This is a genomic window from Mesorhizobium sp. WSM4813 (genome assembly GCF_055811555.1).
In genome coordinates this window covers 1-49,717 of sequence record NZ_JBVVQU010000051.1, presented here as the reverse complement: position 1 = coordinate 49,717, position 49,717 = coordinate 1, and the positions used below count along the sequence as shown (strand labels likewise).

Annotated in this window: 51 protein-coding genes; 23 read left to right on the top strand and 28 right to left on the bottom strand. The window is 62.7% G+C overall.

The genetic code is table 11. From position 1 onward, the window contains the following. Positions 1–125: 125 nt before the first annotated feature. The 3 genes from AC0L25_RS25035 to AC0L25_RS25025 are packed head-to-tail and all read right to left on the bottom strand — an operon-like array spanning position 126 to position 2,624. A complete protein-coding gene (locus tag AC0L25_RS25035) occupies positions 126–545 on the bottom strand; it encodes a cupin domain-containing protein (RefSeq protein ID WP_473597973.1) in 420 nt (139 codons plus the stop codon). A 16-nt stretch (positions 546–561) separates the two neighbouring features. Further along, complete coding sequence (locus AC0L25_RS25030; RefSeq protein WP_473597972.1) at positions 562–1,416, bottom strand: phosphoenolpyruvate hydrolase family protein; 855 nt, start codon at positions 1,414–1,416, stop codon at positions 562–564. Positions 1,417–1,427: 11 nt separating this feature from the next. Beyond that, positions 1,428–2,624: a Tm-1-like ATP-binding domain-containing protein gene (locus AC0L25_RS25025; RefSeq protein WP_473597971.1), complete on the bottom strand. Its 1,197-nt coding sequence runs from the start codon at positions 2,622–2,624 to the stop codon at positions 1,428–1,430. A gap of 112 nt (positions 2,625–2,736) precedes the next feature. On the opposite strand from AC0L25_RS25025, the gene AC0L25_RS25020 reads away from it, so the two are divergent. The 7 genes from AC0L25_RS25020 (at position 2,737) to AC0L25_RS24990 (ending at position 9,431) form a co-directional block, all read left to right on the top strand. Beyond that, positions 2,737–3,420, top strand: coding sequence for a TetR/AcrR family transcriptional regulator (locus AC0L25_RS25020; protein WP_473597970.1), 684 nt, complete (start codon positions 2,737–2,739; stop codon positions 3,418–3,420). A 357-nt stretch (positions 3,421–3,777) separates the two neighbouring features. Next, positions 3,778–5,094, top strand: coding sequence for an ABC transporter substrate-binding protein (locus AC0L25_RS25015; RefSeq protein ID WP_128341179.1), 1,317 nt, complete (start codon positions 3,778–3,780; stop codon positions 5,092–5,094). A gap of 73 nt (positions 5,095–5,167) precedes the next feature. After that, a complete protein-coding gene (locus AC0L25_RS25010; protein ID WP_029348308.1) occupies positions 5,168–6,073 on the top strand; it encodes a carbohydrate ABC transporter permease in 906 nt (301 codons plus the stop codon). A 1-nt stretch (position 6,074) separates the two neighbouring features. After that, complete coding sequence (locus tag AC0L25_RS25005) at positions 6,075–7,034, top strand: carbohydrate ABC transporter permease (RefSeq protein WP_473597969.1); 960 nt, start codon at positions 6,075–6,077, stop codon at positions 7,032–7,034. Then, entirely contained in the window at positions 7,031–7,240 is a 210-nt protein-coding gene (locus tag AC0L25_RS25000; RefSeq protein ID WP_473597968.1) for a hypothetical protein, read from the top strand. The genes AC0L25_RS25005 and AC0L25_RS25000 overlap by 4 nt, the downstream gene beginning before the upstream one ends. After that, a complete protein-coding gene (locus AC0L25_RS24995; RefSeq protein WP_473597967.1) occupies positions 7,237–8,346 on the top strand; it encodes an ABC transporter ATP-binding protein in 1,110 nt (369 codons plus the stop codon). The genes AC0L25_RS25000 and AC0L25_RS24995 overlap by 4 nt, the downstream gene beginning before the upstream one ends. Continuing rightward, a complete protein-coding gene (locus AC0L25_RS24990) occupies positions 8,346–9,431 on the top strand; it encodes an ABC transporter ATP-binding protein (protein ID WP_473597966.1) in 1,086 nt (361 codons plus the stop codon). The genes AC0L25_RS24995 and AC0L25_RS24990 overlap by 1 nt, the downstream gene beginning before the upstream one ends. Positions 9,432–9,607: 176 nt before the next feature. Here AC0L25_RS24990 and AC0L25_RS24985 read toward each other — a convergent pair whose 3' ends face one another. After that, on the bottom strand, positions 9,608–10,579 hold the full coding sequence (locus tag AC0L25_RS24985; protein WP_473597965.1) for an AraC family transcriptional regulator: 972 nt from the start codon (positions 10,577–10,579) through the stop codon (positions 9,608–9,610). A gap of 93 nt (positions 10,580–10,672) precedes the next feature. Here AC0L25_RS24985 and AC0L25_RS24980 point away from each other — a divergent pair, with 93 nt between their 5' ends. Continuing rightward, a complete protein-coding gene (locus tag AC0L25_RS24980) occupies positions 10,673–11,887 on the top strand; it encodes an MFS transporter (protein ID WP_473597964.1) in 1,215 nt (404 codons plus the stop codon). Between the two features lie 7 nt (positions 11,888–11,894). On the opposite strand, the gene AC0L25_RS24975 is transcribed toward AC0L25_RS24980, so the two are convergent. Further along, entirely contained in the window at positions 11,895–12,242 is a 348-nt protein-coding gene (locus AC0L25_RS24975; RefSeq protein WP_473597963.1) for a GFA family protein, read from the bottom strand. 121 nt (positions 12,243–12,363) lie between these two features. Here AC0L25_RS24975 and AC0L25_RS24970 point away from each other — a divergent pair, with 121 nt between their 5' ends. Further along, a complete protein-coding gene (locus tag AC0L25_RS24970) occupies positions 12,364–13,659 on the top strand; it encodes an amidase (RefSeq protein ID WP_473597962.1) in 1,296 nt (431 codons plus the stop codon). 5 nt (positions 13,660–13,664) lie between these two features. Here AC0L25_RS24970 and AC0L25_RS24965 read toward each other — a convergent pair whose 3' ends face one another. From AC0L25_RS24965 to AC0L25_RS24950, 4 genes are all read right to left on the bottom strand, one after another. Further along, on the bottom strand, positions 13,665–14,645 hold the full coding sequence (locus AC0L25_RS24965; RefSeq protein WP_473597961.1) for a hydroxyacid dehydrogenase: 981 nt from the start codon (positions 14,643–14,645) through the stop codon (positions 13,665–13,667). 1 nt (position 14,646) lies between these two features. Then, positions 14,647–15,363 (bottom strand): FadR/GntR family transcriptional regulator, encoded by a 717-nt coding sequence (locus AC0L25_RS24960; protein ID WP_258122122.1) that lies wholly within the window; start codon positions 15,361–15,363, stop codon positions 14,647–14,649. Positions 15,364–15,365: 2 nt separating this feature from the next. After that, the gene (locus AC0L25_RS24955) at positions 15,366–16,535 is read right to left on the bottom strand and encodes a mandelate racemase/muconate lactonizing enzyme family protein (protein WP_473597960.1); all 1,170 of its coding nucleotides are present in this window, start codon (positions 16,533–16,535) and stop codon (positions 15,366–15,368) included. Between the two features lie 68 nt (positions 16,536–16,603). Then, positions 16,604–17,491 carry a sugar phosphate isomerase/epimerase family protein gene (locus tag AC0L25_RS24950; RefSeq protein WP_473597959.1) on the bottom strand — a complete coding sequence of 296 codons (888 nt, stop codon included), beginning with the start codon at positions 17,489–17,491 and terminating at the stop codon, positions 16,604–16,606. Between the two features lie 394 nt (positions 17,492–17,885). Here AC0L25_RS24950 and AC0L25_RS24945 point away from each other — a divergent pair, with 394 nt between their 5' ends. The 3 genes from AC0L25_RS24945 (at position 17,886) to AC0L25_RS24935 (ending at position 21,337) form a co-directional block, all read left to right on the top strand. Further along, positions 17,886–18,941: a sugar phosphate isomerase/epimerase family protein gene (locus AC0L25_RS24945; protein ID WP_473597958.1), complete on the top strand. Its 1,056-nt coding sequence runs from the start codon at positions 17,886–17,888 to the stop codon at positions 18,939–18,941. A gap of 151 nt (positions 18,942–19,092) precedes the next feature. After that, the gene (locus tag AC0L25_RS24940) at positions 19,093–20,280 is read left to right on the top strand and encodes a Gfo/Idh/MocA family protein (protein WP_473597957.1); all 1,188 of its coding nucleotides are present in this window, start codon (positions 19,093–19,095) and stop codon (positions 20,278–20,280) included. A gap of 202 nt (positions 20,281–20,482) precedes the next feature. Next, positions 20,483–21,337, top strand: coding sequence for a sugar phosphate isomerase/epimerase family protein (locus AC0L25_RS24935; RefSeq protein WP_473597956.1), 855 nt, complete (start codon positions 20,483–20,485; stop codon positions 21,335–21,337). Between the two features lie 20 nt (positions 21,338–21,357). On the opposite strand, the gene phnE (AC0L25_RS24930) is transcribed toward AC0L25_RS24935, so the two are convergent. From phnE (AC0L25_RS24930) to phnG, 11 genes are all read right to left on the bottom strand, one after another. Beyond that, positions 21,358–22,902 (bottom strand): phosphonate ABC transporter, permease protein PhnE, encoded by a 1,545-nt coding sequence (gene phnE / locus AC0L25_RS24930; protein ID WP_473597955.1) that lies wholly within the window; start codon positions 22,900–22,902, stop codon positions 21,358–21,360. 4 nt (positions 22,903–22,906) lie between these two features. Continuing rightward, positions 22,907–23,881, bottom strand: a complete 975-nt coding sequence (phnE, locus tag AC0L25_RS24925; protein ID WP_473597954.1) for a phosphonate ABC transporter, permease protein PhnE — start codon at positions 23,879–23,881, stop codon at positions 22,907–22,909. Between the two features lie 73 nt (positions 23,882–23,954). Continuing rightward, on the bottom strand, positions 23,955–24,863 hold the full coding sequence (gene phnD, locus AC0L25_RS24920; RefSeq protein ID WP_473597953.1) for a phosphonate ABC transporter substrate-binding protein: 909 nt from the start codon (positions 24,861–24,863) through the stop codon (positions 23,955–23,957). A gap of 146 nt (positions 24,864–25,009) precedes the next feature. After that, positions 25,010–25,867, bottom strand: coding sequence for a phosphonate ABC transporter ATP-binding protein (gene phnC / locus AC0L25_RS24915; RefSeq protein ID WP_473597952.1), 858 nt, complete (start codon positions 25,865–25,867; stop codon positions 25,010–25,012). A gap of 333 nt (positions 25,868–26,200) precedes the next feature. After that, entirely contained in the window at positions 26,201–26,815 is a 615-nt protein-coding gene (locus tag AC0L25_RS24910; protein WP_473597951.1) for a DapH/DapD/GlmU-related protein, read from the bottom strand. Beyond that, a complete protein-coding gene (gene phnL, locus AC0L25_RS24905; RefSeq protein ID WP_473597950.1) occupies positions 26,812–27,519 on the bottom strand; it encodes a phosphonate C-P lyase system protein PhnL in 708 nt (235 codons plus the stop codon). The genes AC0L25_RS24910 and phnL overlap by 4 nt, the downstream gene beginning before the upstream one ends. A gap of 2 nt (positions 27,520–27,521) precedes the next feature. Then, a complete protein-coding gene (gene phnK / locus AC0L25_RS24900) occupies positions 27,522–28,298 on the bottom strand; it encodes a phosphonate C-P lyase system protein PhnK (protein WP_473597949.1) in 777 nt (258 codons plus the stop codon). Next, positions 28,295–29,206, bottom strand: coding sequence for an alpha-D-ribose 1-methylphosphonate 5-phosphate C-P-lyase PhnJ (locus AC0L25_RS24895; protein WP_473597948.1), 912 nt, complete (start codon positions 29,204–29,206; stop codon positions 28,295–28,297). Before AC0L25_RS24895 ends, phnK begins: the two co-directional genes overlap by 4 nt. After that, positions 29,203–30,315 carry a carbon-phosphorus lyase complex subunit gene (locus AC0L25_RS24890; protein WP_473597947.1) on the bottom strand — a complete coding sequence of 371 codons (1,113 nt, stop codon included), beginning with the start codon at positions 30,313–30,315 and terminating at the stop codon, positions 29,203–29,205. Before AC0L25_RS24890 ends, AC0L25_RS24895 begins: the two co-directional genes overlap by 4 nt. A gap of 1 nt (position 30,316) precedes the next feature. Continuing rightward, a complete protein-coding gene (gene phnH, locus AC0L25_RS24885; protein WP_473597946.1) occupies positions 30,317–30,928 on the bottom strand; it encodes a phosphonate C-P lyase system protein PhnH in 612 nt (203 codons plus the stop codon). After that, positions 30,928–31,389, bottom strand: coding sequence for a phosphonate C-P lyase system protein PhnG (gene phnG / locus AC0L25_RS24880; protein WP_473597944.1), 462 nt, complete (start codon positions 31,387–31,389; stop codon positions 30,928–30,930). Before phnG ends, phnH begins: the two co-directional genes overlap by 1 nt. Positions 31,390–31,511: 122 nt before the next feature. Between phnG and phnF the strand changes: the two genes are divergently transcribed. Then, positions 31,512–32,261, top strand: coding sequence for a phosphonate metabolism transcriptional regulator PhnF (gene phnF / locus AC0L25_RS24875; RefSeq protein ID WP_473597943.1), 750 nt, complete (start codon positions 31,512–31,514; stop codon positions 32,259–32,261). Positions 32,262–32,603: 342 nt separating this feature from the next. Here phnF and AC0L25_RS24870 read toward each other — a convergent pair whose 3' ends face one another. The 6 genes from AC0L25_RS24870 to AC0L25_RS24845 all read right to left on the bottom strand — a co-directional run bounded on the left by AC0L25_RS24870 (position 32,604) and on the right by AC0L25_RS24845 (position 40,132). Beyond that, entirely contained in the window at positions 32,604–33,623 is a 1,020-nt protein-coding gene (locus tag AC0L25_RS24870; protein ID WP_473597942.1) for a zinc-binding alcohol dehydrogenase family protein, read from the bottom strand. Positions 33,624–33,692: 69 nt separating this feature from the next. Next, positions 33,693–34,658 carry an ABC transporter permease gene (locus AC0L25_RS24865; protein WP_473597941.1) on the bottom strand — a complete coding sequence of 322 codons (966 nt, stop codon included), beginning with the start codon at positions 34,656–34,658 and terminating at the stop codon, positions 33,693–33,695. Further along, positions 34,655–36,208, bottom strand: a complete 1,554-nt coding sequence (locus tag AC0L25_RS24860) for a sugar ABC transporter ATP-binding protein (RefSeq protein ID WP_473597940.1) — start codon at positions 36,206–36,208, stop codon at positions 34,655–34,657. Before AC0L25_RS24860 ends, AC0L25_RS24865 begins: the two co-directional genes overlap by 4 nt. A gap of 149 nt (positions 36,209–36,357) precedes the next feature. Next, on the bottom strand, positions 36,358–37,353 hold the full coding sequence (locus AC0L25_RS24855; RefSeq protein ID WP_352952237.1) for an ABC transporter substrate-binding protein: 996 nt from the start codon (positions 37,351–37,353) through the stop codon (positions 36,358–36,360). Positions 37,354–37,566: 213 nt separating this feature from the next. After that, the gene (locus AC0L25_RS24850; RefSeq protein WP_473597939.1) at positions 37,567–38,565 is read right to left on the bottom strand and encodes an aldo/keto reductase; all 999 of its coding nucleotides are present in this window, start codon (positions 38,563–38,565) and stop codon (positions 37,567–37,569) included. 61 nt (positions 38,566–38,626) lie between these two features. Then, the gene (locus AC0L25_RS24845; protein ID WP_473597938.1) at positions 38,627–40,132 is read right to left on the bottom strand and encodes a UxaA family hydrolase; all 1,506 of its coding nucleotides are present in this window, start codon (positions 40,130–40,132) and stop codon (positions 38,627–38,629) included. A 269-nt stretch (positions 40,133–40,401) separates the two neighbouring features. Here AC0L25_RS24845 and AC0L25_RS24840 point away from each other — a divergent pair, with 269 nt between their 5' ends. The 10 genes from AC0L25_RS24840 to AC0L25_RS24795 all read left to right on the top strand — a co-directional run bounded on the left by AC0L25_RS24840 (position 40,402) and on the right by AC0L25_RS24795 (position 48,237). Continuing rightward, positions 40,402–41,304 (top strand): GntR family transcriptional regulator, encoded by a 903-nt coding sequence (locus AC0L25_RS24840; RefSeq protein WP_473597937.1) that lies wholly within the window; start codon positions 40,402–40,404, stop codon positions 41,302–41,304. 220 nt (positions 41,305–41,524) lie between these two features. Further along, positions 41,525–41,878 carry a DUF2946 family protein gene (locus tag AC0L25_RS24835; RefSeq protein ID WP_473597936.1) on the top strand — a complete coding sequence of 118 codons (354 nt, stop codon included), beginning with the start codon at positions 41,525–41,527 and terminating at the stop codon, positions 41,876–41,878. Positions 41,879–41,980: 102 nt separating this feature from the next. After that, positions 41,981–42,520, top strand: a complete 540-nt coding sequence (locus AC0L25_RS24830; RefSeq protein ID WP_473597935.1) for a copper chaperone PCu(A)C — start codon at positions 41,981–41,983, stop codon at positions 42,518–42,520. A 60-nt stretch (positions 42,521–42,580) separates the two neighbouring features. Continuing rightward, positions 42,581–43,099 carry a YcnI family copper-binding membrane protein gene (locus AC0L25_RS24825; RefSeq protein WP_473597934.1) on the top strand — a complete coding sequence of 173 codons (519 nt, stop codon included), beginning with the start codon at positions 42,581–42,583 and terminating at the stop codon, positions 43,097–43,099. 56 nt (positions 43,100–43,155) lie between these two features. After that, on the top strand, positions 43,156–44,781 hold the full coding sequence (locus tag AC0L25_RS24820; RefSeq protein ID WP_473597933.1) for a copper resistance CopC/CopD family protein: 1,626 nt from the start codon (positions 43,156–43,158) through the stop codon (positions 44,779–44,781). Between the two features lie 152 nt (positions 44,782–44,933). Continuing rightward, positions 44,934–46,361, top strand: coding sequence for an NADP-dependent phosphogluconate dehydrogenase (gene gndA / locus AC0L25_RS24815; RefSeq protein ID WP_473597932.1), 1,428 nt, complete (start codon positions 44,934–44,936; stop codon positions 46,359–46,361). Positions 46,362–46,546: 185 nt separating this feature from the next. Continuing rightward, positions 46,547–46,777, top strand: a complete 231-nt coding sequence (locus AC0L25_RS24810) for a hypothetical protein (RefSeq protein ID WP_095488311.1) — start codon at positions 46,547–46,549, stop codon at positions 46,775–46,777. 344 nt (positions 46,778–47,121) lie between these two features. Further along, complete coding sequence (locus tag AC0L25_RS24805) at positions 47,122–47,505, top strand: DUF5343 domain-containing protein (protein WP_473597931.1); 384 nt, start codon at positions 47,122–47,124, stop codon at positions 47,503–47,505. Positions 47,506–47,746: 241 nt separating this feature from the next. Further along, on the top strand, positions 47,747–47,992 hold the full coding sequence (locus tag AC0L25_RS24800; protein ID WP_473597930.1) for a hypothetical protein: 246 nt from the start codon (positions 47,747–47,749) through the stop codon (positions 47,990–47,992). After that, on the top strand, positions 47,992–48,237 hold the full coding sequence (locus tag AC0L25_RS24795; RefSeq protein ID WP_473597929.1) for a TIGR02391 family protein: 246 nt from the start codon (positions 47,992–47,994) through the stop codon (positions 48,235–48,237). The genes AC0L25_RS24800 and AC0L25_RS24795 overlap by 1 nt, the downstream gene beginning before the upstream one ends. Before the next feature lie 434 nt (positions 48,238–48,671). On the opposite strand, the gene AC0L25_RS24790 is transcribed toward AC0L25_RS24795, so the two are convergent. Together AC0L25_RS24790 and tnpC are read right to left on the bottom strand one after the other, a co-directional pair. After that, a complete protein-coding gene (locus AC0L25_RS24790; RefSeq protein WP_473597928.1) occupies positions 48,672–48,794 on the bottom strand; it encodes a hypothetical protein in 123 nt (40 codons plus the stop codon). Positions 48,795–48,796: 2 nt separating this feature from the next. Beyond that, the coding region (gene tnpC / locus AC0L25_RS24785; RefSeq protein WP_473597927.1) for an IS66 family transposase at positions 48,797–49,717 on the bottom strand (921 nt) is incomplete at its 5' end.

Sequence of the window (49,717 nt, the reverse complement as noted above, 5' to 3'; positions counted from 1 at the left end):
CTGCGGCGGACAGCACAGGGGGAAAAGTGTAACCCATGTATCCGGTTCAAAGTGTTACCCATCTATCAACTGGACACCGGCAGGCAGATGAGGGGCAGCGCTGCCGAAGAAGGACATAGCCGAGCCTATTTCCCGCCCGGCGGCAGCAGCCTGAAATCCGGCAGGTCGCGCAGCGCCAGTTCCGGCCCGGCCGGCGAATAGACGACGAAGAGCTGCATCGGCCCATCGCCGGTGTTCAGCGTCGAGTGGAAGCGGCTTTCCGGCACATAGATGGTGCAGCCGGGGCCGACCTTCTCGACGACCGGATTGCCGTCCTCGTCCTCAACCATCTGCTCGCCATTGCCTGAGATGACGAAGATGATCTCTTCAGCACCCGGATGGTTGTGGCGCGTGTGGCCCTTGCCGGACGGCAGGTCGACGACTCCGGCGGAAAAGCGCTCAGCACCATTCACCTCGGGCGCCACTGTCAGCGACAGTCTGCCCCAATCGAAGCCGAAGGCGCTGACATCCGTCGGGTAGACAAACACCTTGCTCTTGTCGGTCATCGTCTCGCTCCTTTCTTTATTTCGCGATGGCGTTCGGGGCATCGAGCATGACAGCCTTGAAATCCGCGGTCTGCCTGGCGATCGCCGCCTCCGCCGGCAGCCGCTCCATCGAGCTGGCGCCGTAGAAACCGTGCAGACCCTTGCAGCGTTCGAGAATGTACCGGGCATCGTCCGGCATGGAGATCGGCCCGCCATGGCAAAGCAGGATGACATCCTTGCGCACGACACGCGCCGCTTCAGCGATCGCGTTAATCTCCGTCACACAGTCGTCGAGCGATTTGGCCGACGTCGCGCCGATCGAGCCGCCGGTGGTCACTCCCATGTGAGCGACGACGATGTCAGCGCCCGCCTTAGTCATGGCGCGCGCTTCATCGGGGTTGAACACGTAGGGCGTGGTCAGGAGATCGAGCTCGTGTGCTGCAGCGATCATGTCGACCTCGAGCCCAAAGCCCATGCCGGTTTCCTCGAAGCTTTGCCGCATCTGGCCGTCGAACAGGCCGATGGTCGGAAAGTTCTGCACGCCGGAAAAACCCATCATTTTCAGCTCGGCCAGCAGCAACGGCATGATGACGAAGGGATCGGTGCCGTTGACGCCGGCCAGCACCGGCGTCTTCTTCACCACCGGCAGCACCTCGTAGGCCATTTCCTTGACGATCTCGTTGGCGTTGCCATAGGCGAGCAGGCCGGCAGCCGAGCCGCGCCCGGCCATGCGGTAGCGGCCGGAATTGTAGATGATGATCAGGTCGATCCCGCCGGCCTCCTCGGCCTTGGCCGACAGGCCGGTGCCGGCGCCGCCGCCGACGATCGGCACGCCGCCGGCAATCATCTTGCGGAACTTTTCCAGAATTTTCTTGCGCGGTATGGCGGCCATGTTTTCTTCTTTCACTGTCCGGCGATGTCGAGAAAAGCCGCAACCGCAGCCTTGGCGAATTCGGGATCGTTGATGTGCAGCGGCAAGCGGATCACGCAGCGTATGCCGTTCGGCATGATCGTGCGCTCGATAGCCTCAAAGAGTGCTGCATCGGCCTCTGGGTCGAAGAAAGTGCCGCCTTCGATATCGAGCGCCGAGACTCCCTTTTCGGGAATGAGGAACCTGACCGGGCCGTCGCAGAGCCTCAGTTTGGTGCCGATCCATTCGCCGATCTTGCGGCTTTCGTCAGGTGTCGTGCGCATCAGCGTCACGTTCGGATTGTGCTCGTAAAACAGCCGCCCGCCATAGCGTTCCGGAATGGTCGGCGGCGCCCAGAAATTCACCATGTCGAGCGCGCCGACCGAGCCGACATACGGCAGTTTCGTTCGGGCGATCGCGCCCAAGCGGTCTTCCGTTGCTGGCAGCACGCCACCGAACAGGAGGTCGCAGACCTCGGTCGTCGCGATGTCGATGACACCGGACAGCAAGCCGCTGTCGGCCAGCTTCTCCATGGTGCGGCCGCCGGTACCAGTGGCGTGAAAGACCATGCAGTCATAGCTCGAACGAAGCTGCTCGGCGATGGAAGTCACGCACGGCGTGGTCACACCGAACATGGTGAGGCCGATCGACGGTCTGCCGTCGGGCGGCGGCGCCGGTTTCGCAGCCATGCCCGATATCGCCTGGGCGGCGTTGTGCAGCACGACACGAGACAGCCGGTTCAGGCCGGCCATGTCGGTCACCGACGGCATCATCACGATGTCGGAGATATCGACATAGGGTGCGGTGTCGCCCGAGGCGAGCGTCGAAACCATGATCTTGGGCAGGCCGAGCGGCAGCGCGCGCATGCCTGATGTGATGATCGAAGTGCCGCCACCACCGCCAATGCCGATCACACCTGATATGTCGGTGCGCGATTGAACAAACCGGGTGAAGGCGATGGCCATTGCCGCCACCGCGGTGCCGCGGTCGTCGCTGCCCAGCACGGCACTGCTGCCGCCGGGATGGTGGCCGGCGACCTCTTCGGCCGAGAGATCGACCGGCACGGTTGGGTTGCGCGTTCCGACGTCGACGCGGGCGACAGCGGCACCGGTGGCGGCGACCGCGTCAGCCAGAAAGGCGAGTTCTTCACCCTTGGTGTCGGCGGTGCCGACCACATAGACGCGCTTCATTGCGTTTCCCCGGTTTCAGGCGCGCTCGGCGTTGCCGCCTGCCGCTCTTTGCCCGGCCTTTCGGCATCGCGAAGGCCATTGCAATTTTTTGAGACGCGAGTATCGTATTGACATGAACGTCTCACGTCAACAAGCGGCGGCTTCCGACGATGCCGGTTCTGGGACCGCACGTGGACCGCGCGCGCGCACAAGACGGCTGATGCTGGAGACGGCGACAAGGCTGATGCAGGCGGGCGCCACGCCTTCAGTCAGCGAGGTCGCCGAAGCGGCGGAAGTTTCCCGCGCCACCGCCTATCGGTATTTCCCAAGCCAGGCGGCGCTGGTGCAGTCGGTGGTCGACGAAGGACTCGGGCCGATCCTCACCTGGAAATCGGCCTCGACCGATCCCGAGCGCCGCGTCGTCGAACTGTTCGATACGGCCATGCCGCGCATCGAGGCCTTCGAGGCGACCTTCAAGGCGGCGCTGAAGCTGTCGCTCGACCAGTGGGCGCGACGGCAGGCCGGCACGCTGGGCGGCGAGCCGGCCTTTACGCGCGGCCATCGCGTCGATCTGCTCAAGGACGCGATCGCACCGCTCAAGCACCGGCTGCCGCCACGCGAATTCAAGCGTCTGGCGCAGGCCCTGTCGTTGATCTTCGGCGTCGAAGTGCTCATCGTGCTGAAGGATATATGGGGGCTGGACAGCCGCAAGATGATGTCGGTAGCGCAATGGGCAGCCGGCGCCTTAGTGCGGGCTGCAGTGATGGAATCGATGACCGACGGAGGCAGAAGCGCGCGGACGGCAGCTGCGGAATAATATCGATCTGGTTCGACCAGATGGGGATGCCGATTACTGACAATACTCGGTGCGCCGTAGCGCGAGCAAGGCTCCTGCGTATCAAGGAGTAGGAAAATTTAAGAAAAACAGACAGATGTTGCTGGAATCCGCTTGTCTGAGGCCCTGCCATCGTCCAAGAAAGAGCTTGACGTGCGTCCGAAATTGGTAATACCAGATCAGGACAATATAGCGGATTAAAGGTGAGGGCTGCGATCCAATTCCGGCTGGGCAAGGAGGCTCAAACTGGAACGCTGCTATCACGGGAGGAACTACCAGGGCCGGCCTCGCCGTCGGCTCGCATGATACGGTAGAATGCGCACAAGGGAGGAAATCATTATGCGCAAGACAATGACCAGCATGCTTGCTGGTATCGGCTTAGTGCTCGCCTGCGGAACGTCCGTCTACGCGCAGGATAAGGAACTCACCATCTTCTGGGCTGAATGGGATCCGGCGAACTATTTGCAGGAACTCGTCAACCTTTACGAGGCCGAGAGCGGCGTGAAGGTCACGGTCGAGACGACGCCGTGGTCGGATTTCCAGACTAAGGCGTTCACTGAATTCAACGCCAAGGGCAGCGCCTACGACATGGTCGTCGGCGATTCGCAGTGGATCGGCGCCGCATCCGAGGCCGGTCACTATGTCGACCTCACCGACTTCTTCAACAAGCACAATTTGAAGGAAGTGATGGCGCCGGCGACGGTGAAATACTACGCCGAATATCCGTCCAACTCCGGCAAATACTGGTCGATCCCGGCCGAGGGCGACGCGGTCGGCTGGTCCTATCGCAAGGACTGGTTCGAAGACCCGAAGGAGATGGAAGCCTTTAAAGCCAAGTACGGCTACGATCTCGGTGTGCCGAAGGACTGGAAGCAGCTGCGCGACATCGCCGAATTCTTCCACCGTCCCGACGAAAAGCGCTACGGCGTCGCCATCTACACCGATAACTCCTACGATGCTTTGGTGATGGGCGTCGAGAACGCCATCTTCTCCTTCGGCGGCGAACTTGGCGATTATGCCACTTACAAGGTCGACGGGATCATCAACTCCGAGCAGAACGTCAAGGCGCTCGAGGCCTACAAGGAACTCTATTCCTTCACCCCTCCTGGTTGGGCCAAGGCGTTCTTCATCGAGGACAACCAGGCGATCACCGAGAACCTGGCGGCGATGAGCATGAACTACTTCGCCTTCTTCCCGGCGCTCATCAACGAAGCCTCCAACCCGAATGCCAAGGCCACCGGCTTCTTCGCCAACCCTCCAGGACCGAACGGCGACCAGTTCGCGGCGCTCGGCGGCCAGGGCATCTCCGTCATTTCCTATTCCCAGAATCAGGAAGAGGCGATGAAGTTCCTGGAATGGTTCATCAAGGACGAGACGCAGAAGAAATGGGCCGAACTCGGCGGTTACACGGCAAGCGCCAAGGTGCTCGAGTCGCCTGAATTCCAGAACGCCACGCCTTACAACAAGGCCTTCTACGAAACCATGTTCAAGGTGAAGGACTTCTGGGCGACGCCGGAATATGCCGAGCTGCTCATCCAGATGAACCAACGCGTCTATCCGTACATCACCGGCAATCAGGGCACGGCCAAGGAAGTGCTCGATTCACTCGCCGCGGACTGGAACGCGACGTTCAAGAAATACAACCGCGTGAAGTAAACGGCACTAACGCTCGGAGGGGGCGGGAGCCCGCCCCTTCCGTTTTCTTTTCCGGACAAGGAAGGAACGGGCCTTGGCCACTGCAGTCATGACCACCCTGGATCCCAACTCGCGCTCCGCAGCCCGCGGCATGAGCGACCTCACGATCCGCAATCTCTTCATCATTCCGACGATCGTTTTCCTGATCGTCTTCAACATCTTTCCACTGATCTATTCGCTTGGCTATTCGTTCACCGACTTCCGCGCGTCGAGCCCGGCGGCGGCCAATTTCGTCGGACTGCAAAATTACCGCGAGCTGCTCAACGACCCGTTCATCTGGTCGAATTTCGCCATCACCGCCAAGTATGTCATCGTCTCCGTGGTCGGCCAGGTTATCGTCGGCTTCGGCGTGGCGCTGCTGCTCAACCGCGATATCCCGTTGAAGGGCCTGCTGACGACACTGCTGCTGTTGCCAATGATGCTGTCGATGGCTGTAGTCGGCCTGTTCTGGAAACTGCTCTACGATCCGTCCTTTGGCATCATCAACTATACGCTTGGCCTCGGCTCCTTCGAGTGGCTGTCCAACCCCGACATGGCGCTCTACGCGGTCGCCATCACCGACATCTGGATGTGGTCGCCCTTCGTGATGCTGCTGTCGCTCGCCGGCCTGTCGGCGGTGCCGAAGCACCTCTACGAGGCGGCCGCGATCGACCGCGCCGGCTCGTTCTACACGTTCTTTCGCATTACGCTGCCCTTGGTCGCGCCGATCCTGATGATTGCGATCATTTTTCGCACCATGGAGGCGTTCAAGACCTTCGATCTCGCCTATATCCTGACCAGCCAGCCAACCACCGAGGTGATCTCGATCCGGCTCTACAAGATGGCGTTCCAGGAATGGCAGACCGGGCGCTCCTGCGCGCTCGCCTACATCGTGCTGATCATGATCCTGGCGATCACCAACATCTACGTCAAATACCTGAACAAGGTGAAGGAGCGCTAGAATGGCCGCTGTCACCACCTCTACCGAGCGTTCGCTCAACAAGCTGGCCATCGTCGGTGTGCTGATCATCACAATGATCTTCCTGGCGCCGATCTACTGGATAGCCTCGACGGCATTCAAGCCGCGCAACCTTGCCACCACCATCCCGCCGACGGTGGTCTTCCAGCCGGAGATATCGCCCTTCGTCAAGCTGTTCACCAAGCGCTCGCAGTTGCGCACTGCGCCGACGCCCGAACAATACGCCGCCGCCCCGTGGTGGGAGCGGCTGGTGTTTGACGGCGGCGAGAAGGTGGTGCGCTCGGGCAGAGGCGAGGTGCAGTGGTCCGGTTATCCGAGCCGCTTCATGAATTCGCTGATCGTGGCCATCACTTCGACGATCCTCGCCGTTGGCATGGGCACCTTCACCGCTTACGGGTTTTCGCGCTTCAAGATAAAGGGGGAACAGGACCTGCTCTTCTTCATCCTGTCGACGCGCATGCTGCCGCCGGTGGTGGTGGCGATCCCGATGTTCCTGATGTACCGGGCTGTCGGCCTCAACGACACGCATTGGGGCCTGATCATCCTCTACACCGCCTTCAACCTCAGCTTCTCCGTATGGCTGATGAAGGGGTTCATGGACGAAATTCCGAAGGAATACGAGGAGGCCGCCCTCGTCGACGGCTATACCCGCATGGAGGCTTTCTTCAAGATCGTGCTGCCGGAGGCCGCCACCGGCATCGCCGCCACCGCCGTGTTCTGCTTCATCACCGCGTGGAACGAATATGCCTTCGCGCTGATCATGACCAACCGCCGCGCCCAGACGGCGCCGCCGTTCATTCCCAGCCAGGTCGGTTCCGGCCTGCCCGACTGGACGGTCATCGCGGCCGGCACCTTCCTGTTCCTGCTGCCGGTCGCCATCTTCACCTTCCTGTTGCGCAACCACCTCCTGCGCGGCATGTCCTTCGGAGCGATCCGCAAATGATCCGCCATGCTACAATCCAGCGCACGGCCGAGATCGTGATGGTGCTCGGCATCATCGCGCTCTGCCAGCCATGGAATCTCTTCCTGCACCGCTACGGGCTGACGATCATCATCGTCGGGCTGCTGACGTTCATGATCACCGGCTGGGTCGGTCCGAGGCAGAAGCCGCAGGCGAGCGGCGCGCCGGAAAAAGAAGGTCACCCATGACCCAGATCGAGCTTCGTGGTGTCCAGAAATTCTTTGGCGCCGTTCAGGTCATCAAGGACCTCAATCTCAAGATCGACGACAACGAGTTCATCGTGCTGCTCGGACAGTCGGGCTGCGGCAAGACGACGACGCTTCGCGCCATCGCCGGGCTGGAGACGATCGACGGCGGCGATGTCCTCATCGACGGCAAGCCGGTCCAGCATCTCAAGGCTGCCGATCGCGACATCGCCATGGTGTTCCAATCGTTCTCGCTCTATCCGCATATGAGCGTCTACGAGAACATCGCTTTTCCGTTGCGCGCCATGCGCAAGAGCAAGGCCGAGATCGACGGCGAGGTGCGCTCGGTCGCCAAAGTGCTGCAGATCACCGACCTGCTCGGCAAGAAGCCGTCCGCGCTGTCGGGTGGCGACATGCAGCGCGTGGCGATCGGCCGGGCGCTGGTGCGGCGGCCGAAGGCGATGCTGATGGACGAGCCGATCGGCGCGCTCGACGCCAAGCTGCGCGAGGAGATGCGTGCGGAGATCAAGCGGCTGCACATCAAGCAGGGCTCGACGACCATCTACGTCACCCACGACCAGATCGAGGCGATGAGCCTTGCCGACCGCATCGTCATTATGCATGAGGGCGTTCTGCAACAAGTAGGCAGCCCATCGGAAGTGTATACGCACCCGGCTAATCTGTTCGTCGCGCAATTCGTTGGCTCGCCTGTGATGAACGTCGCAAACGCGGCGGTGACGATGAACGGCTCCGGCGCCAGGGTCACCGTCGACGGGGCCGCGGAAGGGTTCCTTTTCCCGGCCGAACTGGTCGGCCAGCTCGACGCCGCGAACGTCGAACAGGACCGCCTTGCGCTCGGCATCCGCCCCGAAGGAGTGATGGTCTCGCGCGAGCCGGCGGACGGTTATCTGCCGGTCGAGGCGCGCATCATCGAACCGCTCGGCTCCTACGATATCGTCGACCTCAAGGTCGGGGCGCAGATGTTGCGCGCCCGCACCCGTTCCGGTTTCGTGGGCAAGCCGGGGGTCCAGGTCTTCGCCAAGCTCGACCCGGCGCAGGCGCACTTCTTCGACACGACAAGCGGCAATTCGCTGGGGGTGAGACTCTGATGGCCCATATCCAGCTCAAGAACATTTCGAAGACATTCGGCAATCACACCGCATTGACCGGGCTCAATCTCGACATTGCCGACGGCGAGTTCTTCGTGCTGCTCGGCGAGACCGGCGCCGGCAAGACGACGACGCTGCGCATGATCGCCGGCCTGGAAAAGCCGGACGAGGGGCAGATATTCATCGACGGCGCTGATGTCGCTGACTGGGGCGCGGCCGAGCGCGACGTGGCGCTGGTTCTGCAGCAATACTCCCTTTATCCGCGCTACACGGTGCGCGAAAACCTCGAATTTCCGCTGAAGCCAAAAATCCGCCGCATCGAGCCCGACGAGATCAAGACGCGCGTCGACCGCGTCGCCAGGACCTTGCGCATCGAGCATCTGCTCGACCGCAAGACGGATCGCCTTTCTGGCGGCGAGATGCAGCGCGTCTCGATTGGCCGCGCCATCGTCAGGAAACCCCGCGTATTCCTGATGGATGAGCCCCTTTCGGCGCTCGATGCCAAGCTGCGCGAGGCGCTGCGCACCGAGCTGAAGAACATCCAAATGAACCTTGGTCAGACCTTCCTGTTCGTCACGCACGATCAGATCGAGGCGATGTCGATGGGCGACAAGGTTGGCGTGCTCAATCATGGCCGCATCGTCCAGACCGGCACGCCGTATGAGATCTACAACAATCCGCGCGACACCTATGTGGCGAGCTTCGTCGGCTCGCCGCCGATGAACCTCATCGACGGCAAGCTCGTCAACGGCCGCGCGGTGATAGCACCGTTGAATTTCGAGCTGCCTTTTACGGGGGGTGCCAAGACGAGCGGTGCGACCGACGGCCGCCCGCTCGTCTTCGGTATTCGTCCCGAGGATGTCTATCTCGAGAGCGGGGCGCCGGTGGAAGCGCGCGTCCACGATGTCGAGAACCATGGCGTCGAAAAGATCCTGACCCTGCGGGTCGGCGACGCCATGCTGCGCGCCACGGTGCCGGCCAGAACCGATGTCGAGATCGAGCAGCCGGTGCGCTTTGCCTGGGATCCGGACAAGGTGGTGCTGTTCGACAAGGGGAGCGGGATTAGTCTCCGCCACGCGGGCTAGCGGTTCATCGTTTCACGGAAACGCCGAACCGCTCTATCTCTTTGTTTTTGCGCAATTCCCTAGGGAAAGCGCTAAGCGCTTTTCCCGGGAAAACCGTTTCACACATTTCCTGGAATTGCTCTAAGCGCACCCGTTGGGCGGGTGGATGCTAAGCGGCTTGAAGCCTCCGGCCAGGCTTAGCCGGCTTGACGGGTCTCAGCCTGTTCCTCGGCTCGGAAATGGCTGGGAGCCGATCCGATGACGCGCTTGAACGCCCGACTGAAGGACGCGTCGGATTCATAGCCCAGGCGTGCGGCGACGACGGAAATCTTCAGCCGGTCGCGGACCAGCCATTGCCGTGCTTGGTGCATTCTCACTTGGGTGACATATCTCGCCGGCGTTTCGCCGACGATCGTCGCGAAGCGTTCCGCGAAGCCTGATCTCGAGGCGCCCATCATCCTGGCCAGCGTTTCCACCGTCCAGTCGCGGTCCGGTTCGAGGTGGATCGCGGCCAGCACGCGCCCAATCTCCCGATCCCTCACTGCCGCAATCCAGCCGGACGAGTCGCCGCAACCGCGCTCGACCCATGACCGGATGACAGTGGCGGCCAGAACATCGGCAAGCCGTGCCAGGATGCCGCCGGATCCGACGCGCTCCATCGTCACTTCGCGGGCCATCGCCTCCAGCAGATGCGGGATACCCGGCTCATAGGCTTCCAACTCGTGCGCGCGCATCACGTCCGGCATCATGCCGAGCAATGGGTGCAAGCCGTCGAGATTGAAATACATGCTGCCAAAAAACAGCAGCGTCCCCGGCCGGCAACCTTCATTGGACATGCAGTAAACGTTCTTGCAGACCTCGGCGACCTCATAGCCCTGGATCGGCGAAGCCTCGGTGCCCGGCTCGCTCGCCAGGACGTGTGCCGCACCGCGCGGCAGCAGCACCGCGTCGCCCGCCTTGAGCTCGACCCATTCGCCGGACGGCTGCAGCAGCCAGCATCCCTTGCGGCCGATGAAATGAAACCGCGCCGCCGTCTGGGCCGGAAACTCCAGGCCCCAGGGTTCCTGCATTTCACAGCGGCCGTATTCGACGCCGTCGAGCCGTAACCCGCGCAATATGTCCGTCAGCGGATCGCCGGTGATCGGAACTTTGGACGAATGGTCAAGCATGATGGTGTTTCTAGCATGGAAACTCCAGACGGTCACTCCCTATGTTGCACTTGCAGCCGAATGTTGCGCTGCAACCAGATCGGAGATCCCACCATGACCGAACCCGCGACAGGCGTCATCGACGCCGTTCTCGATCCCGCGGAAACCGACGAACGAGCCGAGCCGGCGTGGGGGGCCGTCGTATCGCTCGCGCTCGGTGTGTTTGGGCTGGTGACCGCAGAATTCCTGCCTGCCAGCCTGCTGACGCCGCTGGCGCAGGACCTCGGCGTGTCGGAAGGCACTGCCGGCCAGGCGGTGACGGCGACCGCCGTTGTCGGCGCGATAGCGGCCCCGACCATCGCTATTGTCACAAGACGGCTGGACCGCAGGCTTGTCATGGGGGCGCTGACGGTGCTGCTGATTCTGTCGAACCTGCTGGCAGCGTTTGCGTCCTCGCTTCCCGTTCTTCTGATCGCCCGCATCATGCTCGGGATCAGCCTCGGCGGCTTCTGGTCGATGTCGGCGGCCATGGCGATGCGGCTTGTTCCGATGCGGCTGATGCCGCGCGCCATGTCGATCATTCTCACCGGCGTTTCGGTGGCGACGGTCTGCGCGGCCCCGGTCGGCGCCTATGTCGGCGATATCTGGGGATGGCGAACGGCTTTCATGATCGCGGCTGTTGTCAGCGCTCTGGCGCTGCTGATGCAGGTCGCCACCCTTCCGAAGCTGCCGCCGGCAGGTGTGGCGAGCTTTCGGACCCTGTTTGAAGTGCTGAAGCGGCCGATGATCAGGGTTGCACTTCTGGTGGTCCTGCTGGTCGCCTCGGGACACTTTGCCGGCTTCACCTATGTCCGCCCGTTTCTCGAGAAGGTGCCCGCACTGGATATCGAGACGATCTCGCTTGTGCTGCTCGCCTACGGCATCGGCGGCTTCTTCGGCAATTTTGCCGGCGGCTTCATGGCCGAGCGCAGCCTCAAGACTGCTGTCGGCCTGGCGCCTCTGCTGATTGCAGCGGCGGCAGGCTTGCTGCTTATTCTCGGAGCCTCGCCAGCCGTTGCGACGATAGCGGTTGCCGCGTGGGGGTTTGCTTTCGGCGCGGTGCCGGTCGGGCTGCAAACCTGGCTGGTGCGAGCCGCTCCCGATCAGGCTGAAAGCGCCGGCGGGCTGATGGTCGCCACGTTCCAGGTGGCCATCGCACTGGGTGCTGTTTTCGGCGGCCTGCTGGTCGACAATGCCGGGGTTGCCAGTGCTTTCGCCTATTGCGGAATCGCGACGTTGCTGGCGGCCTTTGCGGCGTTCTTTCTCGGCCCAAAGGCAGCCGACAGGTGAGGGACAGTCAAACCGCGCGGCCGTCGAAGTCGAAAATCGGCACAGCGGCCAGATCGAGATCCTCTATGCAATGGATGTTGACGTAGGCGCTTCGTTCGCTCCCTTCACTGACGTCCTCGGCGAAGGGATGGATGCCGCAGGTCCGGCAGAACCGGTGGGCGATGACATGGTTGCCGAAGGTGTATTTGCCAAGATCGTCGCCCCAGGCAAGCACCCGCAATGCTTCGTGCGGCACGGCCCATAGCAGCGCGCCCTTGCGTGAGCAGATCGAGCAATTGCATCGCACGGCTCCGGTCAGATCGCCTTCGACCTCGAAAGCGATCTTGCCGCAGTGGCAGCTGCCTTTGTAGAGCATCAGGTTTCCTCCTTCCGTTCGACAGGGGTGCAAATGTGCTTACGCCGGGTCATGTCTCTGCAGGCCACGCCCCAGTCGTTGCCTGTAAGACGTGGCAGGCCTCCGGAGTCCGACACCGAAAATGCAATCCGTCCGCGACCGCCTCGAAGCGGTCCTTTCGCGTCTCGCCGTCCGCGCCGACAATGAAAGCGTATTCGTAAAACTCTATCCGGAAGCCGCACGCGCAGCAGCCGATGCAGCCGACGGACGGCGCAAGGTCGGCGTGACGCTCGGGCCGCTCGACGGAACAATTCTGTCGATCAAGGACCTGTTCGACGTTGCCGGTGAGCCGACCACAGCCGGTTCGTTGTTGTTCAGCACCGCGGCGCCGGCGCTGCGGGATGCCGTCATCGTGCGGCGGTTGCGGCAGGCGGGCGCCGTGATCTTCGGCAAGACCAACATGACCGAATTCGCCTTCACCGCGATCGGCGTCAACCCGCATCACGGCACGCCCGGCAATGCGACCGACGCCAACCGCATTCCCGGTGGCTCATCCTCCGGCGCTGGTGTTTCCGTTGCCGAAGGCACAAGCGAGATTTCCGTCGGTTCCGATACCGGCGGTTCGGTGCGCATTCCAGCATCGCTGAACGGTGTCGTTGGCTTCAAGCCGACGGCGCGGCGCGTATCACGCGATGGAGTTTTCCCGCTGTCGGTCACGCTGGACTCGATCGGCCCGCTCGCCCGTACGGTTGCCGAATGTGCGGCAGCCGACGCGGTGATGGCGGGCAAGGAGCCTGTGGTTCTTGTTCCGCTTCCGCTTGCCGGACTGCGCATCGGCGTTCCGCGCGGCGTGCTCTTCGAGGATACGGAAGAAGAGGTCTCGGCGGCGTTCGACCGATGTGCTCGCACGCTAGAGCTTGCGGGCGCCCGCCTCGCTGATCTGTCCATCGATGACCTCCTTGCCGATTTGCGCGCGGTAACCAGGCGGGCCTCGATCGCGGCAATGGAGGGCGCCGAGGTCCACGCGGATTGGCTGGCGACAGGTGCGACGACGCCGGTCGATCCGCGGGTGAGCGAGCCGTTGTCGCGCGCCGCCGCCGTTCCAGCCACGGTCTACATAAGGGCGATCCGCCGCCGCACGGCGCTTGTCGCCGCCATGGATGAACGGTTGGCATCGCTCGATGTGCTGGCCCTGCCGACCACACCGGTCACCGCGCCGACCATCGTGTCGATGACCAGCGACGAAGCTCTATGTGAGCGTACGGAAGGCCTTCTGCTGCGCAACACGCAGGTCGCCAACCAGTTCGACCTCTGTGCAATTTCACTGCCGATGCCAGGCATGACGCTGTCGGCCGGATTGATGCTGGTGGCGCGCCACGGCGACGACCGCCGTCTGCTGCGCATCGCGGCGGAAGTCGAGGCACTGCTTGGCCGTTGAGGTGCTCAGATGTCCGCCGGAAATCGCCGCCGGTAGTGCTCGACCACTTCGGGATTGCGCAGATTGACCGGCAATTTGTTGGCCAACACCAGCAAGGTTTCATCAGCCGAACCGACGCCCATGCGCATCATCGACTGCTCGGTGATGCCGGCCATGTGCGGCGTGACGATGACATTGTCGAAGCCGAAATAGGGGTGATTGGGCGGCAGCGGCTGCGTTGCAAAGACATCGAGCGCCGCACCGCCGATACGATCCTTCTGCAGCGCTTCGATCAGCGCGTCGTCGTCGATCACCGGCCCGCGCGAAATATTGATCAACAGCGCATGCGACTTCATTCGACCGATGCGCTCGCGGTTGATCAGGCCGCGCGTCTCCGGCGTCAGCGGGCAGCACAGAACGATGATGTCGCTCTGCTCGACCAGCGCATCGATCGACAGAAAGCCGACCCTGTCCAGCGCCGGCCTCATGCTGCGCGTCGTCGCCACCACGTTCAGATCGAAACCATGCGCCGCGATATGGCCGACCGCCTGTCCGATGGCGCCGAAGCCGACAATGCCGATCGTCTTGCCGGCGAGCTCGCTGGCGAGAATGGTGTGGTCGCGACCGGCCAGCCAGCCCTTCGACCGCAAATCGCGGTCCACCATGCGGAAACGTCGAAGCAGCGCCAGGGCCGCGAACATCACGTATTCGGCGACCGACCGCGCATTGACCGCCGGCACGTTTGCCACCAGCACGCCGGCTGCAGTGGCCGCTTCCATGGGGACCATGTCGAGCCCGGCGCCGTGGCGGATTGCGGCCCGGAGCTTCGTCGCCCCTTCGAAAAGCGCTGCTGGCAGTGGCGCGCGAACGATGATGATATCGGCGTCTCTCGCTTCAGTCGCCAACGTGTCCGCATCGAGGGCGGAGGCGACGACGAGTTCACCGGCGCCAGTCAGCATGGCGGAGGCGCGCGGGTGAAGCGTGTGTGTCGTCAGGATTTTAGGCATGTCAGACCTGTTCGAGCGCTGGGCTGTGAGGTTCTGCCCCGCCGCCCTCGATCAGGCCCTTCCAGTAGCTTTCCGCGCCTTGCAGATGGGCACTCATCAGCGCCTGGGCGAGGTTGCCGTCGCGGCGCAGCAGCGCCTCGTAGATCTGGATGTGCTCGGCATGCGAGCGCACGCTGCGTTCGGGATCGTTGAAATAGATGGGCAGGCGTTGCTCGCCCATCATGTAATAGACGCTGCATATGTTGTGAAAAACGCTGTTCTTGGTGGCCCGCACGATCTCAAGGTGAAATTCGCGGTCCTCCTTGGCGAGACCTTCGCCCGCCGCAATGCGCTCTTCCGACGCTTTCAATATTTCGCGCAGCCGCTCGAAATTTTCCTCGGTGGCGCGCGAGCAGGCAAGCTCGGCGGCCTTGATCTCATGGATCTTGCGCAACTCGACCGTCTCGTAGATCTGGATCGGATCGAGCGGCAGGCCGGCCCGCGCAAACAATGCCATCGCTTCGACGCTGGCCTGCTTGGTGTCGATGTAGATGCCGGACTTGGCCCGGCGCTCGACGATCCGCATGGCTTCGAGGATGGCAAGCGCCTCGCGGATCTGGCCGCGGCTGACGCCGAAATGCTCCGCCAGTTCCCGCTCCGACGGCGTTCGGCCGGTTGCCTTGTCGGAGTGGGAGAACAGATAGGCGGCGAGTTCCGCGAGAAGGTTCTTTTCTTTCATGGTCAGCCGCGTAGCGCGTGCGCCTCCAGGAACCGTTCGGAAAGGGTGAATCCCAGTCCGGGCTTCTCGGGGATCGCTATCATACCGTCCTTTGCTTCGACAGTCTCCTCGATCAGATCGTGGATCATCGGGTTGGCGCCGAGCGAATATTCGACGGTAAAGCTAGCCGGCGAAGCAGCGCAGACATGCAGCCCGGCAAAGAAGCAAGGCGCGCCGGCCCACAGATGCGGCGCAAAGCGCAGATTGAAGGCGCTGGCGATGGTACCGATTTTCATCGCCTCGCTGATGCCGCCGCAGAAGGCGGGGTCCGGCTGGAAGATGTCGGCCGCCTTGAGCGTGGCGAGGTCGCGGAAAGCATAGCGCGTCGCTTCGCTTTCGCCGGTGGCGATCGGGATGGAGCCGGACGCCCGCACTTCGGCCATGCCGGGCTTGTCGTCGGCGATGACCGGCTCCTCGAACCAGGCCAGATCGAGATCGCCGGCAAGATGAATGAAGCGCTTGGCTTCCGCCACCGTATAGGTGCCGTGCGCATCGACCATCAGGTCGACTTCGGGGCCGAGCGCCTGTCTTGCGGCGCGGACGCGGGCGGCGGAATTGTGCGGAGCTCCGTCCATCGCGCCGATCCGCATCTTCAGCGCCTTGAAGCCGCCCTTGGCAATATAGGATTTCAATTGGTCGCCGATCGCCTCGGTGGAGGCCCAGCCACCGGAAGCGTAGGCCGGCATACGGTCGAGCTTGCGGCCGCCGAGCAGCCGCCAGACCGGAACCCCAAGCGATTTGCCCAGAATATCCCACAATGCAATGTCGACGGCGCTGATTGCGGCGACGCTGATGCCGCGCCGCGCCAGCTGCGGCATGGCGTGGCCGTTTTGCGCGGCACTGTCGTGGCGCACGCCATTGTAGAGCATGTCCCAGATCACCCCGATGTCGGCCGGATCGCGGCCGATCAGCTGCGGGCCGACCTCATGGTTCAGCATGTGGACGAGGGCGCCATAGCTGCCGGTGCTGCCGGCGGCATTCTTGCCCTCCCCCCAGCCGACCAAGCCATCGTCGGTCTCGATGCGCAGGATAGCGGCGTCGAACGTCGTCACCTGACCGAAGTCGCTGCGATGCTGCTTCGCGGCTTCGATCGGTATGCGGACCCACCAGGCTTGGACCGTCTTGATGCGCATGTTCATCCTCTGCCTTGCCGCCGTTAGGGGCCGCCATCAGGGCGGAAAGGCTCGTTTCCAGAGATCGACTACTTGATCAGCGGCAGCAGTGTTTCGGCGGTGATGCGCATCTGGTCGGTGTAGAATTTCTCCGTGAGCACGCTGGAACCGTGGTCCTGGATGAATTTGAGCTGCTCCGGCGAGATGTCGACCGGGTTGCGTTCGACCATGTCGGGATAGGGAGCAGCCGGGGTGCGGTCGACAGGTGCGACGAACTCGTTGGTCAACGCGCCGTCGTAACCGACTTCTTTCAGGGTGCCGACGATCTTCGGCCAGTCGATCTGTCCGAGACCGGCGGCGAAGCGGTTGTTGTCGGCGACGTGGAAGTCGAACAGGCGATTGCCGACCTGCCGGATGGCGTCGTAGACGTTAAATTCTTCCATATGGAGGTGGTAGGCGTCGAGGCAGACGCCGCATTCGGGGCTGACCGCATCGGCCAGCGCCAGTGCCTGGGCGCCGCGGTTGAACAGATAGGTCTCGAAGCGGTTGAGCGGCTCGACCGCGATCTTGACGCCGACCTTCTTGGCGTGGGTGAAGCATTCCCTGGTGGCGTCGACCACCCATTTCCATTCTTCTTCCTCGGTGCCGTCCGGCACCACTTTGCCGACGGTGGCGGGAACGAGCGTGATGATCTCACCGTCGAGTTCGCTCACCATCGTCAGCACGTCCTTGACATACTGCACCGAGCGCTCGCGCTGGCCCTGATCCTTGGCGGCGAGATTGCGCTCGCCCAGCATCAGCGTCACCGCCCCCCAGCAGCGAATGCCGTGCTCCTTCAGGAGCGCGCGCGTCTCATTGGTCTTGTATTGCTCGGGCTCGCCGGAAATTTCGATCGACTCATAGCCGAATTTCTTGATGCGCTTGAGCGTCGTCTCCAACGGTTCAGCCCGCATCCAGTTGTGCGTCGAAAGATGCATGGGTCTGTCCTTCCCAAAATTCGTCTGTACCAGCTCGCCTGCAACGCACTCCACCAGATTGCGTTGCACCGTTCCTCCCCAAGGCGCTCCAGCATTTGTCGGTAACTGGTTCGACCAATTGGGCGTGAGGAGGGGTCTACAGTAAATTCATCTGGACGGCAAGAAATCCTGCGATGCAGCCCCGGATCATGATTATTCCGTTGATACAACTGGCGTATTTTCTCGCTGGCGGGCAATTTTCGCGCCGCTGGTTGCGAGTGGCGGCGCTTGACCAAATGACCATATTTGGTAATACCAGAATGGCGGTGCGTACTAGCGCCTGTCGAGAAAGACCAAAGAAGCTGGCCCTGCTTTAGCGCTATGCTTGGTCGTGGATAATTTAGGGAGGATGCCGATGCCGTCGACAATGAAGGGTCCTGGGCTGTTTCTGGCACAGTTCGCGGGCGATGCCGCACCGTTCAATTCGCTGCCGTCGATCACCAAATGGGCGGCCGGTCTGGGCTACAAGGGCGTGCAGATCCCGACCTGGGACAGCCGGCTGTTCGATCTCGAGAAGGCGGCGTCTTCCACGACCTATTGCGACGAGGTGAAGGGCATCTGCGCTGACGCCGGCGTCGAGATCACCGAACTGTCGACGCATCTGCAGGGGCAGCTGGTGGCGGTGCATCCGGCCTATGACGCGCAGTTCGACGGCTTCGCGCCGCCTGCGGTACACAACAACCCGAAGGCCAGGCAGCAATGGGCGGTCGAACAGATGAAGTTCGGCGCCAAGGCTTCGAAGAACCTCGGGCTCAAGGCGTCGGTCTCGTTTTGCGGAGCGTTGGCTTTTCCCTACGTTTATCCGTGGCCGCAACGGCCGGCGGGATTGATCGAGGAAGCATTTTCCGAACTGGGAAAACGCTGGAAACCGATACTTGACGTCTATGAGGAGAATGGCGTCGATGTTGGTTACGAGATCCATCCGGGCGAGGATGTGTTCGACGGCGCGACCTTCGAGATGTTCCTCGACGCGGTAGGCGACCACAAGCGCTGCAACATCAATTACGATCCGTCGCATTTCCTGCTGCAGCAGCTCGATTATCTCGAATTCATCGACATCTATCACGAGCGGATCAAGGCCTTCCACGCCAAAGATGCGGAGTTCAATCCGACCGGCCGGCAAGGCGTCTATTCCGGCTATCAGAGCTGGACGAACCGGGCCGGGCGTTTCCGTTCGCTCGGCGACGGCCAGGTAGATTTCGGCGGCATCTTCTCCAAGCTCGCCCAATATGACTACGATTCATGGGCGGTGCTGGAATGGGAGTGCTGCCTGAAGCACCCGGAGGACGGTGCGGCCGAAGGCGCTCCCTTCATCCAGCATCACATCATCAGGGTGACGGAAAAGGCATTCGACGATTTCGCCGGCGGCACGACCGACAAGAAGGTGCTGCGCGCCATGATGGGAATCTAGCACTGCTTTCCCTCCCCCTTGAGGGGAGGGTGGCCCGAAGGGCCGGGTGGGGTCGGTTCATGCCGAGCTCCACGCCTGGCGATTCCACCCCGACGCTACGCGTCGACCCTCCCCGCAAGGGGGAGGGTAAGGAACAACGAGGGAGACAATCATGGTCGGCGCATCGAAGTCGGAAACGGGAGGCGGCCCGATCCGCTACGGCATGGTCGGGGGCGGGCAAGGCGCCTTCATCGGTGCGGTGCACCGGATCGCGGCGCGCATGGACAATGAGTTCGTGCTGGTCGCCGGTGCCCTGTCGGCCGACCCGGCGCGTGCCAAGGCCTCGGCCGAGGAGCTCGGGCTCGATCCGGCGCGCAGCTACAGCTCGTTCGCCGAGATGGCCAAGGCCGAGGCCAAGCGGCCGGACGGCATCGAGGCGGTGGCGATCGTCACGCCCAACAATGTGCATGTGCCGGCGGCGAAGGCGTTTCTTGAAGCCGGCATCCACGTCATTTGCGACAAGCCGCTGGCGACGACGTTGGCGGAAGCGAAGAAGCTGGCGGCATTGGTCGAGAAGACCGGCAAGGTCTTTGTCCTCACCCACAACTACACCGCCTATCCGATGGTGCGGCAGGCGTGCGAGATGGTGGCCAAGGGGCAGCTCGGCGAGATTCGCATCGTGCAGTCGGAATATCCGCAGGACTGGCTGACCGAGGATCTTGCCGCCACCGGCCAGAAGCAGGCAGCCTGGCGCTCCGACCCCAAACAGGCCGGCGCCGGCGGGGCGCTGGGCGACATCGGCACGCATGCCTACAATCTCGCACGCTTCGTCTGCGGGCTGGAGCTCGATTCGCTTTCAGCCGATCTCGACGCCTTCGTGCCGGGGCGGCAGCTTGACGACAATGTCAACGTGATGCTGCGCTTCAAGCCGGTCGGCAAGTCGCATCCGGCCAAGGGCATGATCTGGGCGAGCCAGGTGGCGCCCGGCCACGAGAACGGGCTGAAGCTGCGCATCTATGGCTCGAAGGGTGGGCTTGAATGGGTGCAGGCCGACCCGAACTATCTCTGGTACACGCCGTTCGGCCAGCCGAAGCAGTTGATCACCCGAAATGGCGCCGGCGCGCTGCCCGTCGCCGGGCGTGTCAGCCGCGTCCCGTCAGGCCATCCGGAAGGCTATCTCGAAGGCTTCGCCAACATCTACCAGGAGGCGGCCCGCGCCATCCGCGCGGCGCGCCGCAAAGGCGGCAAGCCGGCTAAGGACGTCATCTTCCCCACCATCCAGGACGGTGTCGAAGGCATGGCCTTCATCGAGGCGTGCGTGAAGTCGTCGAGGAAGAATGGAGCCTGGACGAAGCTTTGATCGGGTGCTGATCTTCAGGTGATGCCGGCCTGCAAACGGCAGTTTCCTGCGCTTCCGGTGCTCACGTATCAAAAGTACGCTCCGCTCCGGTTCTCGGAAACTACCTAGTTTCGTCGCTTCGCGCCCGTCTTCGACTCCGGCTCGGCCTGACCTGAATCTCAACACCCCTTGTACGATTGGCAATGATAGGGAGGGGACGTCGATGAAAATCGGCATGTGCATGTTTTTGTGGACGACGGCCGTGTCGAAAAAACACGAGCCACTGCTGAGGGATATCAAGGCGACCGGCTTCGACGGCGTCGAGATACCGATCTTTGCCGGCACGCCGGACGATTACAAAAAGCTCGGCGCGCTGCTCGACCGCATCGGGCTGGAACGCACCGCCGTTTCGGCGATGGGCGATCCGGCGATGAATTTGATCGCGGCCGATGGCTCAACGCGCAAGGCCGGCATCGACTATATGAAATGGGCGATCGACTGCACACAAGCGCTCGGCGCCAAAACGCTGAGTGGCCCGCTGCATTCGACGCTCGGCGCTTTCTCCGGCAGTGGGCCGACGGCGGTGGAGAAGAAGCGCTCGGTCGCCTCGCAACGCGCCATCGGCGACTATGCCGGCAAGAAGAACGTCACCATCGGGCTGGAGGCGCTCAACCGCTTCGAATGCTACCTGCTCAACACGATGGACGATCTGTCGGAGCATGTCGACGCAATCGACCGGCCGCACATCAAGGCGATGTACGACACCTTCCATGCCAATATCGAGGAGGGTGACGCGATCGGCGCCTATACGCGCAACCGCAAAAATGTCGTCCATATCCATATTTCGGAGAATGATCGCGGCGTGCCTGGGCGCGGCCACATTCCGTGGCATGAGACGTTTTCGGCGATCCGCAAGAGCGGCTATGACGACTGGTTGACGATCGAGGCCTTCGGCCGCTCGCTGAAAGATTTGGCGGCGGCCACCAAGGTGTGGCGCGATTTTTCGGAAAGCCCGGAAGCCGTCTACCGCGACGGCTACAAGCACATCAAGAGCGGGTGGAAGACGGCTGGTGCCTAGGCCCGGCCGGGCCCTTCTTCTCAGGCGATCTGAGCTGCGGCCGAACGGGCGGAAACGCGCCGCTCATCGTTGCCGACACTCCCCATCAGTTTGCGGCGGAGATAGCTGGAGATGTTGTCGAAGATGAAGACGACGAGCAGAATAAGCAGAACCATGTAGAAGACATTGGCCCAGTTGGTGTTGGTGCGCATGGCTTCCCATAATTTCAGGCCGATGCCGCTGGCGCCGACAGCGCCTATGATCGTCGCTGACCGGGTGTTCGATTCCCAGAAATAGAGGGATTGGCTAAGGAATACCGGCAGAACCTGGGGCAGGACGCCATAGCGCTGCACCATTGCCGGCGTGGCGCCAACCGAGCGGATGCCCTCGCGCTGCTTGTCGTCGATATTTTCCAGCGCCTCGGAATAGAGTTTGCCAAGGGTTCCGGTGTCGGTGAAAAAGATCGCCGACATGCCGGCCAGCGGCCCCGGACCGAAGCCACGCGTGAAGAACAGCGCCCAGATCAGCATGTCGACCGAGCGCAGGAAGTCGAAGAAGCGTTTTGTTGCCTGATTGGCAATCCGGCTCGGCGTCACGTTGCGCGCAGCCAGGAAGGCGAGCGGAAAGGCGACGATCGAGGCCAGCACCGTGCCGACAAAGGCCATGACGATGGTTTGCAAGAGTTTCAGCCAGACGTCTGCATGCTGCCACTCGGCGTTGTTGAGGATGTTGTCCCAGGCGAGCGCTGCGTTCGACCGTGACGGCTCGATGCGTGCCCCAGAGACGATCAGTGAAGCGACCTCGCCGAACGGTTTACCCCAGAATGGCGAGTTCGTGTCGAACACGAAATTGGCCCAGCCGAAGAAACGTCGCCAGGCGACCACTTCGTCATTTTGCACCTCGGCGCGGCCGAGAAAGCCGAACGAGACGTAGGCTGTCGAGCCTGGCCTGCGTTGCTCGATCCAGTCGGGCAGCGGTGTGCGCGGCGTGACAGAACTGTCCTTGGCGACATCGAAGATGACGCTTTCTGCGCCGCGTGTCACGGTGACAAGGTTTGGCGTGACGGCGATCTGGCCATTGCCAAGGGTGACGGTCGCCGCCACGACGGCGTTTTCGCGCACCGTTTCAGGCACAGCCGGAGCGGATTGGTCTAACGGGGCGGCCGGCTTCTCAGCGGTTGGCGCATCAGGCGCCATGAACGAATCCTGCGACGATTTGTTGGTCGCGATTGCCGGTGGTGGCGCTGCGTCGACCCGGCGCTCGATCACGGCCATCTGCTTGGCCACCCAGTCGGGATCTGGATTGGATCCCAGTTTGGAAAAGCGGGAGTAATCGATCGTCAGATAGTTGTCCTTGAATTCGATGTCGGGCCGGATTTCGTAAGACACCCAGTCGGCGAGATAAGCGCCGGCAAGGTTCCAGTTCGCCTTTTCGAGAACGCTGGCGACCGAGAAGAACCACGAACAATAGAAGGTATAGAGAATGCAGAGAAGGATGCCGATCGGAGTGGCGTAGCGCTTCCACAGCGAGCGCCGGAATGCGTCCGGGTGGCGAGCGGCGATGTCGTCGATGGCGTCGGCGTTCATGGTGTTACTCTCCGCGCCCGTATGCGAACGCTTGCCGGCCGACCAGATGATGCCTCAGCCATGCCGAAAACTGATCGACGGCGACAATCGTGCAGAACAGCAGGAAGACGATGGCAATGGTCTTGGCCTCATGGCCTCGGCCGATCGAAAGACGCAGGGATTCGCCGATGCCGCCGGCGCCGACAGCGCCGAGAATGGTCGAAGCGCGCACATTGATTTCGAAGCGGAGCAGGAAATAGCTCATGAAGTTGGGCAGGACCTGAGGCACGATGCCGAACCACACCCGTTCGACCCAGTTGGCGCCAACGGCGCGCAAGCCTTCTTCAGGCTTCATGTCGGCATTCTCGACCACTTCGAAGAACATTTTTCCGAGCGCGCCAACGGTGTGGATGCTGACCGCGATGATCGCCGGAATGGGTCCAAGCGAGAAGATTGCCAGAAAGAAGCCGGCTATGACGATTTCCGGAAAGGCGCGGACGATTTCAAGGAAGCGGCGCGTGGTGAAGCGGAGCCAGCGGCTGGCGGTGATGTTGCCTGCAGCGAGGAAGCAGAGCAGGAAACCGAATGTGGCGCCCACCAGCGTTGAAAACAGGGCGATGTTCAGCGTCTCGATCATCCGGTGGAAGTACTCCGGAATGTAGATGCTTTGGGTCAGATAGACCCGGCTTTCGGGATAGTCGAATTTGAGGCTGCCATCGTCATAGGGGGACGGCAGGTCGAACAGCGCGCGCACCGGGTCGAACCAGTCGCGCGGCTTCAATTCGGTGAAAAAGTCGGCGATGTAGGGAAGGCGGTCGAAGAACTTTCCGGCGTTGGTTTCGTTGGCGAACCAGAGCGAGCCAGAGAGTGCAAGAAGCAGGAAAACCAGGCCGCCGATCGTATAAAGGCGCCGGCGAGCGGCGAGGTCGCGCCAATGCCGCTCGACAGTAGCTCCCTCCGGCGAAAGCGCAGGCGCGCGGTAAACGTCGGTCGCATTCATCGATAAATCCCCGGCCCCTGATGCGGCAACGCCGCCGGCGGCGCATGGCCCCCGCGGCGTTGTGGCAGTTTGCTTACGAGCCGATCTTCGCCTTACGGGCGTCGATGATCGGCTGATAGAACTCCGGGGTGACCGGTGAATAGCCTTTGTAATCGCCGCCCTGAATTGCCGAGAAACAGGCCGGATCGGTTTCCGGGAGCTTGGTCAGGAAGTCGGTGATCTTCTGCTTGGCATCGGCGTCGATCGACGTGCGCACGACCAGCGGACCGTTCGGGATCAGCGGCGACTGCCACAATTCGACAAGGTCGTCCATTTTGAGGACGCCCTTGTCGACCATCTTGCGCAGATTGCCCGAGCTGTAGCCGTCGTTGAAGTCGCCGACGCCGGAGGCCCAGGTGGTGCCGGCATCGAATGTACCTTTCAGAACTTCAAGGACAAGCTGTTCGTGGCCGCCGCCGAAACCGGTCGACGCGAAGTAGCTCTTCACATCCATGCCGATGTCCTTGGGCAGCGACGTGACCGGGATCAGGTAACCGGAAGTCGAATCGGGATCGGCAAAACCGAGTTTCTTGCCCTTCATGTCGGCGAGCGTCTTGATGCCGGAATCAGCACGGGCAACCATGACCGAATGGTAGCCGGTCGAACCGTCGGTCTGGACCGTCGTCAGGATCGGCTGAACCGCGTCCTTGTTTTCGAGATAGATCTTGGCATAGCCGGAGGCGCCCAGTTCGGCAAAGTCAAGCGTGCCACCGAGCAGGCCCTGGATGACGCCGTCATAGTCGGCGGCCGGGAACAGCGAAACTTTCTCGACGCCGAGGACTTCCTTGATGTGGTCGGAGAAGCACTGGTAGTTGCGCAGACGGTCGGCTTCGTTCTCGCCGCCGAGAATGCCGACGCGGAATTCCTTCAGGTCCTGTGCCTGGACCGCGCCCACCGCCACGGCGAGGATGGAAACGGCACCGAAAAGTATTTTTCTAAACATTTCGCGTCTCTCCTGTTGGTTCCGGCATCGCGCCGGCAGCGTTTGAATTTTTGACAGCGCCCTTGACGCGGGCTGGCGATCCAGGCGCTCGTTTGCCTGTCCATGATCTTCCGTATACCGGTGTCCACTGGTCGGGGATCATGGAGCTAGTAGCCGGGAAATGCAGGCTCGAGCGGTCCGGCGGATGCGGCGATTTTTTGCTTGATGGTGACGCTGGTCGAGGTAATGGCCTCGGAGATTTCGCCGCCATTGCTGTCGGCGCCATAGACCATGCGCACGGCGTCGCGATTGAGGTCTTCTGGCGGACCGTCGAACACCACCTTGCCGGCGGCCATGCCGATGATGCGGTTGCAGTAGGTGCGCGCGGTATCCAGCGTGTGGAGATTGGTGACGACGGTGAGGCCCTCGCGCAGATTGATGTCCTGCAGCGAATCCATCACCACCTTGGCGTTGAGCGGGTCGAGCGAGGCGATCGGCTCGTCGGCGAGGATCACCTTCGGCTGCTGCATCATGGCGCGGGCAATCGCAACGCGCTGCTGCTGGCCGCCGGACAAGGTGCCGGCCGGCTGCAGCGCCGTCCGAGCGATGTCGAGACGTTCAAGCGCCGCGATCGCCTCGGCTCGTTCCTCGCGGGAGAAGACACCGAGCAGATTGACAACGGTCGAGCGGTGATTGAGTCGGCCGAGCAGCACGTTGGTCAGCACGTCGAGACGCGGCACCAGGTTGAATTGCTGGAAGATCATGGCGCAATCGCGCTGCCAGCGCCTGAGCAGCGAGCCGCGCAGGCTGGAAACTTCGGCGCCGTCAAAGAAAATCGACCCTTGGCTCGGATCGATGAGGCGGTTGATCATGCGCAAAAGCGTCGACTTGCCGGCGCCCGAGCGGCCGATAATGCCGACCATCTGGCCGTGCGGGATCGAGATGTCGACATTGCTGACGGCGGTGTTCCTGCCAAACCGGCGGGTGACGCCGCGGATTTCGAGCGTGGCTGAGGTCGCTGACATGGGGCAAGTTCCAGTCCAGTCGCATTTCGAAGGTCTGTTAACCTTCGCTAGCGCAGCCGCATGAAACTGCGGTGTCGGATTGATGTCAGTTTTGTTACCGCCCACAGGTGCAGAGGCAACGCGACCATCAACGCAGGACCAGGAGTTCCTCGATGCTCGACGAGAAAATTGTCTGCGCTGTCGCAGCGCTTTCCGAGATGCACGGGAGGATTGGAGCCGGCAAAGAATCCGGCCAGCGGCGGTTTGAGGGAGTGAAGCGCGATCCCAGGAAAGACCGACCGCGTCCTGTCCGACTCATGTGTCAGAGGTATGAAACGGGAGTTCGCCCTGCGGTCAGCCGTATTTTTCCAGAAACGCTTCCGCCGAAAGCGCGCGAAAATCGCCCAGCGCGGCGCGCAGGCGGGCATGGTCCCAATCCCACCAGGCAAGTGCCTGATAGCGTTCCGCCGTGCGGCGGTCGAAGCGTTCGCGGATCGGTTTCGCCGGCACGCCGCCGACAATGGTGTAGGGCGCGACATCTTTCGATACTACGGCGCCGGCGCCGACCGCCGCGCCGTCACCCACGGTGACGCCAGGCAGGATGGTCGAGCCGTGGCCAAGCCAGGTGTCGTGGCCGATGGTGACGCGCTTGGCGCGGCGCTGGGCGAAGAATTCGCTCTCGTGCTTGACGTCGTCCCAATAGTCCGAGGCGCGATAGGTGAAATGGTGCAGCGTCGGCCGCCAGGTGGGATGATTGGTGGCGTTGATGCGCACATTGGCGGCGATGTTGGCGAATTTGCCGATCCTCGCGCACCAGACGCCGCAGTCCTGCATCATATAGGAATAGTCGCCGAGCGTACTTTCGGAAACCCGGCAGCGGTCGGCGATCTCGGTCCAGCGGCCCAGCGTCGAGTTCTCGACTTCCGCCGTCTCGTGGACCAGCGGCGCTTCCGACAGTTTTCTGGTCATGCGGCGATTTTTCCGGCGGCAAAAGCGGTCACGTCGATGACGCGGTCGGCCACCGCCTCGCGCACGTCGTGGCCGTGGAAGATGCCAAGCAGGGCAACGCCTGCCGCCTTCTTGGCCGCGATCAGCGCAATCACCACGTCGCGGTTCCTGGCATCGAGCGAGGCGGTCGGTTCGTCGAGCAGCAGGATCGGATGCTCGGTGATGAAACCGCGCGCGATGTTGACGCGCTGCTGCTCGCCGCCGGAAAACGTCGCCGGCGGCAGCATCCAGAGTTTTTCGGGCAGGTTGAGCTGCGCCAGCAAGGCGCGTGCCTTGTTGCGCGCAACGTCACGGTCCTCGCCGCGTTCGACCAGCGGTTCGGCGACGACATCCAGCGCCGAGACGCGCGGCACGGTGCGCAGGAACTGGCTGACATAGCCGATCGTGAGCCGGCGCACGGCAAGCACGGTGCGCGGGCTGGCCGTCGCGAGATCGATGAGCCCGTCCTCGTGCTGGACGATGATCTGGCCTACGTCGACGGCGTAGTTGCCGTAGAGCATCTTCAGGATCGAGCTCTTGCCGGCGCCGGACGGGCCGCCGAGCACCGCACATTCGCCGCTCCTGATCGAGAACGACACGCCGGTGACGACCGGCAGATTGATGCCGTCGCGCAGATGCATGGTGAAGCTCTTAGCGACATCGGAGACGACGAGCGGGGTTGCCATGGTTACACCTGCAGTATCGAAGAAACGAGAAGCTGGGTGTAGGGCGCGCGCGGGTCGTCGAGCACGCGGTCGGTGAGGCCGCTTTCGACGACGCGGCCGTCCTTCATCACCATCATGCGTTGCGACAGCAGACGCGCCACCGCAAGGTCGTGGGTGACGACGATGGCCGCCAGGCCAAGGTCGGTGACCAGGCCGCGCAACAGGTCGAGCAGGCGCGCCTGCACGGAAACGTCGAGGCCGCCGGTCGGCTCGTCCATGAACACCAGCCGTGGCCCGGTGACGAGGTTGCGGGCGATCTGCAGGCGCTGGCGCATGCCGCCGGAGAAGGCGCGTGGTTCGTCGTCGATGCGGTCCTCGTCGATCTCGACGCGCGACAGCCAGTCGACGGCGGTGGTGCGGATTTTTCCATAGTGGCGGTCGCCGACCGCCATCAGCCGCTCGCCGACATTGGCGCCGGCCGACACCGTCATGCGCAGCCCGTCGGCCGGGTTCTGGTGGACAAAACCCCAGTCGGTGCGCATCAGGAAGCGGCGCTCGGCCTCGCTCATGCGGTAAAGCTCGCGGAACTGGCCGTCGCGCATGCGGTAGCTGGCGGTGCCGGAGCTCGGCAGCCGCCGGGTCGACAGGCAATTGAGCAGCGTCGTCTTGCCGGAACCGGATTCGCCGACTACCGCCAGCACCTCGCCCGGCCACAGGTCGAAGGTGACGTTCTCGCAGCCGACGCGCGAGCCATAGAATTTGGACAGCGCGGAAACGCGCAGCAGCGGTTCGTCGGTCATTGCGCCGGCTCCGTTTTTTCCAGGGCACGAGGGGTTTCAGGCGCAAGGTGGCCGCGATGGCCTTGTTCGCGCCGCTTCTCGCAATGGTCGGTGTCGGAACAGACGAACATGTGGCCGCCATGGTCGTCGAGGATGACCTCGTCGAGATAGACGTTCTCGGCCGCGCACAGCGCGCAGGGCTGGTCGAAGGTCTGTACCTCGAAGGGATGGTCCTCGAAGTCGAGGCTGACCACATCGGTGAAAGGCGGCAGCGCATAGATGCGCTTCTCGCGGCCGGCGCCGAACAGTTGCAGAGCCGGCGAACGGTGCATTTTCGGATTGTCGAACTTCGGCGTCGGCGACGGATCCATCACATAGCGACCCTCGACCTTGACCGGATAGGCGTAGGTGGTGGCGATGCGGCCATGCCTGGCGATGTCTTCGTAGAGTTTTACATGCATGAGGCCGTATTCCTCCAGCGCATGCATCTTGCGCGTTTCCGTTTCGCGCGGCTCGAGGAAGCGCAGCGGCTCGGGAATCGGCACCTGATAGACAAGCACCTGGCCTGCGGTCAGCGGGTGCTCGGGGATGCGGTGGCGGGTCTGTATGATGGTGGCCTTGGCCGTCTCGGTGGTGACGGCGACATTGGCGACCTTCTTGAAGAAGGCGCGGATCGAGACGGCGTTTGTGGTGTCGTCAGCGCCCTGGTCGATGACTTTCAGCACATCGTCGGGGCCGATGATCGAGGCGGTGACCTGGACGCCGCCGGTGCCCCAGCCATAGGGCATCGGCATTTCGCGCGAGGCGAACGGCACCTGGTAGCCGGGAATGGCGATGCCCTTGAGGATCGCCCGGCGGATCATCCGCTTGGTCTGCTCGTCGAGATAGGCGAAGTTGTAGGTGGCGATGTCGGTTGCTTGTGCGGTCATTCCGCGGCCTCCCTTTTCTCCTCGGCCTTGCCGGCATTCTCGCGGGCGTCGTGCTCGGCGCGCATGCGGCGCACCAGGTCGAGCTCGGCCTGGAAATCGACATAGTGCGGCAGCTTCAGATGCTCGACGAAGCCGGTCGCCTGGACGTTGTCGGAATGCGAGATAACGAACTCCTCGTCCTGGGCTGCGGCGACGACATCCTCGCCGAATTCGGTTGCACGAAGAGCGCGGTCGCAGAGTGCCATGGCCATCGCCTTGCGCTCGCTCTGGCCGAAGACGAGGCCGTAGCCGCGGGTGAATTGCGGCGGCGCCTTGGCCGAGCCCTTGAACTGGTTGACCATCTGGCACTCGGTAACGCGAACGGAGCCGAGCGGTACTGGGAATGGCAGCTCGGGAACATCGAGTTCCAGCGCGACCTCACCGATGCGAACCTCGCCGACGAAGGGATGGTTGCGGGCATAGCCGCGCTGGGTGGAATAGCCGAGCGCGAGCAAAAAACCCTCGTCGCCGCGTGACAGCGCCTGCAGGCGGATGTCGCGCGCCATCGGAAATTCCAGCGGCTCGCGGGTGATGTCGCCGGGGACATGGTCTTGCGGCATGTCGCCGTCGGGCTCGATCAGGCCTTCGCGGGCGAGGATCGCGGAGACACGTGGCATGGCTTCAGCCTCGCTCTCGCGCTGCAGCGGCTCGGCGACGTCGCCGCCCGCGGCAAGCTCGGGATCGAGCAGCCGGTGGGTATAGTCGAAGGTCGGGCCGAGCAGCTGGCCGCCAGGAAGATCCTTGTAGGTCGCCGACACGCGCCGCTCGACCAGCATCGCGCCGGTGTCGATCGCCCTGGTATAGCCGAAGCGCGGCAGCGTGGTGCGATAGGCGCGAACGAGGAAGATCGCCTCGATCATGTCGCCGCGCGCCTGGACGATGGCGAGCGCCGCCAATTCCCTGTCGTAGAGCGAGCCTTCGCTCATCACCCGGTCGACACCGAGCGCCAGTTGCTCGACGATCTGGTCGAGGCGAAGCGCCGGCACCGAGCGGTCGCCGCGCCGGCGGTCGGCCAGCAGGCTGTGGGCGTTGGCGATGGCCGCTTCACCGCCTTTTACCGCGACATACATGTCACGCCTCCATCGTCTTGATGCGCGTCGTGCGCGGCAGGCAGGCGACGCCGTCCGGGGTGGCGAGGACGATGTCGACGCCACGCGGAAAGCGCTGGTTGTTCTGCTTCCACTGTTCGACGAAATGGCGCGGCATCTGCGCTGGCGCGATGGTTGCAGTCTTTTCGATGCCGGGACCTTCGAGCAGCAGAGGGGCGCCTGAAACGAGATCGCCGACTTGCAGGATCAGCGTCGTGGAGCGGTCGGGATAATCCTGGGTGCCCTGTGAGAAGCCGTCGAGCGCCATCATTTCGGCCGGTGTGGCGATCAGCGCGAAATGCGCGTCGGCCGGCGTGTTGGCCAGCGGCGCGCCGGTGTGGAAGCCAAGCCAGGATCTCACCGTCGCAGGAGCCTGCAAGGCGGGGTCGAGCCAGAGCGGCGTGTCGTTGTCGCACAGCGCCAGCGCGATGGCGCCCGCGGTGGCCGACAGTGGCGCCGGCGGGCGGGCAAAGATCGTCAGGGGCTGCAGGGTGCCCGGCCGCGCCATCGCATCCATCACGGCGCGGAACACCGTCTGGGCGTCGAATACCGGATCGGCAAAGCCGCCCTCGATCGCTTGCGTTGCGATTTCCATCAGTCTTCTCCGCGCACCATGGTGAAGAAATCGACCTTGGTTGCCGCCGTCTCGGCGCGCCGCCGCTCACGTCCGCTGGCCAGTGCGGCCTGCAGCGGCGCAATGAGTTTGGTCTCGACCTCGTTGCGGCGGGTGGGATCCTGCCAGAGCGCGTCGGCGATCGCCGCCAGTTTTGCTTTCTGCTTGTCACGGCCGAGCGCGTAGCAGTGGCCGATCTGTCCGGATGCGAGCCGGACGGTAGCGCGGGTGACCGTCGCCTCGCCGACGTTGAACGGCGCGCCGCCGCCGCCGATGCGGCCGCGCACGGTGACCAGGCCGGTTTCGGGGCCGCGCAGGAGTTCTGCTTCCGAAGGCAGGCCGGCTTCGTTCCAGAGGCGGACGATATCGTCGCCGGTCGATTGCGCCAGCGTCGCCATGACCGTCTTGCGCTCAGCCTGATCGCGCGCTTCCTGTCCTCGCATGGCCGCCAGTCCTTCTCGTTGCAAATTTGTATAATGATGTAGACAATTATACAAATTATACCTATTCTCTAAGGCGTGTCCATGACGGATGGATGACAGGGCGAAAAAGATCGGGGCAAGAGATGATCGGTCAGCAGATGGCCAGCAGCTTGGAGCGGCGCAGCGGCGTCTCGCTGTGGCGGCAGATCGCCGACCAGATCATGCATTCGATCGCCGTCGGCGACTTTGCCGAGAATGCCGCGTTGCCACCGGAAGTTGCACTGGCCGAGCGCTATGGCGTCAACCGCCATACGGTGCGCAGCGCCATCGCCGCACTGGTGCAGGACGGCGTGCTCAGGGCCGAACAGGGGCGCGGCACCTTCGTGCTGTCGCGCAAGCGCCTGTCCTATCCGATCGGCGCCCGCACCCGTTTTTCGGAGGGCTTGCAAGGGCAGGCGTCAGAGCGCCGCAGCGTGCTGCTCGAATCGGCGGTCGAGCCGGCCAGCCGGCGCGTCGCCGAAGGCTTACGACTTGCCAAGGGCACGAGTGTGATACGCCTTGAGACACGCGGCGAAGCCGATGGGCAGCCGGTCTCGCGTGCGACTGGCTGGTTCGACGCAGAACGCTTCGCCGGCATCGATGCCGCCATCGCCGAAACCGGATCGATCACAGCCTCGCTCGGGCGTTTCGGCATCGCTGACTATCTCAGGCAATCGACGGTGCTGTCGGCCCGCCACGCAGATGCCGCCGATCTCGCCGATCTTGATCTGCAACCTGGCGCCATCGTGCTGGTCACGGTCGCCGTCAATGTCACGCCGGACGGCCAGCCGATCCAGTTCGCCGAAACGCGGTTCCCGGCGGAGCGGGTCGAGCTCAAATTGTCGGCGCTGTAGGTAGTGCCGGCCTTATACGAGACCGTGATTTATCTGACTCACGCTGATATCATACCAGCTCGGTCGCGCTTACTTGTCAGCGGCTTGGCGTTTGAGGACCGCCTTCCCCCACTCCGTCTCGGCTTCGCCGAGCCACCTCTCCCCCCTCCGGAGGGAGAGGAAGGGAGCCCGCTGACGGCGAGAGAAGGAGGGAGTCTGGTTGAGGAGCGTTGGCTGCAATAGGCTCGCACCTTTCCTCTACCCCGTCGATCGGGGGAGAGGTGGCTCGGCGAAGCCGAGACGGAGTGGGGGTCGACCTGCGCGGGGCGTTGTCAATTCGGGCCGGGTTCACCGCCTGCCGTGTTATGACCCGACTTCGATCACAGCCTTGATCAGGCCGGATTTCTCGTGTGCCCAGCGGGCAAGGTCGCGCGGCGTCTCGCCAAGTGTCGTGCGATGGGTGACGAGCTTTGCCAGCGGCACAGCGCCGTCGCGGATCGAGGCGGCGACATGGTCGAAATCGGCGCGCAGCGCGTTGCGGCTGCCGATCAGCGTCATTTCGCGCTTGTGGAATTCGGGGTCGGAAAAGACGATGTCGTCCTTGACGACGCTGACCAGGACCAGCGTCCCGCCATGGGCGACATAGGCGAAGGCTGATTGGACGGACTGGGTGTTGCCGGTGGCGTCGAAAACCACGTCAAAGCCTTCGCCGCCGGTCGCCTCCCGCACCAGATCGGTTGCCGATCCCTTCGAACCGTCGAGGGTCGCGAAGCCGAGTTCACTTGCAGCAAAACCCAGCCTCTCGGCACTCACGTCGAGCAGCGTCACCTCGAGGCCGGCGATGCGGGCAAACAGTGCCGTGCCGAGGCCGATCGGACCGGCGCCAATGACCAGCGCGCGCGCGCCGGAATCAGCCAGCGAGCGCCGCACGGCATGCGCCCCGATCGCCAGGAATTCGACGGCGGCGGCGTCGGCCAGCGACAGGCCTTTGGCCGGATAGAGATTTTGCGCCGGCACCAGGATCCGTTCGCACATGGCGCCGTCGCGATGCACGCCGAGCACCTCGATCCTGACGCAGCAATTCGGCTTGCCTTGCCGGCAGGCGATGCATTTGCCGCAAGCGAGATAGGGATTGATGATCACCGGGTCGCCGACGGCCAGATCGACGCCTTCGCCGGCCTCGATCACGGTGCCGGAAACCTCGTGGCCCATGATACGCGGATAGGCGAGGAACGGATGCTTGCCCTCGAAGATGTGATAGTCGGTGCCGCAGATGCCGACATGACTGACCGCGACCAGCGCCCAGCCCGGCGGTGGTGTGCCTGGCGCCGGGCGGTCTTCCAGAACAAGCTCACCGGGCGAACGGCAGACGACGGCTTTCATGCTTGTTATCCAGTCTGTTCATGGAACCGCCGGCCCCGCTAGCGCCGGGCCGGCGGTTGTTACGATAGTCTACTTGCCGCGCCGGCGCAGGCCGTCGAAATAGACGATGACGATGATCAGCACGCCGGTAATGATGCGCTGCCAGAAGGCATTGACGTTCAAGAGATTGGCGCCGTTGTTGATGGTGGCGAGGATGAAGGCGCCAAGCAGCGGTCCGTGCACCGAGCCGACGGCGCCGAACAGCGAGGTGCCGCCGATCACCGACGAGGCGATCGCCTGCAATTCCCAACCCTCGGCCTGCGTTGGATTGCCGATGCCGATGCGCGAGGCAAGCAGCACGCCGACAAAAGCCGCACAGAGGCCCGACAGTGTATAGGCCATGTAGATGGTGCGCTGGACGTTGACACCGGACAGACGCGAGGCCTCGGCGTTGGAGCCGACCGAGAACAGATACCGGCCCCAGCGGCTGTGATGCAGGAAGACGTAGGCGGGGATGCCGACCAGGATCACCATCCAGAACAGATTGGGAACACCGAGGAAGGAGCTGCGCGAAAACAGCTGAAAGGCGTCGTTGTTGATCGAGATCGAGTTGCCGTTGGTCATCAACAGGCCGATGCCGCGCAAGGATGTCAGCGTCGCCAGCGTGATGATGAAGGGCGGCAGGCCCATCTTGACGATGCCGAAGCCATGGAACATGCCGATGGCGACGCCGACCAGTAAGGTGATCAGGATGGCGAGGAAGAGCGGTACTCCGGCATTAATCAGCATCGCCACGATGACGGTTGCAAAGCCAACGACCGCGCCGACGGAGAGGTCGATGCCGCCGGTGATGATGACGAAGGTCTGGCCGACTGCCAGGATCGCGATCATCGAGCCCTGCCGCAACAGGTTCGAGATGTTGTTGGCGGAGGCGAAGCTCGGCGTCGCTACCGACAGGATGATCCACAAAAGCACCAGCAGCGCCAGCAGTGTCAGCCCGAACAGGGCGTTGTAGTTGCGTTTCGGCCTTTCGGCCGGGATCGCCTCGGTGCTCATATCTGTCCTCCCGGTTTTTCTTGTTTCTCGGCCAGCGCTTGGGTGAGGATCTCCTCATGGTCGGCAGTGTGGAAACCATGAGTGGCCACTAGTTTGCCGCGCCGGAACACATGCAGCGTGTCGGCCAGTTCATAGACCTCGGGCAAATAGGACGAGATCAGGATGATGCCGGCGCCATTGGACAAAAGCGCACTGAACAGGCGGTAGATCTCGGCCTTGGTGCCGACATCGACACCAACCGTCGGCTCGTCGAAGATGAACAGCTTGGCGCCGTGCGCCAGCCATTTGCCGATGACGATCTTCTGCTGGTTGCCGCCGGACAGGCTGGAGGCGAGCGCATTGCGCGTCGGCGTCTTGATCCTGAGATTGGCGATCTGGCGATCCGCCTCGGTCTTCTCCTGTGCGCTGGAGATCAGCAGATTGCTGGAGACGCGCTTGTAGATCGGCAGATTGAGATTGAGGCCGACCGGCAGGTTGAGGCAGAGGCCCTGGTCGCGGCGGCTTTCCGGCGCCAGCGCCATGCCGAGCCTGATAGCGTCATGCTCGGAGTTGACTTGAACCTCCTTGCCCTCCCAGAGGATCTGGCCGGCCGACTTGCGGTGACGGCCGTAGAGCGTGGTGACGAACTCGCTGCGCCCGGCGCCGATCAGGCCGTAGAGCCCGACGATTTCGCCGGCACGGACCGTCATCGAGACATTTTCGAAGCCCTTGCCGGAAAGATTTCGGGCTTCGAGGAGCGTCGCGCCCGGGGTAAAATGCTCCTTGTGGTAGACCTGCTCGATTGAGCGGTTGATCATCATCTTGACCAGCTCGGCGTCGTTGGTCTCGGCGATGTTCCTGGTGCCGACAAGCGTGCCGTCGCGCAACACCGAGACGCGGTCGGCGAGCTCGAACACCTCTTCCATGCGGTGGCTGATGTAGATGATGGTGACGCCTTCGCCCTTCAGCCGGCGGATCAGCGTGAACAGCTGGTCGGCTTCCTTGCGGGTGAGATAGGCAGTTGGCTCGTCGAAGATCAGGAACTTGGTGCCGCGCACCGTAGCGCGGGCGGCGGCGATCAGCTGCTGCTGGCCGATCGTCAGATCACCCAGCACGACATGCGCCGGCAGATCGAAGCCGAGATCGTCGATGATCTTCTGCGCTTCCCTGACCATGGCCCGCTGCTGCAGGATGCCGAAGCGGGAATCCTCCTCGCCGAGGAACATGTTGGCCGCGACAGTGAGATGGCGGCACAGAACGACCTCCTGATGCACAGCATTGATGCCCAGCGCCATCGCCTCATGCGGCGTCGCCAGCGCTGCCGGCTTGCCCTCCCAGAGGACGTCGCCAGAGGTGCGCGGCATGACGCCGGTCAGCAGCTTGATCAGGGTGGATTTGCCGGCACCGTTCTCGCCGACAATGGCGTGGATTTCGCTAGCCTGAAAGGCGAGGTTAACCGGCTTCAGCGCGTGCGTGCCAGGATATCGCTTTTCCAGTCCCTTGAGTTCGAGGATCGTCCTGCCCGGTTCCAGCGTTGGGGCCGGATGCAGTTCCTGCGCCGTCGACGTCATGACAATCCTCCCAGATTGGCCTCACGATTGACACGTAGCGATGCAGGCCGGGGTCGCATCGTCAAGCTAATTGAGCCCGGCTGATTTCGAAGCACTTTCAGGGTTTTTCCGGGGCGAAAGGCCCCGGAAACAGTTCGCCTGTGCGATGCTCAGTCGAGCTTCGGGTTGAGCAGCGCGTCGATCTTCGGATCTTTCATGTTGGCCTTGGTCACCAGGTTGGCGCCGGTGTCGACATTGGCCTCGACCTTCTCGCCTTTCGAGGCAGCGAGCGCCGTCTTGATGCCGTCGTAACCCATCCGGTACGGGTCCTGGACAACGAGGCCGGAAATGACGCCGTCATTGAGGAACTTGACCAGCTTCTCGTCGCTGTCGAAGCCGATCAACCCGACCTTGCCGGCAAGGCTGTTCTCGGCGATCGCCTGACCGACGCCCTGCGCCATGATCAGGTTGGAGGCGAAGATGCCCTTGAGGTTCGGGTTGGCGGTGATCAGGTCGGTCGCGATGTTGAGGCCGGTAGTGGCTTGGCCGTCGGCGTATTTGTCGGCAATGAGCTTGAGGCCGGGATATTTGGCGGCAAGCTGTTCCTTGAAGCCCTGGGCGCGCTGTTCGAGCGAGCCTGCGCCGGGAAGCGCGGTGATCAGGGCGACGTCGCCCTCGATTTTGCCGCCATTGGCTTCGCCGATCGCGGCCGCCAGCCCGTCAGCGGCGACGCGGCCGCCCTGAATATTGTCTGTGGTCAGGAACGAGGTGAAGGCCTTGGAGTCTGCGCCGGAGTCGATGCCGATGATCTTGACGTTGGTGGCTGCCTCATCGATCGGCTTGCCGAGCGCCTTGGCCTCGGTCGGTGCGATAACGACGGCAGCCGGGTTGCCGGCGACGGCGTTCTCAAGGATCGAGATCTGGCCGTTGACGTCGGTCTCCGCCTGGGCGCCGAGTTCCGGCACGTTGACGCCGAGGTCCTTGCCGGCCTTGCGGGCGCCAGCCAGGACGATCTGCCAGTAGAAAGAGGTGGTGTCCTTGACGATGATCGGAATGGTTACGTCCGCCGCCGAAGCCGGCGCCGAATGCATCACGCCGGCAAGCATCGAGGCAGCGGTGAGCGCCACGAATGCGCGGCGGTTGAGAATGCTTGTCACGAATTTCATTAGGTTTCCTCCCTAAGTCGCCCGGTGAACGTTACGAAACTCCATTCGGATAGGCGCTGCCAAACAGAACTTTATCAATAAAAAACATTTGCCGCATTTTGATAGTCTATCGGTGCGGTCGACGCAAGCGGTGTTTCGTATCGCTTTCCGTATGGGCTCGATCGGAAGAAAGCGTCCTGCCGATCCTCATTGCCTGACAGTTTGGAAGTTGCATCAGCCGAGCTGCTGCACGATCGTGTAAGTATCATATTTGGCGAAGTCGGTTTCCGGCACCTTGACGCCGAGCAGTTCAAGGTTACGCGTCAGGTTGGTGGGCTTGGCCGTACCCGTCAGTACGGATGCCACCACAGGCTCGTGCAGCGGGAACTGGAACGCCGCCGCTGCAAGCGGGTAGCCGCCCTCCGCTGCGATTTTCTCCATGGCGCCGACGCGGCCGAGAATGTCCTCGGTGGCCGGCAGGTAGTCGAAATGCGCACCCGGCACCGGACCGGTCGCCAAGATGCCCGAGTTGAAGACGCCGCCGATGATCAGCGAGGTCTGCCGAAGCCGACAAAGCGGCAGCAATTCGGCTTCGGCGGTGCGGTCGAGCAGTGAGTAGCGGCTGGCCAGCAGGATGCAGTCGAGCGGCGCCTGGCGCAGCACATCAAGGCAGATCTGAACCTCGTTGACGCCAAGGCCGTAGGCGGAAATGACCCTGGACGACTTCAACTCCTCCAGCGCCTTTAGCCCGCCATCCATAAACTGGCGGAAATGCAGCTTCGTTTTCTCGACGCCATGCGTATAGGCGCCGATGTCGTGGACGAACAGGATGTCGATTCGATTGAGGCCAAGCCGCGCATAGCTAAACTCGACCGCGCGCATGATGCCGTCATAGGAATAGTCATAGTCGAGCGCAAAGGGCAGCGGATCGACATAGGAATGGTCCGGGATCTGGTCTTCCGGCACCGGCCGCAACAGGCGCCCGACCTTGGTCGACAGCACGTAGGAGTCCCGCGGCTTGTCGCGCAGGAAATCGCCGAAGCGGCGTTCCGAAAGGCCGAAGCCGTAGAAGGGCGCCGTATCGAAATACCGCAAGCCGGCATCCCAGGCGACCTGCAGCGTCTGCATCGCCGTCTCTCGCGGGCAGGCTCGGTAGAGCCCGCCGACCGCCGCGCCGCCGAAGCTGACCTCGGTTATCTCCAGCGCGGTGCTGCCGACACGGCGTTTCTTCATGCAAAGCCTCCCACCGGCCGTTGCCGGGCCTGTTTATTGTCGATGTCGGTTAGCGGTCGGGCTAGAGGGTCGCGCCGAGGTGCCAGGGCACGAACTCGTTGTCGCCGTAGCCGAACTCCTCGCTCTTGGTCTTGCGGCCGGAAGCCGTCTCGACGATTAGCTCGAAGATCTCGCGGCCCATGCCGGCGATGGTCTTTTCGCCCGAGGCGATGACGCCGCAATTGACGTCCATGTCCTCTTCCATCGTGTGGTACATGGTCGAGTTGCTGGCGACCTTGATCGACGGCGTCGGCCGGCAGCCGAAGCAGGAACCGCGGCCGGTGGTGAAGACGATGACGTTGGCGCCGCCCGCGACCTGGCCGGTGGCGGAGACCGGGTCGTAGCCGGGCGTGTCCATGAACACCAAGCCGTGGCCGCTGACCTTTTCGGCATAGCCGAAGACGCCGTTGAGCGGCGTCTGGCCGCCCTTGGCGACCGCGCCAAGCGACTTCTCCAAAATGGTGGTCAGGCCGCCGCGCTTGTTGCCTGGCGACGGATTGTTGTCGATGGAGGCGCCGTGCTTGGCAACATGATCCTCCCACCACTTCACATAGCCGTCGAGCTTGGCGGCGATCTCCGGGCTCGCCGCACGGTAGGCCAGCAGATGCTCGGCGCCGTAGATTTCCGTCGTCTCGGAGAGGATGCCGATGCCGCCGACGCCGGCCAGGATATCGACGGCGGCGCCCAGTGCCGGATTGGCGGTAATGCCGGACATGCCGTCCGAGCCGCCGCATTGCAGGCCGACGACGATCTCGCTGACCGGGATTGGCTCACGCTCAAGCTTGCCGACCTCCTCGGCGATCTCGGCCAGCACGACCAACGCCTTCTCGACAGATTTGCGCGAGCCGCCGGCTTCCTGGATGTTGAAATGGCGTTTTCCCGCGGCGACACCCTTCTGGCCATAGAGGGTGAGCTGGTTGACCTCGCAGCCGAGACCGACCATCAGCACGCCGCCGAAATTCGGATGGCGGGCATAGCCGGCCAGCGTGCGGTGCAGCACCATCATGCCGTCGCCGGTTGCGCTCATGCCGCAGCCCTGGCCATGAACGATGGGAACAAAACCGTCGATCCCCGGATATCTGGGCAGCAGCGTGCGGTTCGCCTCGTCGGCGATGGCATGGCAAACGGTGGCCGAGCAATTGACGCTGGCGAGAATGCCGATGAAGTTGCGCGTGCCGGCACGGCCATCGGCGCGACGGTAGCCCATGAAGGTGCGGGCGCGGTCGGCCTCGGTCGCATGCACGGCTTCGCTCGGCGGCACCACCGGCAAACGCCCGGACTCGAAGACCAGATTGTGCGAATGAACATGCTCGCCGGGCGCGATGGCTTCAGTGGCGCGGCCGATCGCCTGGGCGTATTTGACCACGGCCTCGCCGGCGGCGATTGGCTTGATCGCCACCTTGTGGCCGGGTTCGATCAATGCTGTGGCAACGGCGCCGCCCGGCAGCACCGCTCCGATCTCGATGCGGCCATTGGCAACCGCGACATTGTCGGCGGGAGACAGAAGAATGCTGTTTGCGGCGTTCACGGGCAGTTTCCTGGGTGTTCCTGGGATGCGCTAGCGGATTGACACGCACCTGTTAACAGTTAATGTCTTTTATCGTGAAAAAACAGTTTTGCGTCAATTGTTTTTTCGTGACAGCGCCGCGCGTTGTCATGGACATGCAGAGGACCGGATACGTGAACCAGGGCTGATTTCCGAAAAGCGATTCCGCTTTTTTGGAGCCTGCGCTAGGAACATTTGTCATATCGCGCTTCAAGCCGGCCGCCGCAAGCGCCGGCGCAACGGGGCAGGGGATGTCGAAGAGCAACAACGTCTACAAGGACGCCTACAATCGCGGTCTGCGGCTGCTCGACGAAACGAAAAGCCTGCCGTCGGAGCCCGAGCTGGGCGCGCTGCTCGGCGTCAGCCGCACGACGATCCGCACCATCCTTGCGCGCATGGAAGAGACGGGGCTGATCACCTGGAACAAGCGCAGCAAGACGGTTTTGCGCGTGCCGCGGCCGGACGACTTTTTCCCCGAGGAAGAGACCGACACGCTGTCGCAGATCATCGAGCGCTCCTTCATGCGGCGGTTGCTTGCCGGCGGCGCCGAGCCCGGCATGCAGATTAACGAACTCGAGCTCGCGCGCGAGATCGGCGTCGGCACCACCAGCGTGCGCGAGTTCCTGATCCGCTTTTCCCGCTTCGGGCTGATCGAGAAACGCCGCAACAGCCATTGGGTGCTGAAAGGTTTTACCCGCGCTTTCGCGCTGGAACTGACCGAAATCCGCGAGATGTTCGAACTGCGCTCGGCCGCCGCCTTTGCCGCGCTGCCGGAAGACAGCCCGGTCTGGGCCGACCTCGACCTGCTGGAAGACGAGCATCGCCGCCTGGCGCGCGAGATCGCCACGCGCTTCAACGAATTCTCCGAGCTCGACGAGCGCTTTCACCGGCTGATCCACCGCGCGTCGCACAATCGCTTCATCGTCGATTTCTACGACGTCATCGCCATGATCTTCCACTACCACTACCAGTGGAACAAGGCGCAGGAGCGCGAGCGCAACGAAGTGGCGGTCGCGGAACACCTGGCCTATATCGCAGCGCTCAAATCGCGGGATCCCGATAAGGTCGACGCCGCCTGCCGCAAGCATCTGAAGTCCGCGCGGCACACGTTGCTGACGTCGATCCCGGAAAGCCAGCAGCCGCAACGGGCTTAAAGCGCGTGGCGTCTGAACAATACGACGCGCTTTAAGTTCTTGTTCTTGTGCAATGTCGTTCTCCCAAAACCGCTGCGCACTTTTGGGCGACATGCATTGATCGCGCCGCGTTGCCGCAGCAATGATTTGGCGATTTTCCACCTGCTGAGCCCGTGCTAGGTATCTGGCCGTTGCTGCGTGAAGAGGCAGGTCTTTGAATATCCGGCGGAGACGATGGAGCATGCCGGCCGCGTTCGCCGTGGCCTGCTTGCTCGTGCTCCAGTCGGCGCTTGGCGCGTTCGCCTTCGGCTTGAGCCCAAATGCTTCTCAACTCGACGCTTTCGGCAATGTCATCTGCACCCAGGATGGCGCGGCCGAGCTTCCAGGCGGCGATTCACACCAGCACATGCCGGCTTGCTGCATGCTTGGCTGCGGCGTAGCCTCGGCTGCCTATGCGCCGCCACCAGCTGCCGCCACGCTGCCCGGCAATTTTTCCGTCGAAATCGTCGCTTTTGTGCTGCCGGCGTTCAGGCATATCGACTTTGCCCGCGACCGCTCTCCATCGAATCCGCGCGCGCCTCCGACGACGGCCTGATCCGTCCCAGTTCGCCTTGCGGAATTTTTCGCGGGCGAATTCGTTCAACATCGAAACTGTTCGCGACCGGCCGACGGCCGATTTCTCAGTTCTGGAGCTATCATGTCTCATTCTTTCCGCGTGCGATTCGGCCGCAACAGGTCCTTCCTGCACAGCTTCGAGGAGCGACTCGGCATCACCGTGTTCCTCCTCGCCCTGCTGTTCGTCAGCGTCCAGGCCGTTTTCGCGCATGAGTTCAAGATCGCCGACCTCAAGATCGGGCACCCCTGGTCGCGCGCCACGCCGCCCGGCGCCAAAGTGGCCGGCGGCTATTTCACTGTCACCAACACCGGCAGTTCGCCGGATCGACTGCTGTCGATCTCCTCGGAAATTTCGGCCAAGGCCGAACTGCATGAGATGGGCGTCAAGGACGGCGTCATGACCATGCGGCCAGTCAGCGGGGGCCTCGAAATCCCGGCCGGCGGCAAGGTCGCGCTGGCACCCGGCGGCTATCATCTGATGTTCGTCGGGCTGAAACGGCAACCGAAGCAAGGCGAGACGTTTCCAGCAACGCTGACCTTCGAGAAAGCCGGCACGGTGACCGTCGAGTTCGCCGTCGAGGGCAGCGGCGAAACGGGCGGCATGGCTGACCATGCCAATTGATCCGGAGAAATCTTAAAGGTCGAAATCAGAAGCACCATTATGGAAATCAGAGGGACCATCATGAACAAGTATCTTTTCTCGGCTTGCGCGTTTCTCGTCTTCGGGACGGGTACGGCTTTCGCCCATATCACGCTCGAAACCCAGGAGGCGCCTGTCGGCTCGACCTACAAGGCTGTCCTGCGCGTGCCGCATGGCTGTGAGGGCAAGGCGACGACCGCCGTACGCGTGCAAATCCCGGAAGGGGTGATTTCGGTAAAGCCGATGCCGAAGCCGGGCTGGACGCTGCAGGCCAAGCAAGGCAGGTACGAAAAGTCCTACCAGCTCCACGGCCAGGCGGTGACATCAGGCGCCAAGCAAATCGACTGGAGCGGCGGCAGCCTGCCGGACGAATTCTACGACGAATTCGTCTTCCGCGGCACACTGGCGGCGGACCTGCCGGCCGGCCAAACGCTCTACTTCCCGGTGGTGCAGGAATGTGACGGCGCGGCCGAACGCTGGATCGAGATTCCAGCGGCCGGGCAGGATGAGGATGCTCTGGAATATCCGGCGCCTGGCCTCAAGCTGCTGCCGAAGAAATGATCCTTACGCGGCGTGCTCTATCCGAAAGAGCACTCCGCTGTCGTTGAGGCGGTGACATGAGCGCGGCATCCATCCTGCGAACGGTCCGCACAGCCGGCCGACCCGCGATCTGCCTGCTGGCTGCGATCGTGCTGCTTGCCACCATTGCCGCGCCAAGTCAGGCCTTCGCCCACGCGGCGCTGGTCACAACCGAGCCGACGGACGGCGTCGTACTGGCACAGAGCCCGGCGCAGTTCTCGCTGACCTTCAGCGAACCGGTATCGCCGCTGGTGCTGACCTTGCTGCGGCCTGACGGGACGCCGGTTCCACTGACGTCCTTTCGGCTCAATGCCCAGACGCTCGACGTCGACAATCCGCAAAGGCTCGGATCCGGCACGCATGTGCTGAGCTGGCGGGTGATTTCCGCCGATGGCCATCCGGTCGGCGGCTCGGTGCTGTTTTCCATCGGCGCGCCGAGTGCTGCGCCGGCCGTCTCCGAAGCCGTCGACCGGGGTCTGAGGCCGGCGATCTGGATCGGCAAGGTCTTTCTCTATGTCGGCCTCTTTCTAGGCGTCGGCGGCGCCTTTGCCGTCGCCTGGCTGGCGAAGGGCGGGCGTTCCGGCCAGCGCTTCGTCATCACGGCAATCCTGTGCGGCCTTGTCGCGGCGCCCTTGTCGCTCGGCTTCCAGGGTTTGGACGCGCTCGGTGCACCGCTCACCCGGCTGGCTCAGCCTGATGTCTGGCAGGCCGGGCTCGCCACCAGCTTCGGCCGGACGGTGCTGGTCGCGCTGGTGGCGCTCGGGCTTGGCCTGCTGTCGCTGGTCGGGCCGCGCGGCGGTGCAAAACTGTTCGCCCTTGCCGGTTTGGCCGGTGTCGGTGCCGCTCTCGCCGCCAGCGGGCATGCAAGTGCCGCAGAACCGCAATGGCTGACAAAGCCGATGGTGTTTCTGCACGGCACCGGCATTGCCTTCTGGGCCGGGGCGCTGACGCCGCTCGGTCTTGCCATGAGGCGAAAACCGGTTGAGGCCGCGCCTTTCCTGCGCCGGTTTTCCCAGGGGATACTGCCCGTCGTGGCCGTGCTTGCTGCCACCGGCATCGTGCTGGCTATCATCCAGGTGCAGGCGCCCGCAGCTTTGCTCGAGACCGCCTATGGCCGGCTGCTGCTGGTCAAGCTGGCGCTGCTGTTCTTTCTGTTCACGCTGGCCGCGACCAACCGCTGGAAGCTGACCGGTCCGGCCGAAGCGGGAGACACGGAAGTGCAGAGGAGGCTGTTCCGCTCGATCGGCATTGAAATGCTGATCGTGCTGGCGATCTTCGGCGTTGCCGCCGGCTGGCGCTTCACGCCGCCGCCACGCGCCCTGGCGATCGCAGCAGCGCAGCCGGCATCGGTGCATATCCACACGCCGAAGGCGATGGCCGACCTCAGCTTCACGCCCGGCCATGTTGGGCCGGTTGCCGCCTCGATCGTCATCATGACCGGGGATTTCGGCCCGCTCGACGCTGAGCAAGTGACGTTGGTGCTGTCAAAACCCGATGCCGGCATCGAGCTGATCAAACGCGCGGCAACAAAGCGCGACGATGGTACCTGGCGCGTCGACGGTCTCGTCGTCCCGGTTCCCGGCCGATGGACGGCGCGGCTCGATATTCTCGTTTCGGATTTCGAGATCGTTAAGATAGAGGCGCCGATCGACATCAGGCCGTGAGGACAAGCTTGCTGTCTGCAACACAATTCGGCGAGGCGGTTGACGCGGCCCTGCAGGCCCGTCATTCATTTCGGCAAGAATGGCATCCCGAGAAGAATGGGAGTCGCCACAAGTCGCCGCCTCACAAAAGATCCGAAAGCAGGGAAGAAACGATGGAAAAAGCCGAAATCGGCCTGATCGGCCTTGGCACGATGGGCTCCAACCTGGCGCTCAATATCGCCGAGAAGGGGCACCGCATAGCCGTCTTCAACCGCACCGCCGCGCGCACCGACGCCTTTGTCGAGAATGCCGGGGCGCTGAAGAACATGATCGTGCCCTGCTACAGCCTGGAGGAACTCGCCGCCGCCATCCGGCCGCCGCGCCCGATCATCATCATGGTGCTGGCCGGCAAGCCGGTCGACGAGCAAATCGCAGCACTGCGCGGCGTGCTGTCGGCCAACGACATCGTCATCGATGCCGGCAACGCCAATTTCCGCGACACGATGCGGCGCTTCTCCGAGCTTTCCGATTCGGGTCTCACCTTCATCGGCATGGGCGTGTCTGGCGGCGAGGAGGGCGCGCGCCATGGACCGTCGATCATGGTCGGCGGCACGGAACAGTCCTGGAAACGCGTCGAAAAGGTGCTGACCGCCATTTCGGCCAAGTTCAAGGATGAGCCCTGTGCGGCATGGCTTGGCACCGATGGCGCCGGGCATTTCGTCAAGACCATCCACAACGGCATCGAATATGCCGATATGCAGATGATCGCCGAGATCTACGGCATCTTGCGCGACGGCTTAAGCATGGGCCCGAAGGAGATCGCACAGGTGTTTGCCGGCTGGAACAAGGGCCGGCTCAACTCCTATCTGATCGAGATCACCGCCAAGGTGCTGGCCGCCGACGATCCGAAGACAGGCAAGCCGGTGGTCGACATCATCCTCGACCGCGCCGGCCAGAAAGGCACCGGCAAATGGTCGGTCATCGAAGCGCAGCAGCTCGGCATTCCGGCCACCGCGATCGAGGCGGCGGTGGCGGCGCGCGTGCTGTCGTCGATCAAGGACGAGCGTCTGGCCGCCCAAAAGGCCTATGGCAATGGCGGCGTGACCAAGATTTCTGGTGACAAGGACGCGCTTCTCAACGATCTCGAACTGGCGCTGTTCGCCGGCAAGATCGCTGCCTATGCGCAAGGCTTCGCGGTGATGAGCGGCGCGTCGAAGGGATTCAAATGGAACCTGCCGATGCCGACCATCGCCAAGATCTGGCGGGCCGGCTGCATCATCCGCTCGCAATTGCTGGACACGATGGCGGAAGCCTTCGGCACCGGCGGGGCGGCCACCAATCTTTTGATGGCACCGGCCTTCATCGCGATGATGCAGGAGGCGCATCCATCGCTACGGCGCATCGTGGCAAGGGCGTCGGAAGCCGGCTCGCCGGTGCCGGCGCTGTCGTCGGCGCTTGCTTATTTCGACAGCTACCGCCAGGGCCGCGGCACCTCGAACCTGATCCAGGCGCAACGCGATTTCTTCGGCGCGCATGGCTTCGAACGTATCGACGGGCCGGGCGCTTTCCATGGCCCCTGGGGGAGCGGAGCGGCAGGCTAGCGCCGCGACTTGGACCTAGAGTCCAATTTGCGGTTGCCAGAAGGCAGATATCTCCAGCCACCAACTGGGTGTCGGGTCGCGCCAGGAACCTGCTATGCCGGTAGAGACGATTGACGGTCTCATCGGAATCGGCGAGCCGCGAATCTGTGGTAAGCCGCCGCTCAACCAACCAAAGGACGACACCTGTGAGCGAACCGACCGTGGCCCAGGCGACCGAAAGTATCTATGCCTCGCTGCGGGCGGACAATGCCGACATCGACGCACATATCGCGACGCTTAAAGCGGCGCTGACACGAGAAGGGATAAAACAGGCGGTGTTCGATCCGACCAAGTTGGCGCAGAACAACCGCTCGGGCCGCAAGTTGATGCAGGCTTATTTTCGGCAGCGCGGCGTGAGCGTGAGGTTTTCGGACTAGTAGAGCCGCGCGCGGGTGATCTCAAGCGCGCCGTTTCTCGGGCCGGTCCGGCGGTTCGCCATCTGGACGTCAGGACTGCGCCCAATATCGGTCGTTCGGATTGACGCGCTCCGCGGTGAAAGCTGCCGTTGATGTCCGTAGCCCATAACGGCCAGTATGGGGTGGGAAGCGGACAGGCGGCTTTTGAAGTCATCGCGATCAGACACCAATGGACTAAGTGGATAATTGAAGGTGGTGTTGACCTCGCACCTAACTCGGCGGCAATGTAGATCACTTTAACCAATTGGAGGGGGCAACATTGGCAAGTCATCCGGTATATCTCAGGTCCAGGCAATATCACGCAGATGATTGGCTACCTTAAGAAGAATTTTCCGGCGACCGTTACCTCTGAAACGGTCAAGAAGTACGGTTTGGCCTCTAATAACGAGAGCTACGTGATCAACGCCCTCCAGTTCATAGGGTTGATCGATGAGGAGGGGAAACGGCAGGAAAATGCTCACGATGTGCTGACGACGCATGACGAGGAGGAATTTCAGTCAAAGTTCGCTGGGCTGATAAAGACTTCTTATTCCGAGCTGTTTGAGATGTACGGAGATGAAGCTTGGACCCTGCCGAAAGCGAAGCTCATTGGCTTTTTCGGCAGTCTGATAAGACAAGCGACGTTATCGGAGCCCGTCAGGCCGCTGTGTTCCAAGCCTTTCGCTCCATTGCGGGATACGAAGTATTAGCCGAGCCGAAGGGGGCGGCAGTTGCAGGAGGGAAGAAGCCCAAAGCAGCTGCGGCCAAAGTCCCGAAAGCTAAAATTGAAGCTGCTCCCTTGGATGTCGCCGACCCTGCACATCCGGGTGCTAAAGTCCCCCCGAAGCCGGACATGGCTCTTACGGTCCGCATAGAGATCAATCTACCGGCAGAGGGGACTCAGGATACATATGACGCGATCTTCAAGAGCATTAAGACTCATCTCTACCCATGAAGTCGCTAGCTGTCTTTGAGGCGATTGTTAGAGCGACCAAGAATGTTGGCGAGCCGCATTTAAGCGAGGCACAGGTTAGCGTTCATCCGTTCGACGAGCGCAACATCCATCCCGACATCTCGAAGGTGTCGTTGAAGCTGTTTGATAACGGCCATTACTCCCACGCAACGTTCGAAGCCTTCAAACTCATCGACAATCGGGTGAAAAAATATCCGGGGTCAAAGACACCGGATTCAGTTTGATGATGACAGCCTTCGATCCAAAAACCCCACGGATTCAGCTTAATGAACTTCAGAGCATGAGCGACACCGATGAGCAGTTGGGATTCCGGCACGTGTTCGCAGGAGCAATGTCTGGAATCCGAAATCCCCGTGGCCACGACAACGAAATTGATAGGCCCGACACAATTGACCTCTGCTTAGACCATCTCTCCGTGGCGTCAGTCCTTCTCCGCACGCTTGAGAACCGTAAACATCCGCTTCCATAACCCAGGCCGCCCCGGCATGACGCGGCCTTCAGTCTTATCGTCAGTAAGATAGATTGGTGAATTCATGCTCGAAAATTTCGCCTCGTGTTGTCGGGGGTTAGCTGATCGCGAACACGAGGGTGGCCGTGCCGGTATTTGGAATACGCATCGACACAAAGCGATCAGCGAGCAAGGCACTGCTTTCAACAGATCTGGCTTTGAGCGCGCAAATTCTCGAAGTCGTCCACACGTTGGCACTTAATGAGCAGCAACGGTGGAAGTCAGAATAGTACGCATCCGGTGAAGATCGCAGACGTGCGTATCCGGCGGCCATGAGCACCTGAGCACAGCGGTGCTGGGGTCAAGCTTTCGATGGGGAGACGCGATGATATTCTTCGAGGAGGAGTTTGACCTCCTCGATGCCTTCATCGGTGAATGCCAAGATCCCGTCGTCATCATTGGGCGCCGTACACCCAGATGACGCCGTCCTCGGGCTCGAGACCGAGGGTCAGTTCCTGGATGAGCGCTTCGCTGACGCCGAGGTCCCTGGCGACACGTTCGACGGTGTAGCGCTGCATGATCAGGCCGCCGCTGGTTGGGGCCGCAGTTTTGCGGATCTCCAATTCCACGGCAGCAAATCATCGATCCGATGGGCCGGATAGGCGGGCAGTCGGGCGAGGACGTCGGCGAGCCAGACCTGAGGGTCGATATCGTTCATCTTGGCGCTGACGATCAGGCTGTAGAGAACGGCAGCGCGCTGTCCGCCGCGATCGGAACCGCAGAACAGCCAGGACTTTCTACCGAGAGCGATGCCGCGCAGGGCTCGCTCGGCTGCATTGTTCGATAGGCAAATCCGCCCATCGTCGAGGAACCGGGTGAAGGATGACCAGCGGCGCAGCATGTAGTTGAAGGCCTTGGTCAGGTCGTGCCCGCGCGAGAGCTTGTCGCGCGTCTCGATCATCCAGCGCTCGAGCTTGGTGACCAGCGGCACGCTCCGCTCCTGGCGCACGGCGTGGCGTTGGGCCGGCGACAGGCCGTTGATCGCGCGCTCGATATCGAACAGGGCATCGATGCGCTTCACGGCTTCAACCGCTAGCGGGTAGACCAGGTTGGGCTTGTCGCCGCGCGCCTTCTTGCGCACCGCCGCTTCGATATCAGCCAGCTCGAACACTTTGCGCCGGCTGTGAGCCCAACAGCTGGCTTCCAGAACAGGCGTCGGCTGACGACCCGTCGCATAGAGCTCGCCATAACCGCCAAAGGCATCGGCCTGCAGAATGCCGCTCCAGCCGGCGAGATGCGCCGCGGGATGTTCCCCTCGACGATCGCGGGAATAATAGAACACCGCCGCCGGCGGATCGGCGCCGCCGAACGGTCGGTCATCGCGCACATACGTCCATAATCGGCCGGTATCAGTCTTGCCCTTGGCCAGGACCGGCACCGTCGTGTCGTCGCCGTGCAGACGTGAAGCGGCCAGCACATGGGCTTCGAGCCGCTTGAACAG

Coding starts and splice junctions, on each gene's coding strand:
- phnH (WP_473597946.1), bottom strand. CDS start 30,928: ATGGAAATCGCAACGCAAGCGATCGAGGGCGGCTTTGCCGATCCGGTA.
- phnE (WP_473597955.1), bottom strand. CDS start 22,902: ATGAACGCCGACGCCATCGACGACATCGCCGCTCGCCACCCGGACGCA.
- AC0L25_RS24970 (WP_473597962.1), top strand. CDS start 12,364: ATGCAATCCGTCCGCGACCGCCTCGAAGCGGTCCTTTCGCGTCTCGCC.
- AC0L25_RS24795 (WP_473597929.1), top strand. CDS start 47,992: ATGATGACAGCCTTCGATCCAAAAACCCCACGGATTCAGCTTAATGAA.
- AC0L25_RS24935 (WP_473597956.1), top strand. CDS start 20,483: ATGAAAATCGGCATGTGCATGTTTTTGTGGACGACGGCCGTGTCGAAA.
- AC0L25_RS24835 (WP_473597936.1), top strand. CDS start 41,525: ATGCCGGCCGCGTTCGCCGTGGCCTGCTTGCTCGTGCTCCAGTCGGCG.
- AC0L25_RS24995 (WP_473597967.1), top strand. CDS start 7,237: ATGACCCAGATCGAGCTTCGTGGTGTCCAGAAATTCTTTGGCGCCGTT.
- phnD (WP_473597953.1), bottom strand. CDS start 24,863: ATGTTTAGAAAAATACTTTTCGGTGCCGTTTCCATCCTCGCCGTGGCG.
- AC0L25_RS24940 (WP_473597957.1), top strand. CDS start 19,093: ATGGTCGGCGCATCGAAGTCGGAAACGGGAGGCGGCCCGATCCGCTAC.
- AC0L25_RS24990 (WP_473597966.1), top strand. CDS start 8,346: ATGGCCCATATCCAGCTCAAGAACATTTCGAAGACATTCGGCAATCAC.
- gndA (WP_473597932.1), top strand. CDS start 44,934: ATGGAAAAAGCCGAAATCGGCCTGATCGGCCTTGGCACGATGGGCTCC.
- AC0L25_RS24975 (WP_473597963.1), bottom strand. CDS start 12,242: ATGCTCTACAAAGGCAGCTGCCACTGCGGCAAGATCGCTTTCGAGGTC.
- AC0L25_RS24865 (WP_473597941.1), bottom strand. CDS start 34,658: ATGAGCACCGAGGCGATCCCGGCCGAAAGGCCGAAACGCAACTACAAC.
- phnE (WP_473597954.1), bottom strand. CDS start 23,881: ATGAATGCGACCGACGTTTACCGCGCGCCTGCGCTTTCGCCGGAGGGA.
- AC0L25_RS24790 (WP_473597928.1), bottom strand. CDS start 48,794: ATGCAGCGCTACACCGTCGAACGTGTCGCCAGGGACCTCGGCGTCAGC.
- AC0L25_RS25020 (WP_473597970.1), top strand. CDS start 2,737: ATGAACGTCTCACGTCAACAAGCGGCGGCTTCCGACGATGCCGGTTCT.
- phnG (WP_473597944.1), bottom strand. CDS start 31,389: ATGCGAGGACAGGAAGCGCGCGATCAGGCTGAGCGCAAGACGGTCATG.
- AC0L25_RS24840 (WP_473597937.1), top strand. CDS start 40,402: ATGTCGAAGAGCAACAACGTCTACAAGGACGCCTACAATCGCGGTCTG.
- phnL (WP_473597950.1), bottom strand. CDS start 27,519: ATGGCAACCCCGCTCGTCGTCTCCGATGTCGCTAAGAGCTTCACCATG.
- phnC (WP_473597952.1), bottom strand. CDS start 25,867: ATGTCAGCGACCTCAGCCACGCTCGAAATCCGCGGCGTCACCCGCCGG.
- AC0L25_RS24855 (WP_352952237.1), bottom strand. CDS start 37,353: ATGAAATTCGTGACAAGCATTCTCAACCGCCGCGCATTCGTGGCGCTC.
- AC0L25_RS24825 (WP_473597934.1), top strand. CDS start 42,581: ATGAACAAGTATCTTTTCTCGGCTTGCGCGTTTCTCGTCTTCGGGACG.
- AC0L25_RS24950 (WP_473597959.1), bottom strand. CDS start 17,491: ATGCATCTTTCGACGCACAACTGGATGCGGGCTGAACCGTTGGAGACG.
- AC0L25_RS24985 (WP_473597965.1), bottom strand. CDS start 10,579: ATGCTTGACCATTCGTCCAAAGTTCCGATCACCGGCGATCCGCTGACG.
- AC0L25_RS24805 (WP_473597931.1), top strand. CDS start 47,122: ATGATTGGCTACCTTAAGAAGAATTTTCCGGCGACCGTTACCTCTGAA.
- AC0L25_RS25025 (WP_473597971.1), bottom strand. CDS start 2,624: ATGAAGCGCGTCTATGTGGTCGGCACCGCCGACACCAAGGGTGAAGAA.
- AC0L25_RS24895 (WP_473597948.1), bottom strand. CDS start 29,206: ATGACCGCACAAGCAACCGACATCGCCACCTACAACTTCGCCTATCTC.
- AC0L25_RS24830 (WP_473597935.1), top strand. CDS start 41,981: ATGTCTCATTCTTTCCGCGTGCGATTCGGCCGCAACAGGTCCTTCCTG.
- AC0L25_RS24980 (WP_473597964.1), top strand. CDS start 10,673: ATGACCGAACCCGCGACAGGCGTCATCGACGCCGTTCTCGATCCCGCG.
- phnF (WP_473597943.1), top strand. CDS start 31,512: ATGATCGGTCAGCAGATGGCCAGCAGCTTGGAGCGGCGCAGCGGCGTC.
- AC0L25_RS25015 (WP_128341179.1), top strand. CDS start 3,778: ATGCGCAAGACAATGACCAGCATGCTTGCTGGTATCGGCTTAGTGCTC.
- AC0L25_RS24820 (WP_473597933.1), top strand. CDS start 43,156: ATGAGCGCGGCATCCATCCTGCGAACGGTCCGCACAGCCGGCCGACCC.
- AC0L25_RS25000 (WP_473597968.1), top strand. CDS start 7,031: ATGATCCGCCATGCTACAATCCAGCGCACGGCCGAGATCGTGATGGTG.
- phnK (WP_473597949.1), bottom strand. CDS start 28,298: ATGACCGACGAACCGCTGCTGCGCGTTTCCGCGCTGTCCAAATTCTAT.
- AC0L25_RS24960 (WP_258122122.1), bottom strand. CDS start 15,363: ATGAAAGAAAAGAACCTTCTCGCGGAACTCGCCGCCTATCTGTTCTCC.
- AC0L25_RS24870 (WP_473597942.1), bottom strand. CDS start 33,623: ATGAAAGCCGTCGTCTGCCGTTCGCCCGGTGAGCTTGTTCTGGAAGAC.
- AC0L25_RS25035 (WP_473597973.1), bottom strand. CDS start 545: ATGACCGACAAGAGCAAGGTGTTTGTCTACCCGACGGATGTCAGCGCC.
- AC0L25_RS25030 (WP_473597972.1), bottom strand. CDS start 1,416: ATGGCCGCCATACCGCGCAAGAAAATTCTGGAAAAGTTCCGCAAGATG.
- AC0L25_RS24890 (WP_473597947.1), bottom strand. CDS start 30,315: ATGTATGTCGCGGTAAAAGGCGGTGAAGCGGCCATCGCCAACGCCCAC.
- AC0L25_RS24965 (WP_473597961.1), bottom strand. CDS start 14,645: ATGCCTAAAATCCTGACGACACACACGCTTCACCCGCGCGCCTCCGCC.
- AC0L25_RS24955 (WP_473597960.1), bottom strand. CDS start 16,535: ATGCGCATCAAGACGGTCCAAGCCTGGTGGGTCCGCATACCGATCGAA.
- AC0L25_RS24800 (WP_473597930.1), top strand. CDS start 47,747: ATGAAGTCGCTAGCTGTCTTTGAGGCGATTGTTAGAGCGACCAAGAAT.
- AC0L25_RS24910 (WP_473597951.1), bottom strand. CDS start 26,815: ATGACCAGAAAACTGTCGGAAGCGCCGCTGGTCCACGAGACGGCGGAA.
- AC0L25_RS24945 (WP_473597958.1), top strand. CDS start 17,886: ATGCCGTCGACAATGAAGGGTCCTGGGCTGTTTCTGGCACAGTTCGCG.
- AC0L25_RS24850 (WP_473597939.1), bottom strand. CDS start 38,565: ATGAAGAAACGCCGTGTCGGCAGCACCGCGCTGGAGATAACCGAGGTC.
- AC0L25_RS25005 (WP_473597969.1), top strand. CDS start 6,075: ATGGCCGCTGTCACCACCTCTACCGAGCGTTCGCTCAACAAGCTGGCC.
- AC0L25_RS24860 (WP_473597940.1), bottom strand. CDS start 36,208: ATGACGTCGACGGCGCAGGAACTGCATCCGGCCCCAACGCTGGAACCG.